The following is a 57387-nucleotide window of genomic DNA, read 5'->3' on the forward strand; positions in this document are numbered from 1 at the left end:
GTGCTCGGCATTCCGAGAAAATCAAGTCCTGGTGGCAGCGAGGCGATGGCGCCCGACTTTGTGTCGATATCCAGCGGGCACCAGCTGATCGTGAGCGAGGCAAAGGGCGGCGTAGAGATCGAGGTCGGGAAGGTGCGCACCCAGCTCTCGAACGCGATGAAGGCGCTGAAGGCGAAGGGGCTGGATGGCGACGTGGCTCGGGTCGAGCTCATCATGGAGCAGGGGGCGAAGTTCGATGATAAGAATTTTACCGTTCGGGACGGTTACCTGTTCAACTTGATGACGGGCAAGCCAGCGACCCTGGAAGGCTCCGACAAATTCATCATGGTGATCCGGCTATGACCGCATCAGAACCTTGGTTCTATGCATGGTGTGACGAGGCAGAACGGCTCGACGCGTTCGCCGCGGCACTGTCGGCCCTCGTCATCCCGGGAGCTCGCATCAGCCTGATGATGAGCTCCGAGGAAGGGTGCGAGACGCGCTCCGTGGACGAAGTGCTTGCGATGATCCGCGCCCACTTCGGAGGAACGAACAACGCTCACCTCCTGTCCGGCGTGAGCCTGAGCGATTCCGAGGGCGGCATGGTGTTCGGCCTTAAGTGCTACACCGACGAAAGCGAACGTCTCTGTCCTTGGGGCCCGCTCTGCTTGACTGCGGGCGAACGCAAGTGGGATTTTTACCCCTACGAGATCCCCGTGGGCAAAGGCCCCCGCTCCGTGGAGGCCGAGGCCGCGGTCGCCTGCCATCTGGTTCAGGGGGCCGTCGGGGACCTCCTGCTCCGCCTCTGTGCGCCGGACGCGAGCGGGCGCGTGCCGACCGGTGCCTGCACGGACAAACACAACTGGAGCGCCCCGGTCGAGATGTGCGCGACCTACAACGCGAACGCCGCGGAGCTCGCGCGAGACCTCGCCCTGTCGTGGGTGAGCCTACACGACAAGGAAAGCGTCTCGCGCATCGCGGGCACGTCGCTGGAGGCGCTCCGCGCGCGGGTGGAAGCCGCGCCGCGCGGCGTGCGCGTGCCCATGAAAGGCACGAGCGAGCTCACGGGCTCGCTCTCGCGCGAGACCGTGCTCAAGGCGCTCGCAACGCCGCCGGCCACGCTGTTCGAAGCGCTCGAGGCCGCGGCGGTGCCCGACGATGCATGGCGCGCGGCCGAGCCCCGGGCGCGCGAGCTCTTGGAGCTACGCCGCCTGCTCGAGGACGAAGCCGCGGGGGAGGTCCCACCCGCCTTCTGGGTAAAAGTCGCGACGCGCGAGCACACCCGCTTCCTCGAAGAGCACGCCCCCTTCCACGTCCGGCGGCTCCCGAGCGGCGGCGTGCTGCTGGCCACGCACCCCTACCGCACGCTCTGGCCGCTCTGGGCCGACGCGCTCTTCGTGCTCGGCCTGATGTCCTGACGCAGGCTACCCCATGAGGATGATCGAGCGATGAGAGAAGGGCCGTTTTTCTTCGCCTGGTGTGACGAGGCACAGAGGGTCGATGCGTTCGGCGCGGCGCTGTCGGCCCTCATCAAGGAGCCACAGTACAGTATCCGCGCGATCATGGATCGCGACACGGAGTGCAACACGATCTCCGTGGACGAGGTGGTCGCGCTGCTCCGCGCGCACTTCGGGCGCACCGATGCTGAAACGTACTTCGTCGCGTCGTTGAGCCAGGAACACTTCGTCCATTGCATCCTTCGCTGCTTCACCGACAGGAGCGAGCGTCTCAAGCCGATGGGCCCCATCCACATGCACGCCCGCCAGATCGAGGACTTTTCCCCCATGCACATGGACCTCGCCCTGGGGAGGGGCCCGCGCTCCGTGCAGGCCGAGGCCGTGCTCGCGTGGCACATGGCGCTGGAGGACATCGACGACGTCCTCCTCCGCCTCTGCGCGCCGGACGCGAGCGGGCGCGTCCCGACCGGCGGCTGCACGACGGCGCGGACCTGGCTCGCCCCGATTGCCATGTGCGCCACGTACAACGCGGACGCCCGCGACATCGCGCGCGATCTCGCCCTCTCGTGGGTCTGCCTCCACGACAAGGAGAGGGTGTCGCGCACCGCGGGCCTGCCGGTGGAAGCGCTCCGCGCGCGCGTGGAAGCCGCGCCGCCTGGCGCGTGCGTCGCGTTGAGACATGCCAGCGCGCATTCGATCTCGCTCTCCCGTGAAGCCGTCCTCAAGGCGCTGGCAATTCCGCCCTCCGCCCTGCTCGAGGCGCTCGAAGCGGCGGCGGAGAAGCCCGATGGCGCGTGGCGCGCCGCAGAGCCGCGCGCGCGCGAGATCTACGAGCGGACGCTCCCGTTCAGGGGACACGACGAGCGGGACACGGAGACAGGCAACGGCTCGCCCCTCTCGCAGGTCGAGATCACCCTCGACCACTTCGAGTTCCTTGTCGACCACGCCCGGTTCCACGTCCGCCGCCTGCCGAGCGGCGGCGTGGTGCTGGCGACCCACCCGTACCGCACGCTCTGGCCGCTCTGGGCCGATGCGCTCTTCAGGCTCGGCCTGATGTCCTGACGCAGGTTGCGCACGTTCTCCCTTCCCCGGACTTCGCATCCTGGCTGCAGGCACCAGGCGGCGCCCCCCCCTCCCTGAGCGCGCGGAGCGCCTGAGCATTGGTTCCATCGGCTGACAAGCTCAGGAATTTGTTTCATTTTCCGCTGGTTGACGCCGCATGCAGAAGACATCGGCTTGTGTGTGGGCGGAGGAGGACTTACAGAATACCAATGAGGGCGGGGGCGCTCACGCCGCGAGGAGATCACGAGCGAGCTCGCTTACGCCGGCTAGTCGCATTCAGTGGCGCAGGGGCCGCCGCAATCGACGCCCTCTTCCCCGCCGTTGCGCGTGCCATCCAAGCATGTCGGGGCGCGGCAGACGTTGACGAGGCAGACGCCGCTCGTGCAGTCAGTAGGTAGCGCGCAGCGCTCTCCCTCGGGGCATGTGCGCGCATCGGGGCCGCCGCAATCGACGCCCGTCTCCGTGCCGTTCGCGCGCCCGTCGCTGTGAGTCGAGGCGGTGCAGCGCCCGGACTTGCAGGCGCCGGAGCCGCAGTCAGCGTCGCCCTCGCATTCCAGGCCGTTGTCGCAGGGCGCGCAGGGGCCGCCGCAATCGGTATCCGTCTCATCGGCACCAAGACGGTTGTCGATGCAGTGGTCGGGCACGCACCTGTTATCGTCGCACACCTTGTTTGCGCTAAGTGAACAGTTCGCTAGTTCGATGCACTGCACGCATCGACCGGCGAGGCAAAAGCCATCAATGCATCGCGCCCCGTCAGGCCGAACAGCGTGCACTGGTCCGTCGTCTTCGCAGCGGTCGATCGTGCAGTCGTTGCCGTCGTCGTGGTTATCGAGATAATCCACAATGACCTCGACAGTTCCGTGGCTGCATGTCCGCCGAGCGCAGTCGCCATCCTTTTGCGATTTCGCGTCTCCGAACTGCCTGGGTATATACATGCACTTGCCGCGATCGCAAGAAGCCAGTTGTTCGCAAGTACGCTCCTTCGCTGGGCAGTCGGCGTCTTCGCGGCACTCATACTCCCTCCCCGCGCATTCCTCGGTTCCCTCGGCGCACTGATAACATGGGCGGCACGCCAGCTTGCACTTCGGATCGTCGGCCTCGCGGTAGTCGCAGCAAATTACATGGGTCAGGTCCTGGCACCTGCATAAATCATTATGGCAGAACGTGCCGGGAATGGTCTGCGCCCCTTTGTAGCAGTCGTCGGTAACCTCACAGTCTCCGTAGGTATACGGCCCATCGCACGCCAGTGGTATGGCAAACCATGCCGCCGTCACAGCGGCGGATACAAATGCGCGTAAGAACATATCACCTCCTGGCTGGACGACGCATCGTGCACGAATACCATTCTTCGGACTCGCAAAGCTGTTCGTGCGTTCCGCGCCGGGGGGGCGGCGCGGGTGACGACGCCGGGGGTGTCGAGGTGGCGACCGGCGCCGGTTCCGCCGGCGCGGGTGGCGCCGTGACGGACGGCGGCGGCGCAGCGGCCAGCGCTGGTACCTGCACCACGACGGGCGACGGGCGGAGCAGCACGGTCAGGCTCGCAGCAGTCCCGAGCGCCACCGCCGCGAGGCCGAGCGCCACGACGGCGAGGGGCCCCGTCGTCCCACGAGGGGGCGGCGGCGCGGCGAGCTCGTGCACGGGCGGCGGCTGCACCGCCCCTGCCCGCACCGCTCGGATCTCGACCGATGCCGGGAGCGTCTCCCGGCGCTCTCGACCGCGGGGCGTCTTCGGGCCATCGTCCACCTCGATCGGGACCGTATCGCGATCGCAGGGCACCACGTGCAGGGCCGCGAGCACCTCGGTCGATGCGTCGCGCAAACGATCGAAGAGCTCGAGCATGTCGCCGTAACGCTTCTCGTGGTGCTCCGCGGTTCCCTTCGCGATGAGCTCCGCGAGCGGCGCTGGCACGACGCCGCCCGCGGGCAGGCGATCCTGCACGACACGATCGATGATCGCCGCCAGGCTGTACACGTCGGCCTGCGGGCCGGTCGGATAGCCGCGCTTCGGCACTTCCGGCGCCTGAGGTCGATGTGTCGCACGGAGCTCGATACCAAACAACGCCAGGAATCCGAGCCGCGCGATGCGGACTTCTCCCCGCGCGTCGAGGCTCAGGGACTCCAGCGTCAGATCCCCGTGATACACGCCCATTTCGTGAGCGGATGACAGCGCCCCCGCGGTGTTCAAGGCGTGACCGAGCATCTCTGCGATGCCCTGCCAGCCGCCGGCGAGCACGATGGGCGTCCCTGCTGGCTCGGTGACGACGAACGCCCATCCGTCGGCGCTCATGCCCCCGTCGACGATGGCCGGTGACCAAGGGAGCTTGACCCGCCGTAGAGATTCGAGTCGTCGTGAAAAGTCGAGGTCACCTCGGGGCGCCGCGTACATGCACCACGGTGTGCCCTCCTTGGTGCACCGCCAGCCTTGCAGCGGCGGAGGCGCGTCGATCCGGTCGCCTAGTTCGTAGCCCTGAATCACCATCGGCGTGCCACGGCTACGGATGCGCCATCGGGCCGGAGATACCAGTAGACACCGGTGCCAGCGCCGAGAGCCGCGGCCCCGATGAACGCGCCGAGCGCGGCGGTGCGGAGCGTGCCAGCCGCCTGTGAGGCCGCGCGCACTTCGTCACACCCTGGCAGTGACGACTTGGGGCAGCCTTGCCCGGGGTACAGCTGGTACGCGCGCCGGGTGGTGGTGTCGGACCTCTCCTCGCCGAGGGCGAGCAGGGTCCCGCCGGCCACGGCAGCCAGGCCGGCGCCGGCCAGGCCGGCGTAGATCGGCCACGTGGGACCGGGCTCGGGTGGCGGAGGGGGCCGACGCACAGGGGGGGTGGGCCGCTCCGGGGGCAGCTCAAGCGTCACCTGCCGGCGCTCGCCCGCGGGCACCAGCACGCGAGCAGACGCCTCCCGCCCGGCACGCTCGATCTCTGCGATGTGGGAGCCCTGCTCGACCCACACCTCGCGCACGCCGGGCTCGAGCTCCCGCCCGTCGATGCGCACCACCACGTCGGTGGGTGCACGGATGCTCAGCCGGCCGAGCTGTGCCTCTACACGGCCGAGCTCGATCCGGTGCGCCTCGCGGAGGTCGAGACGTACGCAAATCTGCAGGAACTCACGGGCCGTGGTGAGCTCCCCCGTGCGCGACGCCAACTGCCCGACGTTGCAGGCGGCGTCAGGGCTGCGCTCGGCATCCCAGAGCCCACGCCAGAGCACGAGAGCGTCGCCTAGGCGCCGCTCCTCGACGGCTCGGTTGGCGGCTGCGATCGTCCGATCGCGCGTGGTCGGCGCTCGCGGGGGGGCCGCGCACACGTCGCCTGACGCGAGGAGGACGGCCACACACACACCGAGGGAACGCATGTTAGCGAGGCTACCGCAAGAAGACGAGAAAAACCACGGGGGCGATGGGAGTACCCATCCCCCGTGGCTTTGCCGGCGGTCCCCGATCCTTCATTCGTACTTCGGGACCGATCGTTCGATTTCGAGGAAATTTTGCCGCGCCAAATGGAATGGCAAGCTGGATTGCAGAGAGGACGGCGTAGCGCCCAGGTCCTACGGGAGAGCCATCCTTATCAACTCCCCATGACATCCAACCACGCGCCCGAACAGAACCCGTCCACGCCACATCATTCCGGCGCTACCTGCTCGACGGCGGCCCCTCGTTGCTGGCGATGCGCGCGAGCACCTCCGGGAAGAGGTGCAGGCCGCCGCCGCTCACGCGCTCGATCGCGCCGAGCGCCTCGAGCTTGTCGAGGTCCTTCTGGACCGTCTGCCGGACCACGCCGAGGTACGCGGCGATCTGCGAGGCGGTCGGCTTCTCCTCGAGGAAGATGTTGTTCGCGGCGCCCCGCTTGGTGCCGAATCGGCGAGCGTGATGGAGCAAGAACGCGGCGAGCCGTACGTGCGTCGTCGCCCCGAGCGAGCCGAGCCGGAGCTGGGTCTCGACCATGCGCCGGTACTGCTCGTTCCCCCAAGCGAAGTTGAGCTCGGCATCCGAGGCGAGCGCGGCTCGAAGGGCACGAGCCGGCAGTTGCACGAACGTGACCGGGCTGAGCGCGATTGCCGTCGTGCGATACGTGACCTCATACACGGCTTCGTCGCCGATGATCTCTCTGGCGCGGTACCACCCGATCGGCACCGTGCGCTCGGCGATCGTGGCGTCGAGCCGGACGGTGCCGCGGACGAGGAGCAGCGCGCACGCCGCGGGGCTCCCCTCGGTGTAGATCGGGTCGGGCCCCTCGGCCTGCGCTGTGCTTCCGGCGCTCGCGATCTGGATCAGCGTGTCGGGGCTCGCACGCTTGAGGACCGGCGAGCGGGCGAGCAGATCCACGCGGTCGCGCAGGGGGTCATCGGGGGGCGGAGGCACGCGCGCACCGTACACGAGCGCGACCTGTGCGTGGAAGGCCCGTTCTCGACTGTCGTTGTGCCTCCGATCGACACCGGGCGAGGGTCAGTGACTCGATTCACCTGCTCGAGGGCGGGCCTTCCTGGTCGGCGATGCGCTCGAGCACCTCGGGATGAAGGTACAGGCCACCGCTCACGCGCAGGATTCCGCCGAGCTCCTCCAGCTTGTCATAGTCCTTCTGCACCGTTTGCCTCACGACCCCGAGATACGCGGCGATCTGCGAGGCGGTCGGCCGATCGACCAGCAAGAGCTTGGTCGTCTCGAGCTCCTTGCTGCCGAACCGGCGCGCGTAGTCCAGCAGGAAGCCCGCGAGACGAACATGCGTCTTCGCGGCGAGCGCACCCAGCCTTAACTGAGTCTCGACCAAGCGCTCGTGCTCCAGGTGCCCCCACGCGATCGCGAGCGCCGCATCGGACGCGAGCGCCGCGCGCAGGGCGCCGGCCGGTAGCTGGACGATCGACGTCGGGCTGAGCGGGACAGCCGTCGCGCGGTACATGGGCACATACGCGGCTTCCTCGGCGATGATCTCCCCCTCGCGATACCACCCGGTAGGCACGGTGCGCCCCCGGATGGTGGCGTCGAGCCGGACGGCCCCTCGGACGAGCAGCAGCGCGTGCAGCGCGGGATTCCCCTCGGAGTAGAGCGGATCGGGCCCCTCGGCCTGCGCGGTCGTGGTGGTGCTGGCGATCTGGGTCAACGTGTCCGCGCTCGCACGCTGGAGCACCGGCGAGCGCGCCAGCTGCTCGACGCGGTGGCGGAGGATCTCGTCGGGGAGCGGGGGCACGGGCGCATGGTATGCGAGCGCGCCCCGTGCGCGGAAGAGCGGGGGTGCAGTGTCGCTTTTACGACACTACGACAGACCCGCACCGGGCAGGGTGCGATCCGGCCGAAACTGTGAGGTGGGCTCGTCTTCCTCGCCCGGCTCGCTCAGCACAGGAAGCTCGGTCAACGCGGCGGCGCGCGCGGTGGCCTCACGATCATCGGCCGGCCTCCACTGCCTGCGCGGCTCGCCAGCGGGCGGGGCTGGACGAGCGGGAGGCGCCGCGACCACCTTCACCTCAGGCGCAGGGGCGGGACGACGCAACGGGCGCGGGCTCGGGCTCGGCCCTGGTACGTGAACGTAGCGGCCCGGCGGCGGTCCTTTCGGCTGCGGCGGCGGTGCCGGGACCGTGGGCGGCGGCGCGATCGGCGGGGCAGGCGGCTCGCATGGGGGCACCGTCGGCACGGGGGGCGTCGCTGGCGGCTCGACTGGGGTGGGCGTCGGCGGCTCGGCGCTGTCGACGGGAGCGGGGACGCCGGGGAGCTCGGCCAACTCGGCGAACGCGACACGACGACGCGAGATCGCCGCCGTGAGGGCGTCGTGCGTGCGAACCATAGTCGTCTCCGAGATCAGGCGATACGCGCCATGGATGCGGGAGAGGGTGAGCCACGCGTTGACAGGGACGCCCGTGAAGTTTGCGAGGTGCCGCGCCATCCGTTCGTTGATGGCGCGACGCCCGTGAATGACGGCCGTGGCGGCACCGGGGGAGAGGCCACATGCATAAGCAAATCTGGTCTGCCAATCGTCTTCCCCGCGGCAGATCAGCCGAAAGGCTTCCGCCGGAGACGGCACGGATCGACCGCGAAACTCGTCGATCTCGGCGACCATGGCATCGGCGGTCGCCACGAACAACTGAACGAGGCGCTGCATCTCATCGACGTCCCAATTCTGAATCGCCCCTACCGCTTCTTTCGCCGCGCGCTCGCGCTCGACGGCGGCATCCCGCTGGCCTCTGGCTCTGCCGAGCTTTCGGTTCGCCAGGGCGAGCTCCCCCACGAGACCGGCGATTGCGAGCACAGAGACAAGCAAACCGAGAGCGAGCACACCGGCGTTGGCACGGAACGTCTCATGTATCTGTGTCCATGTCATAGGCACCTCCGAACAAAGCGCGGCCCAGCCAGCCTTGGACGCACCGCGCGTCGGCGTCGTCCCTCCAAGGGGGCGGTCGGGGACGCAGCCGAGCGAGCTGGACACCGTCGGGATATGGTGTCACATTTGCGACACCATGGGGAGACCGAAAATGGGGAATCGAGAGGTGCTGCAAGGTCTGGGCCGCCTGCTCCCCGACGTGCACCACGGGCGCGGCGACGCGCGGCGCGTGGACGCAGCGAGGGAAGCAACCGACGCGGGGGAACGCCTGGCCCGGGATGGCCGGTCGGCGCTCTCAGCGTGGGTCGCGACGGCGCTCCTGCTCGGGGTGCTCCCCAGGCTCCTCGGAGCTGGTGCGGCGCGCCTTCGCGCGGTGTGGGCGCTCGATCTCCTGCCCTTCCTTCGGCCTGAGCAGATCGAGCGGCTCGCCGGGTGGGCTCTCGACGGCGGGTGTGGCGGTGAGGCGATCGATCGCGGGCCATCTGGCTCCGGCCGGCCGTCCTGCCGAGGGCCCCCGAGGCCGGCGTGGTGACGCCGGCAGAACAGACGTGCGCCCGGGCTCCGGCTCTTGCCGCCACGTGAGCGCATTTGAGCAGCGGCCTGCGTGCTTGTGTGCGCCGTCAGCCTCGCCACGCTGGACGTGCGTGCGCACGTGAGCGCCCCGGTCTTATTCCCGCACACGCCCTGCGCGACTTCGCCATGCACCGCAATGGCGCGCGATCCCCTATCTGATGAAAATTGGCGCGCGGCCCTTAAATGACTGTCGCATTTGTGACACCATTGGGCATGGCAGCGAGAGATGAGCGCTATCCTGGAATTGACGCGCTTCTTTCGGAGCGCGCCCTCCAGCGCCTGGCGCGATGGCTTGTACGCCTAGGTGTTCCGTCATCAGAAGTGCACGACGTAGCGCAAGACGTCCTAGAGCAGCTGCTCAAGTCATGGAGCAAGTACGACGCGAACATCGGACCGGTCGAGCGATGGCAGAACCGAATCGCGGTCTTCACGGCGTTGCACTATCACGAGAGAGTCAAGGGCCGCCCCTGGGAGCGGCCAGGCGTCGAGCCAGATCCCGAGAGGCCCGATGAGAGCCCGACGGCCCTTGAGCTCGTCGAGGACCTGTCGCAACGCCAGCACGCGCACGCCCTCATGCACCAGATCTCGCCCGACCTGCGCGAGGTGCTCACGCGGTACCTGGCTGGGATGCCGATGAAGGAGATCGCAACGCAGCTCTCCCTCCCGGTCTCGACCGCGTACAAGCGCCTGGCCCGCGCCTGCGATGAGCTCGGACACCGCTGGCGGATGGCCGAGGCGACGGCGAATCGAACGCCCATTCCCCAACCCCCGAATCCCCGAGCGCGACGGCCCCGGGGTAAGGGGTGAACGCCGCAGGGTGGCCCCATGGGGCTGCAAACTGCCACGTGCCGCGTGGCAAGATCGTGGCCACGATCGCCGCGATGCGGTCGCGTGGTTTGGTCGCGCCGGTTCGAAGAACGCCCGACGGCCGGCCCCTGTCGTGCTCAGGCCGAGCAACGCGCCGCAGCCGATGGCACAGCCCCGGCCCAGGGCTTGTGACGCTCCGCGCCGAGCGCGGCGCTGCCGGCCCGCGGCGAACGGGCCGGCTCTTGCGATGCACTCGCGGATCGACGAGCCTGTTGGGCCAGGTTGCGGCCGTTCTGGTCGCGCGCCCCGAGAAGGAGGGATGCATGGCATCGAAATTGGTGACCGACAGGGACAAGTCCAGCCGCGCCGTGGCCGCGTCGGCCGAGACACATGCCGACGAGATCGCGAAGGGGATCGCGGCCGAGCTCGCGCCCTGCCTGAGGTCCGGCGAGAAGATGCCCGACGTGGCGTTGCTCGTGCGCCTCGTCGCGCGCCGGCTCGCTGTGGATACGGCCGCGCTCGTGGTGGCCGACGACGCGCACGAGCGCGAGCTCGCCGACGACGCCGCGCCCCGCGAGGCGCGCGACGAGGCGGCCGCCCGGTTGCGCTCGGTGCTCGTCGACGGGCGCGCCGCCGTCGATGCGGCGTTCGGGCTGGCGGGCCTGCGCAAGCTGCGGATGGACGGGGCCGTGCCCGAGGACCCTTCCGTGCTCGTCACGACCGGCGAAGGAGTCGTGAGCGCCCTGCGGGACGCGGAGATCAAGCTACCGAAGCCGAGACGCGCGTCGATGAAGCTCGATCGCGCCGCGCTCGCCGACGAGATCGCGGCCGAGCTGCCGGCGCTGAAGAAGGCGCTCGCGAAGGTCGCGACCGAGGAGCGCGAGAAGGAGGCGACGCTGCGCGCGAAGCAGAATGCCATGCGCAAGAGCGACAAGAGCTTCGGCCAGGGCGCCGCGCTGCTCGCGGCGAGCTTCACGTTCGGCGGCCTCGACGATCTCGCCGCGAAGGTGCGCCCATCTGGCCGCAGGCCCGGCCGGACCGCGGCCGAGGAGGACGACGCGCTGCCTCCCGAGGAGCCCGCCTCGCCCGAATCTCCTCTGCCGCTCGAAGGCGGCTGACCGCCGTCCGAGCCGGAGAGCGGCCCCCACGCTCCCAGAGTCGCGCTGCCACCGCCGGCAAACCCGATGATCCCGCGGCGAGCCGCGTTCCGAACCGTTCCCCTCGGCCGTCGCCGCGGGCGCATCCCTTCCGGAGCGTTCGGCGGCTCCGGCGCCGCCGGACCTCGCCTTTCTGACGGCTCCAGCGACGTCTCGCCCCGGGATCGCCGCCGGCGGAGCAGCTGCTACGTCGTGTCGCCCTGGGATCGTCGCCCGCGGGAAACCCGGGTCAGAAGAGGGGGGTGAGCTCGACGATCGCGGCGCGGCAGCGCGTCGCGGCGAGGACGACGTCGCGGGTGGTCGCGCCCTCGGGCAGCGCGGCGGCGAAGCGCACCGGCCCGCCCCGCAGCGCGATCCCCCGGGCGGCGAGCTCCCCGCGGAGGAGCTCCGCGTTGGTGCGGACGGTGAGGGCGTAGAGGCGGCTCCCGGCGGCGATCTCCGCGAACGTGCCCGAGAAGGCGAGCTCGCCGCCCGCGAGCACGAGGACGTCGGTGGCGCCGCGGACCAGGGCGCCCCGCGGGCCCTCGACGTCGAGCCGCGCCGCCGTGAGCAGCGCGCCGCGGCCCTCGGTGGCGCCCGCGAGCGCGGCCAGGACGAAGGCGGCCGCGGCGCCGTCGAGGCCGACGAGCGGATCCTCGGCGATCAGCACGGCGGGCGCGGTCACGATCGCCTGGGCGAGGACGAGCGCGCGGCGCTCGGGCAGCGCGAGCGCGCTCAGCGCGCGCTTCCGCGAGGCCGCGAGGCCGACCCGGGCCAGGGCGGGGGCCACCATCTCGGCCGCCGCGCGCGGCGAGGCCCCCGCGAGGCGCGCGCCCCAGCCGACGTAGGCGTCCGCGGTCCACGCGAGCGGCAGCGGCGGATCGAGCGGCGCCGCCCCGCTCGCCGCGCGGTGCGCGGTGCGCGCGACGTCGCGGCCCGCGACCTCGAGGCGCCCGGCGACGACGCGCGCCTCCCCGGGCGCCCCGCCGCTCGCGTCGTCCGCCGCGCCGGCCTGCGCCGGCCTCCGGAGGGACGAGAACGGGACGCCCGTGAGCGCCGCGAAGAGCGCGCCCGCGTCGCCGGCGCAGAGCACGCGCTCGCCGCGCGTCGCCGCGGTGAGCGCGTCGATGGCGACGACGTCGTCCACCGCGATGCGCGCCGCGCGGGCGTGGAGCAGCGGCGGCGCGGCGGGCCCGGCCTGCTCCGCGGGCTCGGCGGTCCTGGGCGACGCGGGCTCGAGCTGCTCCATGGGCTCAGCGTTCCTTCGACGCAGGCGACGCGGGCGGCGCGGATCCTCCGGGCTCGTCCTCGCGGGCCGTGGCGGGGGCGCCGAACGAGATCTCCCCGGCGAACTCGCTGCGCGCGAGCGGCCTGTCCGCGCCGAACACGAGGAACGGCGAGAGGGCGCGCGCGGCGTCGAGCATCACGGGCGGGATGGTCGCCCTCGCCAGCTCGCCCTGGGCCTGCGCGGAGAAGCCGACCAGGCTGAGGGCGTAGCCGAGGAGCGACGTGTCCTCCTCGGGGAGCGACTGGATGGGCGCGTCGTCGGGCAGCTGGCCCAGCCGGCGCGCCTCATCGATCGCCTGCCGGAGCCCGCCGAGGCGATCGATGAGCCGGCGATCGAGGGCCTGGGCGCCGGTCCACACCTGCCCGCGCCCGAGCGCGTCGACCTCCTCGGCCTTCATGTGGCGGTTCTCGACGATGCGGGCGACGAACCGATCGTAGAACTGCTTCACCTTGACGCCGAGCTGCTCGCGCTCGTCGTCGGTGTACGGCCTGTAGAGCGACTCGGCGTCGGCGCGGGGCGACGAGCGGAACGTCTCGATGCTCACGCCGAGCTTCTGCAGGAGCCCCGTGACGTCGGCCTTCCCGTAGAAGACGCCGATGGATCCGGTGATGGACGAGCGGCTCGCGAAGATCGGGGCGCCGGCGACGGACGCATAATAGCCGCCGCTCGCGGCCGACGAGCCCATCGAGACGATGAGCGGCTTCACGCGCGCGGTGAGGATCGCCTCGCGCAGGATGACGTCCGCCGCGAGCGTCGAGCCGCCGCCGGTCTCGATCCGGAACACGACGGCGCGGACGCTGCGGTCTTCCCGCGCACGGCGCAGCGCGCCCGCGACGGTGTACGAGCCCGCGAGCTTGACGCCGACGAACGGGATCGACCGGCTCTCGCCGTCGATCATGTCGCCGTCGAGGTAGACGAGCGCGACCTTGGGCGAGCGGCCCCAGCGCTCGGGCGCCTCGTCGCCCGGGTCGTCGTCGACGACGCGGGAGGCGCGCCCCATCACCTCGTCGATGACGCGGCCGAGCTCGTCGTCGTAGGCGAGCCGGTCGACGAGGCCGCTCTGCCGCGCCTCCTGCGCGAGGAACGGCCCGCGCGCGATCCGCCGCTTGAGCTCCTCGACGGGGATGCGGCGCCCGGCGCTCACCTCGGCGAGGAAGGCGCCGCTCAGCTGATCGAGCAGCGCCTGGTGATCGTCCTTGCCGACCTGGGTGCTCGTCTCGCGCGCGAACTGCTCGGCGGCGAGCTTGTGCGAGCCGATGCGGACGATGTCGGCCTGCACGCCGAGCTTCTTCAGGAGGCCGCCGAAGTAGAAGTAGCTCGACGACATGCCGGCGAAGCGCAGCCCGCCCGCGGGGTTCATGGCGATGACGTCGGCGCTCGAGCACACGTGGAGCGAGCGCCCGCCGGCGTCCTCGAGGTGGCAGAGGACCTTCTTGCCGTGGCTCCTCAGGTTGCGGATCGCGTCGGAGACCTCCTCGGCGTGGGCGAGCGAGCTGGCGGGCTCCGCGCGGAGCACGAGCGCGACGCCGGAGACCTCCGGGTCCTCGGCGAGGCGCCAGAGCTGCTGGAGGAGCCGCGTGTGCCTGCGGACGCCCGGGGTCGAGTCGAGGCGGACGCGGACGACGCGCGCGGGCAGCTGGACGCCCCGCTCGGAGAAGCTGCGGAGCGCGACGCCGGCGTAGAAGCCGGTGCCGCTCTTCGTGATGGCGTTGCCGAAGACGCCGCCGGCGGAGACCTGCAGCTCGTCGACGTTGACGTCGAGGCCGGCCATGGCGGCGATCTTCGGGCCGCCGTCGGCCGTGAGGTCGCGCAGCGCCACGTCGCCCCGGAGCGTGCCCACGTAGGGCACGCGCAGGCCGAGGGTCGCCCGGGGCGTCCAGGTGCCGCTCTCGTCGGGGTCGCTGTTCTCGACGTAGGAGGTCTCGAGCCCGATCTCGAGCGCGCGCCTGCCGCCCGCGGGCCGCACGGCGACGCCGAAGTCGTAGCTGCGCTCGATGGCCTCGCGGAGGCGGTTCTCGGGGCGGTTCCAGTCGCGCGCGACGGCCGAGAGCGAGAGCCACGTGGAGGGCCGGAGCGTGACGCCGCTCGTGAGCGAGAAGTACCCGTCGAGCGCCGGCGCGTCGGAGCTGCCCCAGCCGAGCGTCGTGCCGAAGGCGAAGGTGGGGCCTGTGTCGAGGGCGAGCCCCCAGCGGACCCAGCGCGACGGGCTGTCGAACGGCGCCGGCGCGGCGTCGGGCGGGTCGAGGAAGTCGAACCGCAGGCCGGTCGACACGTACCAGAGCGGCACGCCGAGCGCGATCGAGTGGCCACGCGCGGGCAGCGGCGAGGCGGAGCCCGTGTGGACCCATGTCCACCGGAGCTCGTTGCCCGGGAGGAAGGAGAGGTTCGCCGGGTTCACCGCGATGGCCGAGGTGTCGTCGCTGCTGGCGACGGGCTTGCCGGGATCGGGGAGCGGCTGCGAGGGGCCGTCGGCCGGCGCGGCGCGCGCGGCGGTCGCGCCGGCGAGCGCGCAGAGGCCCGCGCACAGGCCGAGCAGCGCGGCGGCGACACTGGCCGGGCGAGCGGCGCTGGCGGGGTGCGTGATGCTGGCGAGCCGCCCCAGCCGGGCGGGGCGCGGGGAGCGGGCGGGGCTTTGGGGGCGGGGTAGGTTGTTCATGCGCGGATGAGCTCCCTGAGCGTATCTGCTTCCGCGTCGTACGTCCGCTGGACCTCGGCGAGGGCGAGGCGCTCGACGAGCGGGCCGAGCAGGTTCAGCCGGATCTGGATGTCGCCATCGACCCGGCGGCGGGTGCGGCCCTGGGGCAGGCGCTCGAGTCGGTACGTCCCCGCCGAGCGGAAGTAGCTGCGCCACTGCTCCTTCGGACTGACCTGCCACGTGGAGGCGTGGTCCGAGAGGCGGTACGTCGAGCGCTCCTCCCAGGACATAGCGTCCTTCGCCACGGGGTAGCTCCGGAAGATCGGCAGCGGCGCGCTCGCCTGGAAGCGCAGGACGCGGAGCAGCTCCCCGTCGCGGAGCGCGTGCTCGACGGCCACGACGCTCTCGAGCGAGGCGACCCGCGTGGCGAGCCGAGGCCCGAGGTCCGGCGAGAGCACGGCGAGCTCCACCGCGTCGAGGGGCGCGTCGAGCTCGTGCGAGATGGTGAAGTGCACGCGGCCCTTCTATCACGCGGCGGAGGCCGGTCGCGGGCAGGTCGGAACGGGGCGATGAGGGCACAGCGGTGTGGGGCGCCCGGCGCGATGGCGGCTGCGAGCCGCCTGGCGAGAGGATCGGGCGCGGGAGCGATCGGGACGGGCGCGGGAGCGATCGGGATGGGTGCGGGAGCGAGAGGATCGGGCGCGGGAGTGAGAGGATCGGACGCGGGAGCGATCGGGATGGGCGCGGGAGCGAGCGGGATGGGCGCGGGAGCGAGAGGATCGGGCGCGGGAGCGATCGGGATGGGCGCGTTTGCCTGAACCGCGACCACCCCGATCCAACTGCGACCACTCCGCCGGAAGGCGCGAAACCCGGTGTCTCCGCCGTCCGGACACGCGGGGACAGCGTGCCACCATCGGTACCTCGTCGCGAAGAGCGAGGCCGCGGACCTGCGCCGGCGCGCCGTGCAGGCTTTCTGCGAGGCGCACCGGTGGCGGGAGTTCGCTACGATGCCGCCACAGAGGAACGAGATGCAGGACTTCGAGGAACCCAGGTATAAGAACGCGAAGACTGCCTTCGAGGCGGCATTCAGCAAGGGCTACGCATCCGGCCTTCGCGACCTCGATGAGGGACGCGCCGAGCGCCTTCCTGACGTCAGCAGCGTGTTCTACGTGGACGTGCCGGAGCACGACGTGCTCGACGACGAGTGGGAGCAGTACGTGCCCCGGTTCGAGCAGGCAGGGCGTCACGCCGCGCTGGCCACCCGCCGCACCGGAACCGCGAAGCTCGACCACGAGTGGTCGCACCCGGACACCCAGCACTGGAACCGGCCGCCCAACATGCTCCGCTGGATCGTGCAGCTGAACCCGTCCTCCTGACCGCTGGCGCGGCGACGAGGCCGAGCCTGACGCCCGGATGATGCTGGAGCGCGGGCGGAGGTAGCTGGAAATCGCCTCGCGCTCGCGTGGATCAATTTCTACCAGTTGACTTTTTCCGGTTGCGTTGACCCTCGAACTCGAGGCAGTGATGACCTTGTCAGACGCGCGGCGCCGGGCTCTGTGTGCCGGCTGTGGCGCTCATGGGCGCGTGTGCCCAGAGGAGGAAGTATGGCTATTTCTCTTGAAGAAGTGATGGCGAAGCACGAGATGGAGCGGAGCGCCCTCGGGCTGCGTTTGCAGGACTCGGCGTGGTCCAAGATGGCCGGCGTGGTCGCGCGCCAGGCCGTGCCTTTGCCGAGTCCGGCGATTCTCCGCGCCGCCGAGCAGATGCGCCGCGCGTTACGCGGCGTCGTTCCTCGAACCTGACCTCTCCTCCGCTCTCCCGCCTCCCACCCCGCGCCGACTGCGATCATCTTGCCGCAAGGCACGCAACTTGAGGAGCATATTCGCGCGTATGTACGCGCAACCATTCGGTCTTTCGTCAAGGTTAGGTCTTGGCCGTCGTCCGCGGCGACTCATCTTCCACGAAGGTGGCGCGTCCGGATTCCTGAAGCTGGGAGCCCGAGCGCGCTCCGCGTTCGCGATGCCATCGCTCGTTGATGGCACAGCTGCGCCCTCGCGCCGGCATGGCGCGGGCATGGCCAGATCGCGGGCGTGTACACCGCCGTGGCTCGGCATTCGGCCGAGTGCGGAGTGACGACGTGCGCCGCTGTGGCACCATGTGGCGGAGATACGCATGCTGGATGTAGAAGAGCAAGTGCGTGTGATGAAGGGGTTCGACAGGCGATCCGAGGTCGACGCGAGAGACTACTTGTTGGTCGCGGATGTGGTTCGGCGCATCGCCGACGCAGTTTTGGCTCACGCGAACGCCAACGGGGCAAGCGGTGTGACGTACTCACCTGGGAGCACTTGCGACCTTGTGAACGCCAATCATGAGTTTCCGGTCACGGCCTTCCGCCTCGACGACGGCAGTAGTGCGCGGTGCTGATTCATATGCGCGGGGCGTGTGTTGTCCGAATCAAGCAAGCGTGATCCAGAGAACGAATGGTGCATCGGATACGCCATCAGCAGCGTGGCGTACGTCCCCCAAGCTCGTCACCGACGACATGGTGCGGACGCTCGCCGAGCGACTGGCCATCTTCGTGAGCAAGGTACCTTCCTGACGTGCCGCGCGCGACTGAGTGAAAGAGCCGACGAATAGGCTACAATTGCGCAAGTCGGCTATGACATGCCATGTCCCAGCTTCGCAGAAAAGCCGGGAAACATAGGCCTGTGATGCTATTTGGGTCCTGAGCAAGGCGCCTCCCTCCGGCTGGTACCCGGAAGGAGGCTGCGGAACGCTGAGCGGTAGGGCCGTCCTGCGCACGTCGCATGTGCAGCAGGCGCCCCCGTTTGGAGAGAGGCAAGGGGCCGTGCCGAACGTGCTTCCTATCGAGACGCGCGTGCGCATCGCGTCCGCGCTGGTCGAAGGGACTGTTACTGAGCACCGTCGTTGATGCCGATGGCGCGCCTGTCGATCCAGCTCTTTGATGGCGGGGTGCTCGACCCACCGGAGAACACCATCATCGATGGCGGATCAGGTGCGATGACGGGGGGGCCGAGGGCAGCAAGCTGGCAGCGCGAAGAACTGTGGGAGCGTTCGGTGCTAGAGGACCGGCGACATGTCCGCGGGTTCCACCGCCGGCTGGCCAGCCAGCGTCGTCGTCAACCCGGGCCGGGCTCGGGATCGCCGGGCGTCTTCGTGCTGGCGCGGCTGGGAGCAGCCCCGGTAGCCGTGTGGAATGCCAGCACGGCCACCTGGAGATGGCCCATGGCGACATTATGCGTGAGGGACGGAGTGATCTTCTGGAGGCTCATGTCCGCCACCGCGAGCAGCTGCTTCCGCACTTCCTCGACCTTCTTCGCGTTTTCCTCGTTCATCCACGACCAATAGCACGGGACCGCCTGGTTCCGCAGCCCTGCCCTGGCCGCGCTGATCGCGCCCTCCCATGGTGCGGTCACGCTGCCCTCTGCGCCGCACTGGGCACGTCCCAGCGAATGAGGACGTTGTAGGGGCGACGGTCGGTGGAGAATCCAACGGAGCGCCTCCGCGATCTTCACCAGCATCTTGAGCTTGGCGCAGCGGCTCGCGGCGTTGGCCTCGACAGACGCACTCGCCGCGCGCGAGGCGCGCCAGGGCGGTGCGCTTGCACGAAGTCGACGGAGAGACGGCCAGCGACGAGAGGAGAGGGGGCGCGCTGTGAACGATTGTAATCGAGCGGATGTTGACACGGGGGGCACGCTGGCCACAGGTGGCCGCGAATTCCACATACCTTGCGTCGGCAACCAGGCGCAGCTTGGCGCCAGGACTCGGCCTCAGCGCGATCGTGACCAACACCGACCTGCGGGCCGGCCTCCGCACGGCATGCAGCGGCCGAGCGCGCGCGGGGGCCGCGCCGCGATCGAGCGCGTGGTCGGCGCGCGCGTGGAGCGTGCCGTGACGTTGAGCCCGTGCCCGCCGTGAATGCCGGCCGAGCGGGCGCATCGAAGCAGCCGTATGCATCGCTTCGATGACTCCACGCCCGCCGTGCGATCGTCTGCATCTCCCACCGGCGGCACGTCACCTGGCGGTGCGCGGCGCTCGCCCCGTTCCCGCGAGCCCTCGGCGCGCGCGCTGCGGCGGCCGTGCGTCACGCCGGCTCGCCGCCGCGGCGCGGGGCCCTCGACCGCGCTCCGACTCTGCCTCATGGCGTTCGCCGCCGTGTTTTCCGCCGGCTGCGCGAGCGACGTGCAGGATGAACTCGACCCCGCCGAGGCCGAGCTGCGCGCCCTCTTCCCGGAGCAGGCCGGGCTGGTGCTCGCCGCCGGCGGCGCCCTGGCGCGCGGCGAGCGCGGCTATTCCGTGACGGCGGCGCGCGGCGAGGCCGCGCGGGGCAGCGGGTCGTCGTCGCTGGGGCTCGTCGTCCACCTGCCCGAGCACGGGAGCGATGAGATCCGGATCGAGCTGCCGGACGGCTTTCACGTGCGCGTCCGCGAGCGCAGGGGGCTCGGCGCCGGACGGCTCGTGGGGACTCAGGAGATCGCCGGCGGAGATGCCGTCGCCTATGCGCACGAAGGTGGGTATTCCTTCTGGACGGCGGCGCACGGGGGATACGAAGAGTGGCTCCTCCTCCGGCCGGGCACCTTCCGGGCGGACGCGCCGGTCGCCGCGTGGTCCGTTCAGGGCGCGACGCTGCGGCGGCGCGGCGCGGCGATCGAGCTCGCCGACGAGGCCGGCGTCGCGCGCCTCGCCGTGACGGCGCCGTCGGCCTTCGCGCACGGGGGCCGGAGGGTCTCGACGCGCCTCGACGCCGAGGGCTCGACGCTCTCGCTCTGGGTCGACGCCCCGCCGGAGGAGGCCGTGCTCGTGGACCCGCTGTGGGTGGCGACCGGGAGGATGATCACGGCGCGCGCCGAGCACACGGCGACCTCGCTGGACGACGGCAGGGTCCTCATCGCGGGGGGGTTCCTGGGCTTGGACGAGGGGATCTTTTGCGATCCGAAGTACCCGACGACGCCGCTTGGCAGCGCGGAGATCTTCGATCCCGCGACGGGCGCGTTCCTGGCGGCCGCGCCGATGGCTGCTGTGCGCGGCGGTCACACCGCGACACGCCTCGCGGACGGGAGGGTGCTGGTCATCGGCGGAGAGGCGGGGGGCCCGGGCGTCGAGATCTACGCTCCCGCGCTCGATGCATGGCTTCCGGCCTCGTCGCCGTCGATGTCGCGGGCGAGCCACACGGCCACGCTGCTCGACGACGGGCGGGTCCTCCTCGCCGGAGGACGGGCCGGGTCCACGGCGACGGAGAGCACCGAGATCTACGACCCGGCGACCGACACGTGGGCCCCAGGACCCCCCATGCAGGGTGTCCGCGCCGATCACCAGGCCACCCGGCTGCTCGATGGACGCGTGCTCGTCACGGGCGGCACGTCCGGGCCGGCCGCGGGCGCCGTCGAGATCTTCGACCCGCTGACGGCGACCTGGTCGGCTGCGGCGCCGCTCGACCGCATTCGCTGGCTGACGGCGACGCTGCTGCTCGACGGACGCGTGCTCGTCACGGGCCTGGCAGGCGCCGCCGAGGTCTACGATCCTGCTGCGGATGCGTGGACCGCGGCGCCGGGCAAGTGGGGCGACACGCCCGCGACGGGCTCCTGGGATGACGGGAGCTACGTGGCCGGGCTCGGCGTGCTCGGCGAGGCGGCCGCGCGGCTCCCCGACGGCCAGGTCATGATCAGCGGAGGCATCGAGGAGATCTTCTACGCGTACCCCTGGGGAGGGACCAGCTGCAGTTTGCTCTATCTTTTGCACGCCCACGACACCTACGATCGAGTCCAGCTCTACGATCCGGTCACGGACGCGTGGTCGCCGGGCGGCAAGATCCCGACTGGGCGAGGCTATCACTCTGCCACGTCGCTCGATGACGGCGGAGTCCTCGTGGCAGGTGGGTACAGGGGGCTCTGGTCGCCGCGCGAGGGCGTCAGCACAGACAGCGCCGTCGTGGTTGCCAGCGACCCTTCGACGAACGGCGCGCCCTGCTCGACCGCCACGCGATGCGCGAGCGGCATCTGCGTGGACGGCGTGTGCTGCGCGTCGGCGTGCAGCGATGGTGAGTGCAGCGCCTGCTCCATCGCGGCGGGGGGCAAGGTGGACGGGGTGTGCACGCCTGCCCACGGCGTCCCGTGTGACGACGGCGACGCGTGCACGCTCGGCGATTCCTGCAACGCTGGAGTGTGCGCCGGAGCTCCATCGAGCAGCGCGGAGTGCGGCGCTGGAGAGGGGGGTGCCGGCGGTGGTGAGGGCGGCGCCGGCGGTGGCGAGGGCGGTGCCGGCGGTGGCGAGGGAGGCGCTGGCGCCAGCAATGGCGGCGCTAACGCTGGTGCAGGAGGCGCTGGCGAGGGAGGCGCCGGCGGTGGCGAGGGAGGCGCTGGCGCCGGCTATGGCGGCGCTAACGCTGGAGCAGGAGGCGCTGGCGAGGGAGGCGCCGGCGGTGGCGAGGGAGGCGTTGGCGCCGGCAATGGCGGCGCTGGTGCTGGAGCAGGAGGCGCTGGCGCTGGAGGTGGTGGCGCTGGAGCAGGAGGCGCTGGCAACGGCGGCGCCGGCGGTGGCGAGGGAGGCGCCGGCGCTGGAGACACCGGCAATGGCGGCTCCGGCGCAGGAGGCGCTGGCGCCGGCAATGGTGGCGCCGACGCTGGCGCAGGAGGCGCTGATGCTGGCGAGGGGGGCGCCGGAACCGGCAACGGCGGAGCTGTCACGAGCGCGGGGAGCGCCGGCGCGAGCGACGTGAGTCCCGCCACGCCCCCGCCCTCCAGCAGCGGCTGCAGCGCGGCCGGCTCGGGCTCCGACTGGCAGCCTGCCGCCGCCGGGCTCGCGCTGCTCCTGAGCGCGCGCCGCCGGCGGACCCGCCGAGCGCAATCCCCTCGCAATGCCGCATAGAAGCTCTCCACGAGGGGCTCGCTCCGCTCGTGCGCCCGGCATGATCGCCCGCCGGGCGCTTTGGCTCAGAACAGCTCGATGTCATCGAGGTTCAAGCCATCCTTGAATGTAGGGCACGCTGATTGCTGGAGGCGCTTCATGAAGACCAACTCGGGACGCACTGTTTTCCCTGCGGGTTCGCTCGTCGCGCTCGCGATGATTGTGGGCTGTGGCAAAGTCACGGTCGAACTACCGGGCTCCGTCGATGTCGAGCCGCCTGGCTCTGTGGATGTCGAGCCACCGGCTCCTGAAGATGTCGAGCCACCGGGCCCTGAAGATGTCGAGCCACCGGCTCCTGAAGATGTCGACTCCTCGGGGTCTGTGAACAGCGAACCACCGGACCCTGTGGATAGCGAGCCCGAGAGCTGCGTTGAAGGTACGGAGGTATCGTTCTTTGCGCCCTCGGGAATGGACGCCGACTGTCTTCTTCCGGTCGATGGGGAACGGCTCATCGCGGTTGGAGCACCAGCGAACGGGGGGGTCGCGGAGCTCGACGAGGCGGGCAACGTGGTGTGGAGCTCGACCCTCCTGCCCGGCGGATTTCTGAAGACCGGCGCCACGACCGAGGACGGGGGCCTCATGGTCGCGGGCCAGGTGGGTGATCCGACGTCTCCGTCCGGCACGGGGTTGTGGCTCGGTCGGCTCGACGGAGCCGGTCAGCTGCTGGCGAGCCGGCAGCTCGGACCATCGGCCTTCAGCGCGCACGTCGACATCGATCTGCTCCGGCACCCGACCGGGGGATACGTGCTCTCCACCCACGACACCGAGGCCGACGGCGCGGCGCCTCGGCTGCGCCTGTTGCGGCTGGACGACGCTGGCGAGATCGTCCACGAACGGTTCATGCCGATCGCTCCCGGGTCCGCGATCACGCAGTCCTGGAGTCGGGGCGGGGCCGTGCTGCTGCCCGGAGGTGACGTGGTTCAGCTGACCGCGCACGCCGGGTACCTGCGCGTCGTCCGCAGCACCGAGCAGACGGCGCCGGTGTTCGACCGTGTGCTGGAGGAGGTCGGCGGAGCGTGGCCACAGGACATCGCGGCCCTGCCCGATGGCCGCATCGCGATCGCCGCGATCAGCGTCGGTCAGAGTCACGTCATCCTGCTGGACGCCGAGGGAGCAGTGATCTGGGCCAGAACCTATCACCCTGAGCGCGACACCGAGCTTCACGCCATCTCGTACGATCCGAACACGGGGCTCTTGCACCTCGGCGGGACGACGCGGGGAACGGACGGAGGAACGCAGCGGACATGGCTACTCTCCGTCGACACCGACGGGGAGCTGCGCTGGGAGTTCGAAGGTGAGGTCGGCACGCCGAGCCGGTTCAATGCGGTCGCGTCGCTCCCCGGCGGTGGGTTCGTGGCAGCTGGATTCCACGATTTCGTCTATGCGGTGGTCCGCCCGAAGACGTGTCCGTGAGCGGCGGCCGGGTCGACACATCGACAGATTGTCGAGAGAGCGCACCATCGGCGGAGCGTCCGCTGACGGCGTGGATCAGGGGACGTCTGTCGGGTCCCAGCTCGCGCGGAAGCCGACATCGAGCCCGTCGAGCGTGCGCATCGTGCCGGCGTCGAGCGCGAAGTCGAAGATCGCGCCGTTCTCGGCGATACGCGCGGGGGTGACCGACTTCGGCAGAACGATCAAGCCGTGCTGCACGGCCCAGCGCAGCATCACCTGCGCCGGTGTGCGCCCGACCTTTGTCGCCGCGGAGACGATGTCTCTGTGCCCGAGCTTCACGCCCTGCGTGAGCGGGCTGTACGCCTGCACGAGGATCCGGTGCTTTGCGCAGAACGCGCGCAGCTCGGCCTGCCCGAGGAACGGGCTGAGCTCGACCTGGTTGATCGCCGGCACCACCGCGCTCTCGACGAGGAGCTCCTCGAGGTGCCGCACGGTGTAGTTGCTGACGCCGATCGACTTCGCGAGGCCTTGCTTCTGCGCCTCGACGAGCGCGCGCCAGGTGTCGCTGCGCTTGCCGGTGACGGGAAAGTGAATGAGCACGAGATCGTAGGCGTCGAGCGCGGCTTCCTTGAGCGAGCGATCGAGCGAGCGCAGCGTCGTGTCACGCCCCTGGTTGAAATTCGCGATCTTCGTCGTGATGAACACCGCGTCGCGCCCGAGGCCGCTCTTGCGCAACGCGCTGCCGACGTCCGCCTCGTTGCCATAGTACTGGGCGGTGTCGACGTGGCGATAGCCGAGGCGCAGCGCTTCGAGGACGGCGCCCTCGGTCTCCGCGCCGGGCGCCGATTGATACACCCCGAGCCCGAGCTGCGGAATGTGGTGACCGTCGATCATCTGCAGGCGTGGTGATTCGATCATTGGCGGGCCCCCTGGTTTCGGCCATCGCTCGGCAGGGTCGAGCGCGAGAGTGTGCTGGCGAAGTCGAGACGTTAGTGACGGTGAATGTCGACGGCAAGAGCAAGAAAACTCCGTGGCGACTGTGCAGAGCGCGCGCCAGCTGGCCGATATCGATGAAGAGAGCGAGCGCCTCGGCCTCCTCGCCTCGACAGCCCAACGCGGCAGTGCTACCCATCTCACGTGTCCGGCGCTGAGGGGGAGGACATGTCATTACATCATGGCCTGTCGCCGATGCACGCAGGAAAGGATCGCCATATGCGTATCAATCGAATCCGAGGTCTGCGGGCAGCTCAGCTTGCGTTCGCGTTCGCGTCTGCGGGAGCAGCCTTCTGCTTCGCAGCGTGCTCGGCCGACACGGGCGGCGGCAGCACGACGGGCGGCGGCAGCACGACGGGCGGCGGCAGCACGACGGGCACGGGCGGCGGCAGCACGACGGGCACGGGTGGCGGCAGCACGACAGGCACGGGCGGCGGCAGCACGACGGGCACGGGCGGCGGCAGCACGACGGGCACGGGTGGCGGCAGCACGACGGGCGGCGGCAGCACCACGGGTTCGGGCGGCGGCAGCACCACGGGCGGTGGCGGCAGCGGGGGCTCGGGCGTTGTGTGGCAGACGGCCAGCCTGACGGAGTTCGAGTCTTACCCCGACCCCGGCAGCGAGGAGTGCATCGAGTACAACGGGTGCACGTGGGCCGGCCAGTTCGCGGCCCTCGACGGAAAGCAGCCGGAGAGCTGGGTCAGAGAGAACAACATCGCCGCGGTGCACTCGAAGGATTTCGAGAGGTACAAGCTCAAGACCCTGCGCCTTCGAAAGAATGGCAAGGAGATCGACGTCAAGGTGTATGACATGTGCGCCGACTCCGATTGCAGCGGGTGCTGCACGCGGAACGCGCAACCGTCGGGGTACCTGATCGATATCGAGAAATACACCGCTCAGCGGTTCGGGGTCTCGGCGTCTGGACAGGTCGAGTGGAGGTGCCTCGACTGCAATTGATGGCTGTCTCGCCTGGCAGGCGGCTCGGGCGCCGCCTTGCTCACCCGCCGAGCGCCTTGTCGATCGCCTGCGTGAGCTTCGGGTCGTCCGGCGCCACGGACGACTCGAACCGCGCGATCACCGACCCGTCCTTGCCGATCAAGAACTTGGTGAAGTTCCACTTCACCTCACCGGCAGGCGCGGCTTGCGTGAGGAAGGCATAGAGGGGGTGCTTGCTGCCCCCCTTGACCGGGATCTTCGAGAACATGGGAAAGCTGACGCCGAACTTCGTGGAGCAGAAGGCGGCGATCTCGGCGTCGGTCCCCGGCTCCTGCGCGCCGAAATCGTTCGACGGGAAGCCGAGGACGGCGAAGCCGCGATCCTTCAGCCGATCATGGAGCTCCTCGAGCCCGGCGTACTGCGGCGTATAGCCGCATTCCGAAGCGGTGTTCACCACGAGCAGCACCTTGCCTCGGTACTCACCGAGCGAGCGGTCCTGTCCGTCGATGGTCTTCACGGTGAAGTCGTAGAGCGACATGGCCTTTCCTTCCTGAGCAGCGCCGGGCGTGTGCTCCGGCGCGGTGCGCTCGGCATCCCTCCCACAACCCGACACACAGGCGAGGGCGAGCGAGCTGATCAGGGCGAGTCCACACCGGAGCACGCGCGGCGAGCGTTCCATGCCGGAATGGATAGGCGCGCTTCCGGGCCGCGTCGAGCAGGAACGCCGCCGCCGACCCATCGCCGCGTGAACGAGCCGGGCCGCAGCCTCACCCCGAGGGCGACGGGTGCGCGCGGGTCGGGGCCATGCGCACGTCGGAGCGCGACCCGGAGCCCGGGGCGCCGGGGCGAGACAGATTCGCCTCGTCCTTACCCGTCGACGCCCCGGCGCAAGAACGCGCCCGCGAGGTCGAGCGCGTCGCGCGCGGCCTCGAACGTCCCAAGGCTCCTCGGGAACACGTGGGGCATGCCCTCCCAGACGTGGACGTCAGCGTCGGCGAGCGCATCGAGGCGAACGGAGTCGTCGAGCAGGATCTCGGCCGTGCCCACGTGAACCTGAACAGGCGGGATGTGCTCCATCGCGCCGTACAGCGCGGAGGCGCGCGGATCGCGAGCGTCGTGACCGCAGAGGTAGTGACGCGCGCCGGCTTCGAGCACCCCACGGGAGAGCAGCGGATCTTCAAGGGCCTTGGCCTCGATGCTCGCGCCGGTCAGGGACAGATCGGTCCACGGCGAGAGGAGCACGCCGCACGGCGCCTTGCTCTCCGCGACCAGCAGGGCGAGCGCGAGCCCGCCGCCCGCCGAGTCCCCGGCGATGGCGACCCGCTCCGCGCCGAGCTCGCCGGTGAGGCCGAGGTGCGCATTCCTTGCATCCTCCCACGCGGCAGGGAAAGGGTGCTCCGGCGCCAGGCGATAGTCGGCAACGAACACGGAGATGCCGGCGCGGACCGCGAGCTGACCCGCGAAGTGGCGGAACGCGCGGGCGCTGCCGAGGATGAACGCACCGCCGTGCACGTAGAGGATCGCCCGACAAGGCCGCGGCGACGGCGGGATACACCACGTGCCCGGCACCCCACCGACGCGAGCCTCGCGGTGCTCGACGTCCGCGCCGGGGGGCGTGAGCTCGATGAGCTGGTCGAACGACGCTCGCGTCGGAGCGGCGCGGCTCGTCGCGAGCCGGGAGCGCAGCGCGGTCATGGCGTCGCGGTCGGCGGGAGAGAGGGGGTGATGGATCTGCGGCATCGGCGACCTCGGCAGAAGAGTGACGCCGTGAACGAATAGGACCTCCCACGTGGCTTGAGAACGGCGTCGCGGAGGGTAAGATCCATTCCTCGTCGGAATAACCGGAGCGGCGCATGGACAGGCTGGACGCGATCAAGACCCTCCTTCGGGTCGTCGAGACGAGGAGCTTCTCGGTGCCGGCGCGCGAGCTCGGCGTGGGTCAGCCCGCCGTGAGCAAGACGATCGCGCGTCTCGAGGAAGAGCTCGGGCTCCGGTTGGTCGGGCGCACGACGCGGCACGTGAGCGCGACCCCGGCCGGGCAGCGCCTCGTCGACGAGGTAGGTCCGCTCGTCCGGGCGCTCGACGAGCGCATCGCGCGGCTCGCGCGCGGCGATCGCGCGCCGAGCGGCACCGTGCGTATCGCGGTCGCCCCAGGCTTCGGCCGCGCCTGCGTCGTGCCGCTCCTGCGGGCCCTCCGCGCCGAGCACCCGGGCATCGCCGTCGAGCTCGCCGTCTCCGATCGGCTCGCGGACCTCGTGGCAGACAACATCGACCTCGCCGTTCGAGCCGGGGCGCTCGGTGACACGGGCCACATCGCGAGGCGTGTGGGGGAGACGCCGCTGCTCACCGTGGGCTCGGCGGCGTACCTGGCGCGCCACGGCGAGCCAGGTGAGCTGCCCGAACTCGAAGAGCACGAGTGCGTCGTGTTCTTCACTCGAGGCGCGCGGCGCGCATGGCGATTCGGGCGGCCGGCGGCGACGAGCCATCACCCTTCACGTGTGACGTTCCTCTCGAGCAACGCGGACGACATCCGCGCGGCGGTGCTCGCCGACGTCGGCCTCGCCCAGGTGCCGGGGTGGCTCGTCGCGCAGGATCTCGCGACCGGCGCCATGAGGGCCGTCCTGCGGCGACACGAGCCCGAGCCCATTCCTCTCTTCTTCGTGCGGCCGGCTCAGAAGCGACCGCCGGACCGCGTGCGCGTGGTGGAGCGGTTCCTGCTTCGTGAGCTCGCGCGCGAGCCGCTGCTGCAGGCGGGGCGCTGAGCCGGCTTCGGCTTCACCGCGGGGAGCGGCCGCCGTCCGGCGCGGGGCGAGGCGGCGGGCGAGCCGCCGCCGCCGTCACTTCTTCGTCAGCGCGTTGTAGCTGGTGATGAGGTTGCGGTAGTCGGGGATGTGGTTCGAGAACAGCGTCGCCAGTCCCTCGACGTCGTTGCGCCAGTCGCGGTGCAGCTCGCAGGCGACGCCGAACCACGTCATGAGCTGCGCGCCGGCTTGCGACATGCGATCCCAGGCGGAGTGCCGGGTGAGCTCGTTGAAGGTCCCGGACGCGTCCGTGACGACGAAGACCTGAAAACCCTCCTCGATCGCCGACAGCGCGGGGAAGGCCACGCAGACCTCGGTCACGACGCCCGCGATGATGAGCTGCTGCTTGCCCGTGGCCTTGACGGCTTTGACGAAGTCCTCGTTGTCCCACGCGTTGATGTTGCCGGGGCGCGCGATGTACGGGGCGTCCGGGAACTGCTCCTTCAGCTCCGGCATGAGCGGGCCATTGGGGCCGGACTCGAAGCTTGTCGTGAGGATCGTCGGCAGCTTGAAGTACTTCGCGAGATCGGAGAGCGCGAGCACGTTGTTCTTGAACGTGTCCGGCTGGATGTCGCGCACGAGCGACAAAAGTCCCGCCTGATGATCGACCAGCAACACGGCGGCGTTGTTTTTATCGAGTCGAACGTACGGCTTGGTCATGGGCTGTCTCCTCTTCTCTCGTCGTGGGTGATGCGTCTGTGTGGCTCGACGCCCGAGCATAGAAGTCGTTCAATCGTCCAGGTGGCCGAACTTGCCGCTCGCGAAGTCGGCGAACGCTTGCTGGATCTCTTGCGCGCTGTTCATGACGAACGGGCCGTACTGGACGATGGGCTCGTCGATCGGCTCGCCGCTCAGGACGAGCAGGTGGGCCTCCGATTCGGCCTCGATGAGCAAGCGCTCGCCGGCGTTCTCGAACACCGCGAGGTCGTGCTCCGCAGCGCGCGCTCCGTTGATCGCAATGTCGCCTTTCATGACGAGCAGGCCCAGGTTATGGCGCGCCGGGAAGGTGAGCTCGACCCTGCCCCGCGCGTTCAAGCGGACGTCGAAGATGTCGATCTTCGTGAACGTCTGCGCGGGTCCCTTCACGCCCTGGTATTCGCCTGCGACGACCCGGACGGAGCCCGCGTTCTCGGGGAGCGTGACGATGCCCATCCGATCGCTGGTGATGCTTTGATACCGAGGCGGCGACATCTTGTGGGCCTTGGGCAGATTCACCCAGAGCTGCGCCATCTGGAACGGGCCGCCGCGGCGCGCGTAGCTCTCTTCGTGATACTCCTTGTGAAGGATTCCCGACGCCGCCGTCATCCATTGCACGTCGCCCGGACCGATCACGCCGCCGCCGCCCGCGCTGTCGTGGTGGGCGACGCTCCCTTGCCAGGCGAGCGTGACCGTCTCGAAGCCTCGATGGGGATGCACGCCGACGCCCCGCGGCCTCGCCGCCGGCGCGTACTCGTACGTCGGGTGATAATCCAGCAACAGGAACGGATTCAGCTTTTGCGCAGCCTCCGGAATCGCCGAGAAGAACCCCGCGACCCGGAAGCCGTCGCCCACCCAGTGCAGGCCAGGGGCCCGGTAGATTCCCTCGATCGTTCGGAGCTCGGGCCGCGCTGCTCGGGTGGCGCTCGTCCGCGTCTGCATCGTATTCGTGGTGGTCATGGCTGCATTCTCCTGACACGAGGAGGAATAGACATGCCGAGCGCGTAGAACAATGCGCAATAGATGGAATAACTGTTCCGAAATTTGGAACAATTCTGTCACATGCGGGCGACCACGCTCGGCGCGGTGGACAACACGAGGCGCTCGCGGAGCAGGTCGAGGAACGCTACCACCTTCGGCGAGAGGTGCCGTGTGCTCGGATAGAGCGCGAACACGGGCACCTCGGGCGCCGACCAGGAGGCGAGCACCGGCATGAGCCGCCCCGCGGCGAGGTCTTCCGCGCACAGGTACTCCGGCAGTAGGGCTACGCCGAAGCCCGCGCGAGCGACCGAGCGAAGCATCTCGTAGTCGTTGACGACGAGCCGCGGGTGAACCGTGATCTCGGCGATCTTGGGCCCCGACCTGAGCTCCCAGGAGCTCCCCTCCGGCGCGAACACGATGCACGGGTGGTCCGCGAGCTCGGCAATGTCGTTCGGCTCGCCGAGCGCCTTTTTGACGTCGGGCGCAGCGACCAGACGGCGCCGCACGGCCCCGAGACGCCGGGCGACGAGGCTCGTGTCCGGCGTGGTGCCGGCCCGCAGCGCGAGGTCGAAGCGCTCCTCGACGACGTCGACCTTGCGATCGGTACAGACAAGGTCGACCTGGACATCGGGGAAGAGACGCAGGTATTCGGCGAAGATCGGTCCGAGAACGGAGAAGGCGAGCGGGGCCGTCACCCGCATGAGCCCCCGCGGCGTCGACTGGAGCTGCGAGACAGCGAGCTCTGCCTCCTCGAGCGCGGCGACGATGCGAACGCAGTGCTCGTAGTAGACGCGACCGACGTCCGTGAGGCTCAAGGTCCGCGTGGTCCGCTGGAGCAGCCGCGCGCCGACGCGCGACTCGAGATCGGAGATCTTCCGGCTCACGGTCGACTTCGGCATCCCGAGGGCGGCCGCGGCCGCCGTGAAGCTGCCTCCCTGAACTACCCTCGTGAAGAGGACGATCTCGTCGAGAGCGACGCTGGGCAGGCGAGGGTCCATGGGTGGGACAATTTACGCAAGAGGCGCGGATTGTGCCAAGGCGGCGCTGGGAGGCTCACAGGCCGACGCGCTCGACGCGCACCCGCACCTCGGCGGCCGCCAGCGCCGCGTCGCCGCCCGCCGTCCCCGCGCCGCGCTCCACCGAGCCGCCCGCGATCTCCGCGATGAGGAGCGGCCCCGTCGCCTTCACGATGCGGCGGGCCTGGCCCAGCACGCGCGCCCTCTCTTCCTCCGTCGCCCCGGCGAGGACGCCGCTGAGGAGGACCCCGCAGGCGCGGTTCGCCGGCAGCGCGGCGAGCCCGGCGACGGTCGTCGCGCGGGCCGCGAGGCCGCACACCTGCGCGACGTCGCGCGCGAGCAGCTCGGCCGCCTCGCCGACCACGACGACGCCGCCGTACAGGCCGCGCAAGGCGGGGGCGGCGACCGCCCTCACGCCGCGCACGAGCCGCGCGCGCGCCTCGATCGCGCCGGGCGAGCAGTCCGGCAGGCGCTCCGCCGCCGCCGCGTCCGGGGCAGCCGCCATGACGGCCGGCGAGAGCGCCGCCCGGATCGCGGCGAGCCGCGCCCGCCACCACCGCGCGCCATGCCCGATCTCCCGGGCGCGGCGCTCGCGCTCTTCCCGCCCTCGATGGACGTGGACCTGAAACGCCTCCGTGGCGGCCTTCTGCGGCTGGCGCAGGGCGCGAACGCTCGTGAGCAGGCGTATCTCGATGAGGTCCGCGCGCCGCACGCCCTCCAGCAGATCGACGAAGGCTCCCTTCTCGGCGCCGCCGCCGATGAACCACTCGTCGAAGCCGCCGAGCGCATCGACGAGGCCTCGCCAGACGATGGGCAGCCCGTCGCGCACATCGCAGAGCGGCTCGGAGCCCGGGGCGCCGGGGCGGGGGCGATCGCCGTCGGCGCCGGGCACGCCGCCGTCGAGCGGCGTGGCCGCGAGGAGCGGGGCGAGCCCCTCGACGGCGCCCGAGGCCGCCCACGCGGCCGAGCGCTCGATCCACGCGGCCGGCGGCAATGCGACGCGGGCCAGCGCCGGCGTGAGCACGGCCGGCACGCCGCGCGCGAGCGCCGCGTCGTGCTCCGAGAGCGCGTGCTCGACCGCCTCGGGCGGGAGCAGGACATCGGCGTCCAGAAACCAGATCAACGGCGCCAGGGCGGCGCGGAAGCCCGCGTTCCTGGCATGGCTGCAGTGCGGGAACTGCCCGCGCGGGCGCGGGCTGTCGACGATCTCGACCCGGAACGGGTGAGAGCCCGGCTCCGCCGCGGCGCGGATGGCGCCGCTCGGGTCGCCGCCGTCGCACACAACCACGACCTCGAAGGACGACGGGGCGGCGGTCTGCGCGCGCAGCGCGAGCACGGCGCGCCGCAGGAGGGGCGCGGTCGCGGGTTGGCACGGGATCACGAGGGCGATGCGCGGCGGAGCGGCGCTCGTCGCGCGAGCCTCCGCAGCCGGGCCGGGCGCGCCGGCCGCATCGCCCGCGGCGCAGCCCCCGACGGCCGCATCACCGGCGGACGCGCCGCTGCCGCCCGCACCCGCCGAGGAGCCGCCCCTCAGCGCCGGCCGCTCGCCGAGCACCTCCCACAAGCTGGCGAGGCACCGCTCGCGCTCGCTCAGGTACGCATCCCGCGCCGCTTCCTGGATGCGCCGGAGATCCGCCTCCGTGAACGCCATGCAGCGCTCGACCGCATCGCGCACGTCCTCCGGAGCCACCGCGTGTGTGCGCACGAGGCCCTGCGCGCCGTGCGGCGCGGCCGGCATGCGCAGCGCGCAGCCGTCGATCTCGCTCATCGCCTCGGTGTCGGGCACGAGGACCGCGGCGCCGACCGACAGGCCCTCATGGAGCGCGTGGCCCCAGCCCTCGTAACGAGACGGACAGAGGTGGAACCGAGACGCGTTCTGGTAAAAGCGAAGCCGCCGCTCGTCGACGCGCCCCGCGAACTCGACGTTCCGCGGCCTGAGCGGCCAGCCGAGCGAGGACACGACCGTCAGCGGATACGGGATGCGGTGGCGCTCCCAGGCCAGAAGCACCGAGTCCGTGCCCTTCGCGTCGGAGCCGCCAGGGACGTGCAGGAAGCGCCGCGCCCGGGGCACGGCCGGGTCCCATCGGTCCTCCGAGAAGAAGCCGAGGTGGCGAGCCCGCGGCGTGAGCGGGGCGAAGTGCGACAGCGCGTCCCGGGTCTTGCACAGGACGAGCTCGAAATCGTCGAGCGCGGACCGGGCCTCCGGCCGCCACCACTCGGCGTTCGGGATCAGCCAGCGGCGCGGCGCGCCCTCGGCGAGGCGCGGCTCGTAGACCTCGAGGAAGATGACGAGATCGGCACCCCCCACTCCCTCGGAGCGCTGGAAATGAACGCCGGTGACCCGGTGACCCCAGCTCTCCAGGAGGCTGCCGAGAAGACGGTAGTCGCGCTCGAGCCCCTTGCCGTTGTCGATGTTGGTGACGATGTGGATCTGCATCGGAAGCAGCCAGGGTCACACCCAGCCCCTCAGCCCCGCGTGGTGCTCGCCGAGGATGCCGAGCATCTGGCGCATGCGGTGCACATACGTGAAGCTCGCCTTGACGCGCGCGTGCCCGGCCCGCCGGATCGCCTCGCGCTCGTCGTCGTGCTTCACATAATAGTCGATGAGGCGCCGCAAGGCCGCGAAATCGCCGAACGGATAGTAGACCACGTGCTCGCGATCCCGGAGCTCCTCCTCCAGGCCGAAGATGTAGGGGTGGATCATGAAGCCTCCCCGGCCGAGCGTCTCGTAGATGCGATCGGACCAGTAATGCGGGTGATCGAAGCCGACACACAGGCTGTCGCCCACGACGATCTTCGAGGAGGCGTACAGGCGGTTGAGGGCGTCGCCGCGCACGCAGCTCTCCGGTGAGCCGTGCTTCACGAAGCGGCGGCCGTACGTCTGCGACAGGAAGTCGACAAGACGCCTCCGATAAGGCCACTCGGGATGGTAATCGTACGAGCCCACGAAGCAGACGTCGGCCGCTACGCCGGGGTCGACCTCCGCGAGATAACACTCGGCGCCGTACACGCCGGGCTTGAGGTAATGGTGGCGTATCCCCTGCGCCCGGAAGAACGCCTCGCTCCCGCCGTCGGGCGTGAACACGTGCTGCGTGCGCCAGAACGGGTCGAGGCGGAGATCGCGGCCGCGCGAGAGGCCGGCGTACAGGTCGAGGTGATACGAGGCCGTCGGGATGGGCAGCTGGGTGATCCAGCGCAGCGCGTCGCCGCGCAGGCCCCAGGTGCGGGTGTAGAGCAGCAGATCGACGTCGCGCGCCATGCCGTCGAGCTCGTCCAGGGTGAACGCGTTCTCCTGGGCCTGGACGACCTCGACGCCGAGCGCTCGCAGGCTCTCGCCGACGTGGTTCTCGGTCGAGAACGACGGGCCGAAATTACCGATGTACAGGATGCGACGGCGCATGGGCGAGGGGGCCACGGCGGCGGCGCCCGTCAGGGACGCGGGTCCAGCGGCCACGTGGCCACGAGCGCGCGCGCGTCGGGCGTGCGCGCCTTCGAGAGCACCGCGAGCGTCACGGTGCGATCCGTGACCAGCACGCACGGCGCCGAGAACGCCGCTGGATCGGCGCCGCCGGCGTCGACGGGGAGCACGCGGAACGCGGCGCCCGGGGCCGGCCGGTGCGCGACGAGGAGGTGGGCGGCGGAGGTCGCGACGATCACGAGCCCGCCGCCCGCGCGGTCGGCGTCGATCTCGAAGACGCGGCGGTCGCCGAACGGCGCGTCCTCGGCGCCGGCAGGGCCGTACGCCGCGTCGCGGGCCGAGACGCGCACGGTGCCGGGCAGCGCGCCGCCGCGCGAGGCGCCGGGGGCGACGCGCTTGCACACCGCGGTGGGGCCCGGCGACCCGGCGAGGACCACGACATCGATGCACTCGCCGATCGGGTGGTCCACCGGGGCGCCGCCGGCCGCCGCGGCCTCCAGCACGACCGCCGTCGCGTTGTCGACGACGGCGGACACGGCGCCCGGGACGCCGGGGGAGGGCGCGGGGAGCGAGCCGGCGCCCGCGCCGCGCACGAACCGAGGCCCGCTGAAGCTCGCGAACGGCCGGTGCGCCGTGAGCGAGGTGCGGACACCGGAGGCGCCGTCGAGCCGGACCAGCGCGTTCACCGCGCCGCCGGCGACCTCCACAACGAACGACAGCGCGCCGCCGTCCGCCGCCGCGGCGTCCCAGCGGGGCAGCGCGGGCAAGAGCTGCGGGATCGTGGCGACGGCGCCCGACGGACCGCGGCCCGCGAGCGGCAAGGCCCAGACGTCCGTGCGGTGCGGCGGGGCCGCGCTGTGCGTCGACGACGCGAGCAGCACCGGCGCCCCGTCGAGCGCGACGAGGCGCAGGGCGTCCGCGAGCGGGGCGTCGGGCAGCGCGGCGGGAGAGAGCGCGACAGGCGGAGGGGGCGTTTCGTTCATGGGCGCAGATCCGGGGGCGGGGCGACACGCGGCGGCGGCGAGACAGACGAGGAGCGCGGGCGCGGGAGGCCCGCGGCGCGGCTTCCAGGGGGCGTTGGTCGAGCGGGGCGAGATCATGCCGGTCGGCCTCCGCGCTGCGCTAGCGCGACAAGCGGCTTGAAACCGCATGCAAACAGCAAGAAATCGAACCGCCAAGGCGCCAGGGACGCCAAGAGTTCATTGTCTTCTTGGCGTCCCTGGCGCCTTGGCGGTTCATTCCCTGGTCTCCAAGCTGGTCGGCGCTCTAGATGCGGGCGTTCGTGCGCATGTTCCACAGCTGCACGAGGGCCTGCGGGTTCGACGATTTCGGATAGCCGGCGAGCGCGGCGGCGAACAGCCCGTCGATCGCGCCGGTCTCCCACGTGGCCGCGTCGGCGAACGGCCCGCCGCCATACGAGGGGTCGTAGAGCTGGCCGCCGTGCACGACGATGAAATGGTTGAAGAACGCGGGCGGGGGCTCGGGGTTCCGCTGGCCGGGGATCCCCGGCAGGTTGACAACGTCGGTCCACATGCGGTGGGTCCACGGGGCGGGCCGCGTGGCCGCGTTCCACTGCCAGTTCTTCACGAGGAACCCCTCGGATCCCGAGGTCCACGCCGGCACCGTGACGACGACCACCACCTTGTCGGCGCTGGTGATGCCATGGACCTTGAGCATGTCGATGAAGAACTCGGCCCACGAGCCGCACTGCCCGCTGCCGTCGGCGCTCGCGAGGAGAAGGCGGGTGTTCGTGCAGGTGGTCGTGTTCGGGTTCCAGTACGTGAGGCCCACGCCGTCGCGCTTGCGCGTGAGCGCCCGCGTCGCGAAGGGCGCGAAGCTCCGGGACACGACGCGCCCCTCGGTCGTCTCGCCCTGGGCCGCGCGGCACGAGATGTCGACGAGCGTCCAGTGGACCGTGCCGGCCGGCGCGCCGAGCACCGCGTAGACGAGGTGCGCCGTCGTGCCCGCGCCGACCCAGCCGGTGCCGGCGGCGTTCGCCTCCCACGCGATCGTCAGCGGATCGTAGCAGGCGACCACGTTCGGCAGCGGCGCGCTGCTCGTCATCGAGGGCGTGGAGACGTCGACCGACCCGGGCGACACGCTGACCGTGCACGTCCATTCGAGCGTCACGCCGCCGGCCACGGCGCGGCCGCGCAGCTGCACGGACTCGGTCCCGGTGGGCGGCCGGAGCACGCGCAGCACCACGGCGAACGGGACATGCGCGCCGCGGACGTAGCAGACCGGCGATTGATCCGCCGCCTGCCGGGTGCTCAGCCACTCGGGGGAGGTGAAGTTCCCGAGAGAGTCCCGCTCGACCGCGTGGTTCGCCGTGAAATCGACCTGGATCACGCCGACAAGCGCGTGGACGATGGCGGGCGCCTTCGGCGACGGCTGCACCGGCGGCGGCACCTCGAGCGGCCTGCGCGCCTCGGGGGCGCGCGGCGGCGGGCCGCGGAAGGCGAGGAGGCACCCCGTCCGGAGCAGCTCGGCGACGCGCTCGCGGAGCAGGTCGAGCTCGCGCGCCGCGTCGAGCGACACGATGCCGGCGCCCGCGGCGCACAGCTCGCTCAGGAGATCGACGCGCTCGCGATCCGGCTCCTCCGAAGGGAACCACGCGGGCACCTCGAGGGCGGCCAGGTGCGGCTCGATCGGCTCCGCGCCCTCGGGCAGGACCGCGCCGGCTGCACGGACGAAGCCGACGTCTCCGTACGCATCGACGACCTGCCAGACGTTGCCCATGAATCCGCGCGATCCGCTGTCCGCTGTTCCCCCGGCGCCCGATCTGACTAGGCCCGCCCTCGCCGTGCGTCAACCGTTCGTCAAGCAGCGCGCCGGCATGTCGACGGCATGTGTGCACGGCATGTGCGCTGGCATGTGCGCGGCATGTCGACCGCGTCGGCGCGCGTGAATGTGCCCACCCGGCCGGCGAGCGATGGTAGTCTCGACGGCTCGGGCTCCGAGACGTGCGAGGGCGAGGCGACCGATGGCGGACGGTGCGATCGAGTTTGATTTCGCTGTGGAAGGCGCGACCGATCCGTGGCGCGTCGCGCGGATCGAGGGCCATGAGGGCATATCGCGGCTGTTCCACTTCCGCGTGACGCTCGCGTCGACGGACGCCGCGCTGGCGTTCGACGGGCTGGTCGGGCAAACGTGCCTGCTCACGATCCGGACCGACGTGTCGACTCGGTACATCCACGGCATCGTCGCGCGCTTCGAGCAGCACGAGGAGGGGCGCGCGGTCACCACGTACCTGGCGACGGTCGTCCCGCGGGCGTGGCGCCTGCAGCACCGTCACGATTACCGCATCTTCCAGGAGGCGACGGCGCCGGAGATCATCGACAAGGTGCTCCGCGCGGCGGGGCTGTCCTCGGAAGATTTCCGCGTCTCGACGACGATGACCCACGATCGGCGGGAGTACAGCGTGCAGTACGCCGAGACCGACTGGGCGTTCATCAGCCGCCTGATGGAAGAGACAGGCATGTTCTGCTTCTTCGAGCACAAGGCCGACAACCACGTGCTCGTCTTCGGCGACGCGCCGTTCGTCCACGAGCCCATCGACGGGACGAGCGTCGTGCCGTACCGGGCCGTCGGCGGGGCGCTCGCCGCGCGCGAGGCCGTCTCCCGCTTCTCGATGGCCGAGGAGGTCCGGCCCGGCAAGGTCACCGTCCGAGACTACAACTTCCAGAAGCCCAGCCTGAGCCTCGAGGGAGAGGCGGAGGCCGACCGCGACACCGATCTCGAGGTGTACGTGTATGCCACCGAGCACGATCTGCCCGAGGAGGGCACGCAGCTCGCGAAGCTCCGGCTCGAGCAGCTCCAGCTCGTGCGCCGCACCGCGGAGGGGCAGGGGAGCGTGATCCGGTTCATGCCCGGGGCCACCTTCACGCTCGAGGACCACGGCCGCGAGAGCTTCAACCGCGGATACCTGATCACGCGCGTCGACCATTTCGGCTCGCGGGCCGTCGGGGGGGAGTCGCAGGAGACCGTCGTCGGGTACTCCAATCGATTCCAGTGCATCCCGGACGACGTGCCCTACCGCACGCCCGTGCAGACGCCCAAGCCGACGCCCCGCGGCATCCAGACGGCGATCGTCGTGGGCCCGGCGGGCGAGGAGATCCACACGGACATCTATGGCCGGGTGAAGGTGCAGTTCCACTGGGACCGGCAGGGGCGCCGCAACGAGCACAGCTCGTGCTGGATGCGGGTGAGCCAGATCTGGGCGGGCGCCGCGTGGGGCTCGATGTACATCCCGCGCATCGGCCACGAGGTCGTCATCGACTTCCTCGAGGGCGATCCGGATCGCCCGCTGATCGTCGGGCGCGTCTACCACGGCGCGAACGTGCCGCCCTACGCGCTGCCGGCCGAGAAGACGAAGAGCACCATCAAGTCGGACACCTCGCCGGGCGGCGGCGGCTCGAACGAGCTCAGGTTCGAGGACAGGAGAGGCGCGGAGGAGATCTACCTGCACGCGCAGAAGGACTGGAACATCGAGGTCGAGAACGACAAGACCCAGTCCGTCGGCCACGACGAGCGCCTGACCGTCGGCCACGACCGGAAGAAGCGCATCGACAACAGCCAGTGGGAGTCGATCGGCGCCTTCAAGACGACCGAGGTCGGCGAGGATCACAACGAGAAGATCGGCGCGAACCGCACGCTCGGCGTCGTCGAGAGCGAGAGCGTGGACATCGGCAAGGACGCGAGCCTGAAGATCGGGCAGGGCCGGAAGACGGATGTCGGCAAGGACGACATCGAGTCGGTGGGCGGCAAGCGCGAGCTCTCGGTGGGCGGCGAGGAGACCGTCAAGGTGGGTGATCGCGCGACGCTGGAGGTCGGCTCGAAGCGCAACACCACCGTCGGCAGCGACGACTCGCTGTCGGTCGGCGGCACCGAGACCCGGAACATCGACGTGGACGCGACCGAGTCCGTCGGCGCGAAGAAGACCGTCAAGGTCGGCGAGAAGTTCACGCTGGAGTGCGGGAGCGGCAAGATCATCGTCGACAGCTCCGGCAAGATCACGGTCGAGGGGTCGGACATCACCGTGAAGGGCTCGGGCACCGTCAAGGTGGAGGGCGCCAAGGTCGAGGTGAAGAGCGACGGCGACGTGAGCGTCAAGGCGGGCTCGAACATCAAGCTCTCGGGCAGCGGGGTCGACATCAACTGAGCGGCGTCGCGCAGGATGGGAGCCGAGGCGGATGGTTCACGAGGTGGTGGCTGATCACGCGGAGATGGCGTCGTTCCTCTGGGAGCTCCGCGAGATGGCCGTGAGGTCGCACCACTACACGCTGGTCGATCTCGCGGAGCTCGAGGAGCGCGTCGAGGCCCACCTCGATGGGCTCCGGATCGCGGGGGAGCCCGGCTGGGAGCTCACGCTGGCCGCCCTCTCGACGAAGGATCCAGGCGCGTTCTTCGCGGCGGCCATCGCCGCGGTCGAGGCGCGCGACTTCCCGGGCTTCGCGGCCGTGCTCGACGCGACGGAGGAGGCGGACGAGCCCGCCGCCGGCGTCGCGGGCGCCCTCGCGTGGGCGTCGCCGGCCGACGCGTTCGCGATCGTGGCGCCGATGCTGTCGGGGGCGCAGCCGCCGGCGCTGCGCCGCCTGGCGCTGGCCGCGTGCGTGGCGCACCGCCGCGATCCCGGGCAATTCCTTGGTTATGCGCTCTGCGACGGCGACGCGGCGGTCCGCGCGCTGGCCTTCCGCGCGACCGGCGCGCTGGGCCGCGCCGATCTGGCGGGCGAGCTCCGCGGGGCGTGGGGCTCGGACGACGAGGCCGAGCGGTTCTGGTCGGCGTGGGCCGGCGCGCTGCTCGGGGCGCGCGGCGCGGACGAGGCGCTGTGGAGCATCGCCGGGCGGAGCGGCGCGTTCGCCGAGGAGGCGGCCGACTGCGCCGCCCGCGTGAGCCCGCCGGGCGAGGCCCGCCGGCGGATCGAGGCGCTGATGCGGTCGCCCGGGCTCGGGCGGGTCTGCCTCGTCGCGGCGGGGGCGCTGGGCGATCCGGCGCTGATGCCGTGGGTGCTCGATCGGCTGGACGTCGCGCCGCTCGCGCGGCTCGCCGGCGAGGCGCTCTCGCGCATCACCGGCGCGCCGATCGAGGGGGCGCTGCGCGGGGCCCCGGCGCCCGGCTTCGACGCGGGGCCGAGCGACGATCCGCGCGACACGAGCGTGAAGATGGACCCGGACACGCAGCTGCCGTGGCCGCACGGGGCGAACGCGCGGGCGCTCTGGGCGGCGCACCGCGGGCGCTTCGCGCCGGGGGTGCGCCACGTGGACGGCCGCCCGCTGGACGAGGGGGGGCTCGATCGCGTGCTCCGGCTCGGCGGCCAGCGGCGCCGCGCGGGCGCTGCGTTCGAGCGGGCGGCGCGCGCACCCGGCCGCCCGCTGTTCGACGTGGCCGCGCGGGTCGAGCGGCAGAGGGCCGCGCTCGGGGCGTCGCCGTGAGGGCGCCGCCCGCGCCGCGCGCCCTCGGGCACGCCGCGGCCGCGGTGCGCCCCTTCCGCTCCCGGGGGCGGGTGATGCTCGCGGTGGTCGTCAAGGCGACCTTCCGGCTCGAGCACAAGCGCGCCATGTCGCCGCTCCCGCCCGCGCCGATCGTCGCGGCGGACGTGCGCGCGGCGCGCGCCGCGACCGACCCGCGCGCCGTCCTCTCGGCGGCCGCGGAGATGGCCCCGTTCCTCCCGCGCGCGGACATCCTCCTCGGCGGCCACGCCTGGGCCCGCGGGCGGAGCCCGGCGCCGCTCGTCCCCGTCCGCCTGCGCGTCGGCCTCGAAGCGGCCGTCCTCCTCGACAAGGCCCTGCACGTCTACGGCGATCGCGGCGGCAACGGCCGGGGCGCCCCGCAGCCGTTCCTCGCCATGCCGCTCGGCTACGAGCGCGCCCTCGGCGGGGCGGCCGATCCCGACAACCCGGCCGGCGTCGATCCGCGCGCAGGCCGCGCGCCCAACATCATCGATCCACGGCAACCGACGCGCGCCGCCGGCCTCGGGCCGATCGCGGCGCACTGGCCCGCGCGGCAGCGCCGGCTGGGCAACGCCGATCCGCGCGGCGTGCAGGCCCCGTGGCCCGTGGTCCCGGACGGCTTCGACTGGGCGTACTTCCAGGCGGCGCCGGCCGATCAGCAGACGCCGTACCTCCGGGGGAACGAGTGGATCCTGATCGAGGGGATGCACCCGGATCTCGACCGCATCGAGGCCTGGTTGCCGGGCCCCGTCGCCGAGGCGCGGGTCGCGTTCGGGGGGGCGGCGCAGCCGCAGGCGTTGCCGCTGGTCGCCGACATGCTCGTGATCGACGCCGATCGCTGGCTTTGCTCGCTCGTGTGGCGCGCCAGCGCGCTCTTGCCGGGCGAGGAGGCCCTCGCCAGCGTCCGGGTCACGGCCAGGGTCGCGCTCCCGGGCGAGGAGGTGCCGTGGGACGTCGCTGCGGCGCCGCCGGCCCGCGCGGAGCGGGCGCAGGCGGCGCAGGCGCCGGCGGTGGCGAGCCCGCAGCGGGCGGGGCGCGCGGCGCAGCATCCGCTGGCGGGGACGGTGGCGCTCGATCCGGAGGAGGCACCGGCGGCGGCGAGCCCGCAGCGGGCGGCGCGCGGGGCGGCGGAGAATCCGCTGGCCGGGACCGTGGCGATCGATCCGGACGAAGGGCAGCCGAGCCCCGCCTTGCCGTTCCGGTCGCCCGCGGCCTCCGCGGGAGGACCGCGCCTCGAGAGGTCTGGCACGGCAGAGATGCCCGCCGCAGCAGGGACACCGCCCGCGGAGCCGCGGCGCGGCGGCCTGCCCTTCGTGGCGCCGGCGGCGGCGGGCGCGGCTTCCGGGGTGCTGCCGTTCGCGCCCGCCCCGTCTTCCCCGGGCGCCCGCGATGGCGCGGCGGCGTGGGCGCTGCCGTTCGCCGCCCCCGCGGCGGCGCCGGTCCGAGCGCCTGCGGCGTCCGGCGTGCTGCCGTTCGCCGCCCCCGCGACGGCGTCGCCTGCGGCGTCCGGCGTGCTGCCGTTCGTCTCGCCGGCGGCGGCGTCCGGCGCGCTGCCGTTCGCGCCGGCGCCGTCCGCGCCCGTCCCCGCTGCTCCCCAGGCGCCGTCCGCGCACGCTCCCGCGCCGGAGCGCTCCTCGCCGTGGGTGTCGGGCGCGGCGCCCCACGCCGCCTCGGAGCCGCGCTCGCCGTGGGTGTCGGGCGCGGCCGCGGCCCCCGCGCCCGCCGCCTCGCCGCCGCCCGTCGCGCCGTCGTACGCCCTCGCCCAGCCGCGCATCGCGCCGTCGTACGCCCTGGGATCGTCGCCCGCCGCCCCACCCTGGCCCGCCGCGGCGGCGTCCGCAGCCGCCCCTGCCCGGCGTCCCGCGCGCCCGCGCCGTCCGCGCCTCGCCCCGGACGCGCGCCCCTCGTCGGAGCCGCTCATCCCGCCGCGCAAGCGCCGCCCCGCGAAGGTCGCGGCCGACGGCCTCGGCGCCTCGTTCCTCCGCGCGGTGCCCGACGCCGCGCCCACGCCCACCTGAACATGGACCTCCGCAACCGAACCCCCTTCGTCGCCGAGCGCATCGTCCACGTCGACGCCGCCGGCGCCGAGGTGCTCGTCGTCCTCGTCAAGGCGACGCTCGCCATCCACGCCGGCGGCCGCCTCGCGCCCGCGGCCGAGCAGGTGCCGCTCCAGCACGCCGACGCCTTCCACGGCGAGCCGGGCCTCTCGAGCGTGCGCTACGAGAGCGACCTCGCGCCGCACAAGGTCGGCACGGACGTCGTGGTCCTCGGCCACGCGTACCCTCCCGGCCGCCGCGACGCCGAGGTCCAGGTCTCCGTGCGCGTCGGCCCGATCCGCACGACCCTCGCCGTCTTCGGCGACCGCACCTGGGCGCGCCCCGCGTCCCCCGCGCCCTTCGAGCGGATGCCGCTCGTGTACGAGCGCGCGTTCGGCGGGCGGGACGAGTCCGCCGAGTCCGCCGCCGACCACGAGGTCGAGCCGCGCAACCCCGTGGGACGCGGGTTCCGGGCCCGCCGCTCGCTCGTCGACCTCGCGCAGCTCGCCATGCCGAACCTCGAAGATCCAAGGAAGCCGCTCCGCTCGCCGGACGATCGCCCCGAGCCCGTCGGCCTCGGCTTCATCGGGCGCAGCTGGCAGCCGCGCCTGCGCTACGCCGCCACGGCGCCCGACCCCGCGACGCCGCCCCCCGCCGGGTCGCCGCCCCCCGCCCTGTCGCCGTTCCTGCCTGCCGCCTTCGACCCTCGCTACCACCAGGGCGCGCACCCGCGCCTCGTGGCCACGCCGCACCTGCGCGGCGGCGAGCCGGTCGAGCTCGTGCACCTGAGCCCCCTCGGCCCGCAGCGCTTCTCGCTGCCCCCCGCGGCGCCTCGCGCCGTTGTCCTGATCGACTCCGAGCGCCGCCCGCTCCCGCTGGTCCTCGACACCGTGGTCCTCGAGCCCGACGACCTCCGCGCCGTGCTCGTGTACCGGGGCGCCATGCCCGTCGGTCGCGATCTCTTCCGCGTGCGCCGCATCGAGGTGGAGCCCGCGCCCGCATGAGCACCGGAGCCGTCATCACCGCCGCCGGCATGGTCACCGCCCTCGGCGACACAGCCGCGTCCACCACGGCCGCGGTCCGCGCCCGCCTCACGCGCTTCCGCGAGTGGCCGAGCTACCCCTGCCTGCCCGCCGACCCGCCCCGCCCGGAGGAGCCCTTCTCCGTTGTCGCGGCGTACACCGATCTCCCCCGCGCGCTCGACCTCCCGGTCCGCTTGCTCGCGCTGGCGCTCCAGGACCTCGCGACCTCCGGCGACCTCGCCCGCGCCGACCTGGAGGACGCCTCGTTCTTCCTCGCGCGCCCCTCGCCCGGCCCCGCCGCGCACCACCACGAGCTGCGCGACGCCTTCCGGGAGCGGCTCGCCGACGCCGCCGGGGTCGACGCCGTGACCCGCGGCCTCCTCGCCCCCGACGGGCACGCGGCGATGCTCCTCGGCCTGGCCCACGCGGCGCGCGCCGTCGAGGCCGACCCCGGCACGCCCTGGATCGTGGCCGGCGCCGACGCCCTGGTCGACGTGGGTCTGCTCGAGGCGCTCGACCGCGCGCGCCGGCTCAAGAGTCGCCGCAACCTCGACGGGTTCATCCCGGGCGAGGCGGCGGCCGCGCTGCTCGTCGAGCACCGCCGCCGCGCCGAGGCCCGCGGCGCCACCATCCTGGCCGAGATCGAGGGCTCCGGCTCCGGCGAGGAGCAGAGCCTCATCGAGAGCGGCGATCCCCCCTCGGGCGAGGCCCTCGCCGCGGCGCTCGCCGCCGCGTGCGCCGCGGGCGGCCCGCCCGCGTGGGTCCTCTGCGATCTCAACGGCGAGAGCTACCGGGCCAAGGAGTGGGGGCTCGCGCGCGTCCGCGCGCCCGCGCTCCTCGGGGGCGTCCGGGCGCTGTGGCACCCCGCCGACGGCTACGGCGACGTCGGCGCCGCGACCGGCGGGTGCCTCGCGGCCGCGTGCGTGCGATCGTTCGAGCGCGGCGCGTCCCGCGGGTCGTCCGAGCCGCGCGCCGCGCTCTTCGCGGGCTCCGGCGACGGGACGCGCGCCGCCGTGTGCCTCGTCTCGGCTGCAGCGAAGAGGGCGTGAAGGAGGAGCGATATGCCTGTCACCGTAGGAGTCAACTCACGCACGGTCGTCCACGCCGCGAGCAATGGAATGACCATCGCTTTTCCGGACGTGTGCCTCACCCCCGCGCCGCCCGCCCCGCCGGTCCCCATCCCCTATCCCAACATCGCCATGTCGTCCGACGCCGCGAGCACCGCGAAGAACGTCAAGGCCGACGGCAACCCCGTCTGCCATCAGGACAGCAACTTCTCGCGCAGCAGCGGCGACGAGGCGGGCACGAACGGGGGTGTTGTCTCCGGCGTGAACATGAACAAGGCCGAGTTCATCAGCTACTCGTTCGACGTCAAGGTCGAGGGGAAGGGCTGCGCCCGCGCGCTCGATCTCATGCTCCACAACAGCAAGAACACCCCGCCCACGCCGCTCATCCAGCCGCCGCTCATCGTCATCGTCATGGAGGAGCCCCCGCCCGCGCCCGAGAACCCCAAGGACTGGGGCGTCGACAAGATCGAGGTGTTCTGAGGGGGCGGCCGCGGAGCGAGCCTCGACCCGCGCCGCGCTGATGGACTGATGGACCTGACTCCCCGCTGATTCGTCCTGGAGCTCTCGCATGGCGACGATCAAGCAATACGTGAACCTCCCTGCCGCCGTGACCGGCGTGAACGGCCCCGTGCGGCAGCTGCGCGTCACGCCCAACCAGGTGCCCAACGTCGCTCCCGGCGACCGCGTGGACTGGTGGATCGAGCCCGACCCGGGCAACGAGAGCCTCGCATTCCAGTCGCTGACCCAGCGCACGCGGCTCGCGCACGGCGCGGCCCCCGGGGTGACGGTCGGGCTTGGGCACCACTTCGACAACACGCTGACGTTCACGCACATCGGCGGCGACAAGTACACGATCAAGGCGTCGCGCGACGGGCAGCGGGCGCAGTTCCTCGCCACCGACGAGTTCCAGACGTGGCGAAAGCTCTATTATACGGTCTGGTACTCCGGCGCGCAGACGCTCGCCACGTACAACAACATCGATCCGCGGTTCGTTGGCGAGTTCGCGCGGCACTTCATCGAGCTGGAGCGCAGGGCGGTCCTCCCGGCGCTCGCGACCGTGGACTCGGCCCGCGTCGACTTCCAGAGCCTGTCGCAGCAGGCGGTCAGCTCGCCGACCTTCGACTGGCCGTTCATGAACGGCGGCCCGAACGCGCTGCTCAACCTGCGCGTCGGCGGCGCGCCCCCCGGGGGAGGCACGCTGACCGACAAGCCGCTTCACATGGCCTTCCTGCTGGTGCCGAACTGCTATTACACGCAGCTGGAGCGGCGCGCGCTCCCCACGGCGAACAACCCGGTCGGGAACATCACCACGTTCCGCACCGTGTGGCGCGACCCCACGAACGGCAACAACTTCATGTGGACGGCGCAGGCGTCGTGGCCGGCGGCCGGCGCCACCGACGTGCGGGCGTACTTCACCTTCACGCCCGGGTCGCCGAACCGCGTGAACTGGAACCTCACCACGCTGCCGGGCCTCACGGCCCACCTCGCCACGCCGGGCAACACGTACAACCTCACGTTCTCGTTCATCTGGAAGAGCTCGATCAACGGCTTCAGCTGGGGCAATTTCTGCGTCGTCGGGTGCACGGGGCCCGGCCGGAGCGAGACGGCGGTCCTCGGCACCTTCGTCCACGAGATGGGGCACGGCCTTGGGCAGACCGTCCAGCAGGAGCCGCAGTACAGCGCGACCGGCGTGGCGCTCGCCACGCAGCTCGCCAACCCCCGCTGGTACACCGACCAGTTCGGCGGGCAGGGCCCGCACTGCAACACGAACGCTGGCCTCACGCCGGACCCGTCCACCACGTCGGGCCAGCGGTACGACTGGTGGCCGGCGCTCGGCGGGCGGCTCTGCACCATCTACCACGCCGGCCACGGCAACCGCGACGACGGCGTCTTCTGCCCCGTGTGCGCCCCGCGCATCCGCCGCGTGCGCCTCGATACGCCGGCGCAGACCTCCCGCAACTGGAACCACTTTGGCTGAACCTCGCGGGCGGGGCGGGGGCGCGCTGCTCTCGACCCCGCGCCGCGCCCACGTCGAGAGGACCCCATGGAGATCGAACCCCGGACACCCTTTGGCTTCGCCCCGCACGGGGGCTCGCCCGAGATCGCGGCCGGCAAGGAGGCCATCCGACTCGCGATCTCGCGCGTGTCCTTCGCGGCGGGCACGGTGGAGCTCGACGTCTCGGCCTCGTTCCTGTTCCCGGACGCCGTCGCGAGCCGCTACCGTGACGTCGAGGAGTCGATGGTCCTCGTCGTCCACGACATCGAGCAGGCGGACGGCGGCGCCCTGCTGGCGCGCAACACGTTCATCGAGTTCCCGGCCGGCGAGCGCGACGGCCCGAACCAGCTCGCCGAGCCCGCGCTGCCCATGCCGGGCCGCGGCAGCCTGGCGTCCGAGGGGTACCAGGGCGCCTGGCTCAACGTCACCGTCGCCTTCCCCTGCGCCGTGGCGGTGCCCCGTTACCGGCCGAGCGTCTATGTGTACCTCGTCCTCGAGAACTACGTGTCGAACGTGATAGGCATCGATCTCGTCGACAAGAAGGCCATCGAATTCTGACCGGCGGTGAACCCATGCTCGTCCGATCCGTCTCTTTCGGCCTGACCGCGGAGACGCCCGCGACCTCCGGCGCGGGCGTCGTCCTCGCCCAGCCGGGCCCGCCCGCCGTCGAGGGCGGCGCCCTCGTCCACGTCGTCCACGGCAGCTCGCGTGTGCCCGCCGTCGATATCGAGGTCGAGCGCGCCGAGGTGCTCCGCGGCGTCTTTCTCACGCTGATCTACGCCCCCGCGCAGGGCGGCGTCACCGTGCCTCTGCTCGGGCCGAGGCTTGTCTTCCCCGACGACATCGACGACGTCGGCGCCGACCTCGTGGGCAGCTTCCGGTGCGAGATCGTCCTGGCACCCCGGGTCGGGGCGTTCTATCTGCACGCGGCGTATCGCCAGTACGTCTCCAACGTGGTTCGCCTCATGGCCCCGCCCGGTGCCCGATGACGCCTGTTTATTCCGTTATCGTCGTCACGTGGAACAACCTCCAGTACACGGCGCGATGTGTTGACGCCCTCCTCCGCACGCTCCCCTCGGACGCTGAGGTGGTCTTCGTCGACAACGGCTCGGAGGACGGCACCCCCGCTTACCTCACCGACGTCGCGCGCCGGCTCGGGGACGCCGCCAAGACGATCTTCCTGGACGAGAACCGCGGCCTGGCCGGCGGCGCGAACCGGGGACTCGAGGTCGCGGCCGGGGAGTACCTGGTGCTGCTCGACAACGATGTCGTGGTGACCCCGAGGTGGCTGGAGGGGCTGCGGGAGTGCATGGAGGAGGCGCCGCGGGCCGTGCCCGGCGCGCGGCGCGTCGGGCTCGTCGGGCCCGTGACGAACAGCGCGCGCGGCCCGCAGAAGGTGCAGAACCCGCCGCCGTTCCAGCCGGAGGCGCTGAACGAGCTCGCGGCCGAGCACCGCGAGGCGTTCCGCCGGCGGTGGGCGCCGTCGTTCGCCCTCTCGACCTTCTGCCTGATGATTCGCCGCGAGGTGGTCGCCGAGATCGGCGGGCTCGACGAGCGCTTCTTCCCGGTGGGCCACGAGGGCGCCGATCTCGCCTTGCGGGCGCAGGAGCGCGGCTTCGAGTGCATGATCGCGAGCGACGTGTACGTGCACCACGAGGGGAGCGCCACGCTGAGCAAGGCGTTTCCCGGCGCGCAGGGCGGCCTCGGGGGCGCGGAGCTCTTCTTCGAGAAGTGGCGCGCTCGCCGCGCCGGGAAGACGCGGCTCGTGGCCGCGTACCGCGTGAGGGACGCGGAGGCGACGCTGCGCGAGAGCCTCGACGCGACCGCGCGGTTCGCTGACGCGATCGTCGTGCTCGACGACGGATCGACGGACGGGACGGGGGCGATCGCCCGGTCGCACCCCGCCGTGGCCCGGTACGAGCGGACGGAGCTGCCGCCGGGCGTGGATGGACGGCGCGATCGCGACCGCGCCCTGCAGATGGCGGCGGAGCTCTCCCCGGACTGGATCGTCGCGGTCGACGCCGACGAGGTGTTCGAGATGGACCGCGCGCGCGCCGAGCGGCTCATGCAGCTCGCCGATCCGCACATCAAGGCGCTCGGCTTCCACTGGTACACGTTCTGGGAGCCGACGCGCACGTACTTCCGGGCGGACGGCGCGCTCGGGGCCATGTCGGGGTACCGCATGTACCGGAACGAGCCGGGCCTGCGGGTCGCCCGCGGGGCCGAGGGCGGCGTGCCCGGCGGCGGCATCCCCGAGATGCCGGACGGGTGCGCGCGCTTCACCGACGTCCGCGTGCGGCGGCTCGGCTACGACAGCGAGGCGTCGCGGCAGGCGCGGCTCGCGCTCCACGGGCGGTCGGGCCGCGCGGGCGTGCCCCCGGAGCTGGCCGATCTCGCGAGCAACACGGTGACGCTGCGCAGGTATGCGCCCGCGTCCGGCGTATCGCTCTGCATCATCGCGAGGAACGAGGCGGAGCGTCTGGAGCGGTTCCTCGCGTTCCTGGAGCCGTTCGTCGACGAGATCTGCATCGTCGACAACGGCAGCGACGACGGGACGGCCGAGATCGCGAGGAGGTTCACCGACCGCGTGCGCGTCCACCGGACGGACCGGCTGGATCTGGCTGAGGTGCGCAACGTCGGCCTGGAGATGGCCACGCGGCCCTGGATATTGAGCCTCGACCCGGACGAGGAGATCGCGCACTGGGATCTGCCGCGCGTCGTGCGGCTCATGGACGACCTCGACGTCCACGCCTATTCCTTCGAGATCGCCAATCATCAGAAGGACGGCCCGCCCGTCATGACGATCGCCGTGCGGCTGTTCCGCAACGACGCGCGGGTCCGGTACGGGCGCGCCGTGCACGAGACCGTGCAGCCGAGCCTCGACCGGCACCCGGAGCTCGTCGTCCGCGCGGCCGGCGTGGAGATCCAGCACTACGGCTTCCTGAAGGACGACGGCGTCATGGAAGAGAAGCTGTCGCGCTACCTCGAGGCGAACCAGCGCATGCGTGAGGAGGATCCGGCGGATCCGATGCCCTGGTACAACGAGGGGCTCCACCTCCTGAACGACGGCCGCGACGACGAGGCGATCGCCTTTTTGGAGAGGGCGATGGTGCTCGGCCAGCGCTTCCTCTCGCCGCGATCGAGCCTGGCGCAGATCTACCAGCACCGGGCGCTCGCGCTGTGGCAGAGCATGGTCGCCGAGCTCCCGCCGGGTCACCCCGTGCGGCCGACGGCGGAGGAGAGCGCCGCGGTGCTGGGCCGCATCACGCCGGCGCGGATGCTGGTGGGGCAGGCGCGCAGGCGCAGGCTCCAGGGGCCGTCGCATGGCGAGTGAGGGGCGGCGCGCGTTCATCGCGCAGGTCACCGCGGGGGCCGGCCTCGTGGCGCTCGGCGGGTGCGGCGGCGCGCCCGGGGCGGCGGGCGCGCCTGCGGGGGCGAAGGGCGCGGCTGCGGCGGGGAAGGCCGCGCCAACGGCACTGGCCGTGGCGGGCGCGGCGCCCGTCATCGAGGCCACGCTGCGGGGCGGCGTGCTCGCGCTCCGCTATCGCTACCCGAGCTCCATCGGCGAGCGGCTCACCGCCGCCCCGTGGGCCGCCACGCTCGTGGTCGCCATCCACCCGGCGTCGGCGTCCCCCGCCTGCCGGAGCCTCGCGAGCGGGGCGCTCCGCACCGAGGCTCCCGTGCTGGATCAAGGGATGTTCCGCGCGGCGGCCGAGGTCGATCTGGCGGACTTCTTCGGCCTGAAGGCGCCGTTCGTCCGCTACGTGCACGCGTCGTTTCTCCACCTCCGGTCCGACGTGCTGCGCGTCGCGGCCGGGTGAGCGGAGCGCGAGCACGCCATTCACGGCCGAGCGGGCAGGGCGTGAGCCGCGGAGCTGCGCCACGCGACCGAGCGTGGGAACCCATAGCATCTCGCCGCCGAAGGGCTGGGGCCTCACCCGCCGGGCGCGGTGCCGAGCGGAGCGAGGCTCCGCGCACCGTCGGGTGCAGGCCCTTGTTCGGCGGCCCTGGACTGCGGCGAAGGTTCGGCGTGCCTTGCCCACGTCGCCAGCTACCGCAGCAGGTTCGGGATCCGCGACGCCTCTGGCGGCACCTCCCGGATGTTCGTGCCCGCGATATTGAGGGTGATCAGGCTCGGCATCGCCCACACCTCGGGCGGTAGCGAAGCAATCGGGTTGCCCTGAACCCCGAGATGTCTGAGCCGCGACAACCGGGCGATGCTCCGAGGCAGAGCACGCAGGCGGTTGCGGCCGAGGCTCAGGTTCTGCAGCGCCGACAGCCCGCCGATCTCCTCGGGAATCGCGGGGATCGCGTTGTCCGTCAGTCGCAGTTTTTCCAGCCGCCCCAGCTGCAGTGCGACCCTCGGGAAGTCGATGAGCCGGTTGGCGTCGAGGCACAGCTGCTTGAGGCGCACCAGCCTGCCGAGTGATTCTGGCAGCCACCCAAGCTCATTGTCGTTGAGCCACAGGTCTTCGAGCTCCACGAGCCGGCCGATCGCGTCTGGCAGGGTTCGAAGGCGGCACCAGCTGGCATAAAGGACCCGCAGCTTGGTCAGCTTTCCGATGGCCTCCGGTAACTCCTCGACGCCGCAGTGGATGAGGTCCAGACGCCAAATGTCATTGCTGGAGAACAGGTCGAGCGGCAGTCGCGGGATAGGGTTCCATGACCAGTTTACGAACCGCAACGACTCGTCATCCATCCGTCCCTCCGCCGCTGAACCGCCGCCAGCTCACCGGTGAAGCCCGCCGTCATGACGCCCCACCCTACCACATGCGCCCTGGGAACCGAAGCGCGTCCACGCGGCGATGCGGCAGGCTTCACCAAACCGCTGGCCCGCGCCGCGAAGCTTGAGCGCCGTGCTCATGAAACGCACGTTCGGGTTCGATGCTTTGCGATGGCCGAGATGCGAACGGAAGAAGCGCGCGCGTTCCACGCTCACGGACCCAAAGGCGGTGCCCTACGAGAGCGAACCGAAGAACTCCCGCACATCGGCGGCCAGCGCCATGGGCGTCTCCGTCGCCAGGAAATGCCCGCCGCGCTCCAGCTCGGTCCAGCGCACGATGTGGTGGTCGCGCTTGGCCAGCCGGCGCACCGCCACGTCCTGCGTCAGCGACACGGCCACGGCCGTGGGCACGGTGCCGCGCGGCTTGGGCGCCCAGCCGGACGGGTCGTTGAAGGCTTCATAGTACAGGTTGGCCGAGGGGCCGCTGGTGCCGGTGAACCAGTACAGGCTCACGTTGTCCAGCAGCGCGTCCAGGCCCACCGCGTCCTCCGGCAGCGCGGCCGCGGGATCGGTCCATTCCTTGAACTTCTCGACGATCCAGGCCAGCTGGCCCACCGGCGAATCATGCAGCCCGTAGCTGAGCGTCTGCGGCCGCGTGCCCTGGATGTGCGCGAATCCCATCATCCGGTCGCGGAAGTTCTGCAGCCGTTCCAGGCGCTGCTGCTCCGAGGCCGTCAGGCCCTCGAGCTCGGCGGGGTCGCCGGAGGGAAACGTCACAAGCGCATTGCAGTGCACGCCTCTGACATGCTCGCTGTCGATGCGGCCCAGCTCCGTCGCGATGAACGCGCCCACGTCGCCGCCTTGCACGCCGTAGCGTGAGTAGCCCAGGCGCTGCATCAGCGCCGCGAACGCACGGGCACAGCGGCCATGGTTCCAGCCGGCGTCGGCCAGCGGCATCGAGAACCCGTGACCCGGGATCGACGGGATCACCAGGTGGAACGCCCGCGAGGGATCGCCGCCGTGGCGGCGCGGGTCGGACAGCGCGTCCACCACGCGGTCGAACTCGGCAAAGCTGCCGGGCCAGCCGTGCAGCAAGAGCAGGGGCTGCGCGCCCGGCTCGGGCGAGCGCAGGTGCACGAAGTGGATCGTCTGCCCATCGATCCGGGTGGTGAACTGCGGGCGGCTGTTCAAGTGGGCCTCGCAGCGTCGCCAGTCGTAGTGGCACTGCCAGTGCGCGGCCAGCCGCTGCAGGTAGGCCACCGGCACGCCCCTCACCCAGTCGCCGCCCGGCAGCTGCGCCGGCCAGCGCGTGCGCGCCAGGCGTTCGCGCAGGTCGTCGATGTCGGCTTGCGGAATGTCGATGCGGAAGGGGTGGATCTCGGAGTCGCGGTGCATGGGGGCCCTCGGGTTGGTCGAGTTCGCCGGTGCGAGCCAGCGACGGGACCGTATCCACGGGGGTGGGCCCGGTCTTGGAAGAAAACGACAGGCTCAGGCCTCGCAGGACCGCCTGAGCCCTCAGCGCTTGGGCCCCGGCCGGGCCGCGGCCCGCACCACTTCGCCGGGCGTCCTGCCCATGATCCGCTTCAGCGAATTGCCGAGGTGCGCCTGGTCGGCGTAGCCGCAGGCGGCGGCCACGTCGGCCGGCGCATCGCCATGCATCAGCTGCTCCAGCGCGGCCTGCGCACGGTGGATCTGCGACAGCTGCTTGGCCGTGAGACCGGTGGCGCTCAGGAACCGGCGCTGCACCGAGCGCAGGCCGGTGCCGGCGGCATCGCCTTGCAGCACGCGGAACACCACCGGATCCGCCTCCAGCAGGCCGGCCCTGATGAGGCGTGCCACCAGATCGTCGGCGTTCTCGAGGTCGGGCACCTCGAAGGCGTGCGGCCCCAGCAGGAACGAGCGCGAATTCGCCAGCGGGCGCAGCACGCCCTGGTCCAGCATGCCTGTCGCAGGCACCCCCGGCATGAACACGCCTGGCCGGAAGGCGATGCTCAGGTACTCATCGCCGGTCTCGTAGCCCAGCGTCACCGGGTGCGTGATCAGACCGGTATGCAGCACCTGCAGTCGGCCGCGGCGCTTCATGAAAACGAGGTCCCAGCAGCCGTCGGGCAGGGACTGGTCCTCCGCGTCGTCGCCATAGGCGACGTGCGTGATCCGCTGCACCAGCGCATGGTCGCTGCCGCGGATGGAGCGCGCCGTCCTCATGGGCAGCTTCCCTTCGTCATGCTGCGCAGTATGGCCGACCCGCGCCGCAAGGCGAATTCCCACGCCGGGCGCGGGCGGCTGCGGTCCACCGCGAGCCGGGGTGGATCGCAGTCGCCCCTCTCCACCTACCTGGCGTCGCTCCGCGGTGAGGAGGCCTGTCGTCGCCGGAGGGCGAGCGCGGCGAGGACCGCCGTCAGGAGGCCAAGGGTGTGATTCTCGCCGGCGCCCGCGGCGCGGCAGCTGCAGCCCTCGCCGTCACTGGAGGCCTCGCCGCCCCCGCTGGTGCCGCTGCCTGCGCCCGTGCCGCCTGCGCCGCCCGCGTCACCCCCGCCCGAGCCGGCGGTGCCGCCGCCCATCCCGCCCGAGCCGGTGGTGCCGCCGCCCATCCCGCCCGAGCCGGCGGTGCCGCCGCCCGCGCCCCCGTCGCCGGAGGGCCCCGGCGGCGGCACCGTCGCGCAGTCGCCGAGCGAATGTTCGAGCGCGCCGAGCGTGAAGCTGCCGCTGCCCGGGCGCCCGCGCGCGCAGTAGTCGTCCGTCACCGCGGCCTCGGCGGGCGCTTCGCCGACGAGCGACGACACATCCCCTTTGATGTGCAGGTCGCCGAGACCTGGATCTTCATACCACGTTTGGAATGTCGCGAGTCCCACCTCGGCCAGGTTGTCACTCTCCTCGTGCGTGGCCCCGTCGCGGTCGCGGATCTTGCCCGTGAGCACGTTGCTGCGTGCGACGCCGCTGGTCGTCGCGAAGCGAAAGTCGATCCCGCTTGTCGCGATCAGCGTGTTGAAAAGAAGCCGCGTGTCCGTCGCGCGGTTCAGATAGATCCCGACGTCCGAGCAGCTCGCGATGATGTTGTTCCGCATCGTCCCGCCGGTGTGCTCGACCTCGCAGGGCACGTCGGGGTCGTAGGCCGGGGCGCAGTACTCCGCCCCCGTGCCGCCGCCGCCGAACGACAGCCCGATGCGCGCCCCGTCCGGCGAGCCGGCGGTGGTGCAGACGACGAGGTTGCGCTCGAAGAGCCCGTCCGAGCCGCCGCTCTTCATGAACGCGGCGTAGCTGACCGTGTCGCCGCCGTCTTTCTGGAAGTCGTGCAGGTAGCTGTCGCGCACGGTCCAGCGCTTGCCGCCGTCGATGTTGATCTTGGTGACGGGCCTGCCGGTCCTGCGCGGGTGGCTGTCGAACAGCTCCGATAGCTCGATCAGCCCGTCGTCGGGGGCCGTCCAGACGCCGTCCACCTGCGCGGCGTTGATCTTGAGCTGGGCGTTGAAGTCCCGCACCTTCGAGCGGCGGAGGGCGAAGCGGCTGGCAGCGCCGAACACGTGGAACGCATGCTCGCAGTCCGAGTCGTCGGCGCAGACGCCGCGGATGTCGAGATCTTCGAAGTGCCAGTTCGGGCCGCTGACCTTGAAGCCTTCGAGGCCCGACAGCTCGAGGATGGCGCCGAGCGGCTCGGCGGCGCGCACGACGATCGGCGCGGCCTCGGTGCCTGCGGCAGTGCAGGAGACGCCGTCGAAGGCGTAGGTGCCCGAGGCGAGGACGATCTCGTCGCCGGCCTTGGCGGCGCCGATCGCGGCGACGAGCTCGTCGGTGGTCCCGACCGGCACCACGGCCGCCGCCGCGGGGGCGGCGACGAGGAGGGAGGTGAGCAGGGCGAGCGGAGCAACGGGCGCGCGGCGTGGCGACATGGCTGCCAGGATGCGCGGGCGCGCTCGTCCGTCAAGACGGCGCGTGCGACGTGTGACGGCGGTGCGCGACCTTCTCCCCGTACGCGCTTTCCACGAGCACGGGCCCGTCATGGCGAGCGCACGTCGCCGCCGTCGAGGCACGGCTGCGCCCGGAGCACGCCGCCCCAGCCCTGCGACGGGGCAAGCGGGTGTCTGATGGGCCAGAACAAAAACAGCTCGCCAGGCGCCGTCCCCGCGGGGCTTGACACGGGCGAAAGTCCTGGGTTTCCTGTCCGCTGGATCTGGGTGATTATCCCCGCTGCAGGGAATTTTGCGGCGCGAGAGCGGCCCGTCGTCGCGCCTCTCCAAAGGCGAGGGATCTCTTTCCGAGATAGCCAACACGACATGAGCACGTACGAACTTCTCCAATGGTTGGGGCTCGGGGCGGGCGCCCTCGTCCTGATCGCGATCGTGGCGAGCGTGATCAAGCTCTCGCGCGCGACGGATGCGGTCTGGCCGAACTGTGCGACGAGGTACGGGCTGACCTTCGATCAGCAGAGCGAGGGCAACGCGCTCACGTCACAGCGCAGCGTCAAATCGCTCACCGGCGCCGTGCAGAACGTGCCGCTCCGCGTCGTCTCCACATGGAGCATGGTGGGCAACACCAGAACCACCTCCACGGCCTTCTATGCGCGCTCGTTGTATCCAGCGCCGCATCGCTTCTCGCTCCAGATCACGCGCGGCGCAGGTGGCCCGCAGTATCACCTGGTGCCGACGGGCGACCCGAACTTCGATCGCATGATTTCGCTCAGGAGCGACTCGCCCGCCCTCGCTCGAGCGCTCATGAACTCGGCGGTGCAGGCAGCGCTGCTCAAGCTGCCCATGAGTCAGGTCGGGCTCTCTTACGACAACGGCGAGCTCTGTCTCTCCTACGGCGGTCAGCCGCTGAAGCCCGCCGAGCTCGAAGCCCCCATCGACGCCCTGGTCGCCCTGGGGCACTCGAGGCTCGCATGATGGCCTCACCCGCAGACCCGCGGCAGGCGTACCTCCGAGACCTCGGAGCGGCCCACGGCTTCACGCTCGAAGAGCTCGAGATGAACCGGCAAGGGCGCCTTCATCCGGCGCAGGCCAAGCGCGGCAAGAGCTCCGGCATCGGCTGCGGGGTGTTCTTGCTCCTGCTCGGGTTGCTCGTCGCCGCCGGGGGGGTCGGAGGTGCGCTCTACCTCCACGACGATTACTCGAAGCCGATCTCCGACACCGACATGAACGGGCTCTACGCGCTCGGCGTGGGCGGCGTCGTGCTGGGCGGGTTGCTCGGTATCGGCGCGCTGTTGACGTTCTGGAAGGTCAGCGCGAGGCGCAAGGCGTACGCCCAGAGCCCCGCGCTGGTCGCCCAGGGTCCGCTCCAGAAGGTGCACGTCGACGGCCGCGGCGGCATGCCGAGCCAGTGGCGCTACGCGATCGGCGGAGTCGCCTTCGTCGTCTCGCAGAAAGCGTGGGAGCTCACGACGCACGGCGCCCACTACCGCGTGTATCACCTGGCGGGCGATCTTCTGAGCATCGAGCCGCTGTGAGAGCTCGGGGCGGCCTCAAGTGATCTCCTCGCTGGTCGCGCAATCGACGTCGCCCCCGACCTGAGCTTCGACGCCGCGCAGCTGAGCCCACGACGCGCCCCCGTCCTGGCGAGCGAGCGCCGCCGTCGTCGAGGCAAGGCTGAGCCCGCAGCACGCCGCCCCAGCCCCGCGACGGCGTCCCGCGCTCAAGCGCGCGGGGCGAGCACCTGAAAGCGCCGTCCGCTGGATAACACGTACGGGTCCTCGCCGG

49 protein-coding genes (2 of these 49 running past the window's edge) are annotated in these 57387 nt (G+C 71.5%); 25 read left to right on the forward strand and 24 right to left on the reverse strand.

Annotation, left to right across the window (positions count from 1 at the left end; all coding sequences use genetic code 11):
- The 3 genes in view from WMF45_RS45975 to WMF45_RS45985 are tightly spaced (at most 30 nt apart) and all read left to right on the forward strand, a layout consistent with a single transcriptional unit that may run on beyond the window.
- A protein-coding gene (locus tag WMF45_RS45975; protein WP_437713144.1) for a hypothetical protein crosses the window boundary here: on the forward strand, positions 1-342 show its 3' end. Its footprint begins 1869 nt before the window's first position; only the last 342 of its 2211 coding nucleotides appear in the window; the start codon falls outside the window, past its left edge; its stop codon occupies positions 340-342.
- Positions 339-1397 carry a hypothetical protein gene (locus WMF45_RS45980; protein WP_437713145.1) on the forward strand — a complete coding sequence of 353 codons (1059 nt, stop codon included), beginning with the start codon at positions 339-341 and terminating at the stop codon, positions 1395-1397. The genes WMF45_RS45975 and WMF45_RS45980 overlap by 4 nt, the downstream gene beginning before the upstream one ends.
- 30 nt (positions 1398-1427) lie before the next feature.
- A complete protein-coding gene (locus WMF45_RS45985) occupies positions 1428-2498 on the forward strand; it encodes a hypothetical protein (RefSeq protein ID WP_437713146.1) in 1071 nt (356 codons plus the stop codon).
- A 1305-nt stretch (positions 2499-3803) separates the two neighbouring features.
- Here WMF45_RS45985 and WMF45_RS45990 read toward each other — a convergent pair.
- The 5 genes from WMF45_RS45990 to WMF45_RS46010 form a co-directional block, all read right to left on the reverse strand.
- A complete protein-coding gene (locus tag WMF45_RS45990) occupies positions 3804-4784 on the reverse strand; it encodes a hypothetical protein (RefSeq protein ID WP_437713147.1) in 981 nt (326 codons plus the stop codon).
- Between the two features lie 185 nt (positions 4785-4969).
- Positions 4970-5851 carry a hypothetical protein gene (locus WMF45_RS45995; protein ID WP_437713148.1) on the reverse strand — a complete coding sequence of 294 codons (882 nt, stop codon included), beginning with the start codon at positions 5849-5851 and terminating at the stop codon, positions 4970-4972.
- 277 nt (positions 5852-6128) lie between these two features.
- A complete protein-coding gene (locus tag WMF45_RS46000) occupies positions 6129-6857 on the reverse strand; it encodes a Crp/Fnr family transcriptional regulator (protein WP_437713149.1) in 729 nt (242 codons plus the stop codon).
- A gap of 97 nt (positions 6858-6954) precedes the next feature.
- Positions 6955-7680, reverse strand: coding sequence for a Crp/Fnr family transcriptional regulator (locus WMF45_RS46005; RefSeq protein ID WP_437713150.1), 726 nt, complete (start codon positions 7678-7680; stop codon positions 6955-6957).
- Between the two features lie 66 nt (positions 7681-7746).
- Entirely contained in the window at positions 7747-8805 is a 1059-nt protein-coding gene (locus tag WMF45_RS46010; protein ID WP_437713151.1) for a hypothetical protein, read from the reverse strand.
- 136 nt (positions 8806-8941) lie between these two features.
- Here WMF45_RS46010 and WMF45_RS46015 point away from each other — a divergent pair, with 136 nt between their 5' ends.
- The 3 genes from WMF45_RS46015 to WMF45_RS46025 all read left to right on the forward strand — a co-directional run bounded on the left by WMF45_RS46015 (position 8942) and on the right by WMF45_RS46025 (position 11303).
- On the forward strand, positions 8942-9337 hold the full coding sequence (locus tag WMF45_RS46015; RefSeq protein WP_437713152.1) for a hypothetical protein: 396 nt from the start codon (positions 8942-8944) through the stop codon (positions 9335-9337).
- A 254-nt stretch (positions 9338-9591) separates the two neighbouring features.
- Positions 9592-10185, forward strand: coding sequence for an RNA polymerase sigma factor (locus tag WMF45_RS46020; RefSeq protein ID WP_437719651.1), 594 nt, complete (start codon positions 9592-9594; stop codon positions 10183-10185).
- A gap of 323 nt (positions 10186-10508) precedes the next feature.
- A complete protein-coding gene (locus WMF45_RS46025; RefSeq protein WP_437713153.1) occupies positions 10509-11303 on the forward strand; it encodes a hypothetical protein in 795 nt (264 codons plus the stop codon).
- A 268-nt stretch (positions 11304-11571) separates the two neighbouring features.
- Here WMF45_RS46025 and WMF45_RS46030 read toward each other — a convergent pair whose 3' ends face one another.
- Genes WMF45_RS46030 through WMF45_RS46040 form a run of 3 tightly spaced genes read right to left on the reverse strand, consistent with a single transcriptional unit; the run spans position 11572 to position 15759 of the window.
- On the reverse strand, positions 11572-12570 hold the full coding sequence (locus WMF45_RS46030) for an ABC transporter ATP-binding protein (RefSeq protein ID WP_437713154.1): 999 nt from the start codon (positions 12568-12570) through the stop codon (positions 11572-11574).
- A gap of 4 nt (positions 12571-12574) precedes the next feature.
- Positions 12575-15265: a signal peptide peptidase SppA gene (sppA, locus tag WMF45_RS46035; RefSeq protein WP_437713155.1), complete on the reverse strand. Its 2691-nt coding sequence runs from the start codon at positions 15263-15265 to the stop codon at positions 12575-12577.
- The gene (locus WMF45_RS46040; protein WP_437713156.1) at positions 15262-15759 is read right to left on the reverse strand and encodes a DUF2505 domain-containing protein; all 498 of its coding nucleotides are present in this window, start codon (positions 15757-15759) and stop codon (positions 15262-15264) included. The genes sppA and WMF45_RS46040 overlap by 4 nt, the downstream gene beginning before the upstream one ends.
- Before the next feature lie 513 nt (positions 15760-16272).
- Here WMF45_RS46040 and WMF45_RS46045 point away from each other — a divergent pair.
- The gene (locus WMF45_RS46045; RefSeq protein ID WP_437713157.1) at positions 16273-16620 is read left to right on the forward strand and encodes a hypothetical protein; all 348 of its coding nucleotides are present in this window, start codon (positions 16273-16275) and stop codon (positions 16618-16620) included.
- 252 nt (positions 16621-16872) lie between these two features.
- Complete coding sequence (locus tag WMF45_RS46050) at positions 16873-17046, forward strand: hypothetical protein (protein WP_437713158.1); 174 nt, start codon at positions 16873-16875, stop codon at positions 17044-17046.
- Positions 17047-18384: 1338 nt separating this feature from the next.
- On the opposite strand, the gene WMF45_RS46055 is transcribed toward WMF45_RS46050, so the two are convergent.
- A complete protein-coding gene (locus tag WMF45_RS46055; protein ID WP_437713159.1) occupies positions 18385-18600 on the reverse strand; it encodes a hypothetical protein in 216 nt (71 codons plus the stop codon).
- Between the two features lie 805 nt (positions 18601-19405).
- Here WMF45_RS46055 and WMF45_RS46060 point away from each other — a divergent pair.
- Together WMF45_RS46060 and WMF45_RS46065 are read left to right on the forward strand one after the other, a co-directional pair.
- On the forward strand, positions 19406-22129 hold the full coding sequence (locus WMF45_RS46060) for a kelch repeat-containing protein (RefSeq protein ID WP_437713160.1): 2724 nt from the start codon (positions 19406-19408) through the stop codon (positions 22127-22129).
- Between the two features lie 447 nt (positions 22130-22576).
- Positions 22577-23581, forward strand: coding sequence for a hypothetical protein (locus WMF45_RS46065; RefSeq protein WP_437713161.1), 1005 nt, complete (start codon positions 22577-22579; stop codon positions 23579-23581).
- Between the two features lie 75 nt (positions 23582-23656).
- On the opposite strand, the gene WMF45_RS46070 is transcribed toward WMF45_RS46065, so the two are convergent.
- Positions 23657-24478, reverse strand: coding sequence for an aldo/keto reductase (locus WMF45_RS46070; protein WP_437713162.1), 822 nt, complete (start codon positions 24476-24478; stop codon positions 23657-23659).
- Between the two features lie 294 nt (positions 24479-24772).
- Between WMF45_RS46070 and WMF45_RS46075 the strand changes: the two genes are divergently transcribed.
- Positions 24773-25510 (forward strand): hypothetical protein, encoded by a 738-nt coding sequence (locus WMF45_RS46075; RefSeq protein WP_437713163.1) that lies wholly within the window; start codon positions 24773-24775, stop codon positions 25508-25510.
- Between the two features lie 40 nt (positions 25511-25550).
- On the opposite strand, the gene WMF45_RS46080 is transcribed toward WMF45_RS46075, so the two are convergent.
- Together WMF45_RS46080 and WMF45_RS46085 are read right to left on the reverse strand one after the other, a co-directional pair.
- Complete coding sequence (locus WMF45_RS46080; protein WP_437719652.1) at positions 25551-26027, reverse strand: glutathione peroxidase; 477 nt, start codon at positions 26025-26027, stop codon at positions 25551-25553.
- Between the two features lie 329 nt (positions 26028-26356).
- Entirely contained in the window at positions 26357-27229 is an 873-nt protein-coding gene (locus WMF45_RS46085; protein WP_437713164.1) for an alpha/beta hydrolase fold domain-containing protein, read from the reverse strand.
- Positions 27230-27342: 113 nt separating this feature from the next.
- Between WMF45_RS46085 and WMF45_RS46090 the strand changes: the two genes are divergently transcribed.
- Positions 27343-28251 carry a LysR substrate-binding domain-containing protein gene (locus WMF45_RS46090; protein WP_437713165.1) on the forward strand — a complete coding sequence of 303 codons (909 nt, stop codon included), beginning with the start codon at positions 27343-27345 and terminating at the stop codon, positions 28249-28251.
- A 75-nt stretch (positions 28252-28326) separates the two neighbouring features.
- Here the strand turns inward: WMF45_RS46090 and ycaC are convergent, their stop codons facing one another.
- From ycaC to WMF45_RS46125, 7 genes are all read right to left on the reverse strand, one after another.
- On the reverse strand, positions 28327-28950 hold the full coding sequence (gene ycaC, locus WMF45_RS46095; RefSeq protein ID WP_437713166.1) for an isochorismate family cysteine hydrolase YcaC: 624 nt from the start codon (positions 28948-28950) through the stop codon (positions 28327-28329).
- 69 nt (positions 28951-29019) lie between these two features.
- Positions 29020-29946, reverse strand: a complete 927-nt coding sequence (locus WMF45_RS46100; RefSeq protein ID WP_437713167.1) for a pirin family protein — start codon at positions 29944-29946, stop codon at positions 29020-29022.
- A gap of 98 nt (positions 29947-30044) precedes the next feature.
- Complete coding sequence (locus WMF45_RS46105; RefSeq protein WP_437713168.1) at positions 30045-30965, reverse strand: LysR family transcriptional regulator; 921 nt, start codon at positions 30963-30965, stop codon at positions 30045-30047.
- 55 nt (positions 30966-31020) lie between these two features.
- Entirely contained in the window at positions 31021-33420 is a 2400-nt protein-coding gene (locus tag WMF45_RS46110; protein WP_437713169.1) for a glycosyltransferase, read from the reverse strand.
- 15 nt (positions 33421-33435) lie between these two features.
- Positions 33436-34383: a glycosyltransferase family protein gene (locus tag WMF45_RS46115; protein ID WP_437713170.1), complete on the reverse strand. Its 948-nt coding sequence runs from the start codon at positions 34381-34383 to the stop codon at positions 33436-33438.
- Positions 34384-34412: 29 nt separating this feature from the next.
- The gene (locus WMF45_RS46120) at positions 34413-35384 is read right to left on the reverse strand and encodes a hypothetical protein (protein ID WP_437713171.1); all 972 of its coding nucleotides are present in this window, start codon (positions 35382-35384) and stop codon (positions 34413-34415) included.
- 283 nt (positions 35385-35667) lie between these two features.
- Positions 35668-37140: a hypothetical protein gene (locus tag WMF45_RS46125; protein ID WP_437713172.1), complete on the reverse strand. Its 1473-nt coding sequence runs from the start codon at positions 37138-37140 to the stop codon at positions 35668-35670.
- Positions 37141-37384: 244 nt separating this feature from the next.
- On the opposite strand from WMF45_RS46125, the gene WMF45_RS46130 reads away from it, so the two are divergent.
- The 11 genes from WMF45_RS46130 to WMF45_RS46180 all read left to right on the forward strand — a co-directional run bounded on the left by WMF45_RS46130 (position 37385) and on the right by WMF45_RS46180 (position 50795).
- Positions 37385-39562, forward strand: a complete 2178-nt coding sequence (locus WMF45_RS46130) for a type VI secretion system Vgr family protein (RefSeq protein ID WP_437713173.1) — start codon at positions 37385-37387, stop codon at positions 39560-39562.
- A gap of 43 nt (positions 39563-39605) precedes the next feature.
- A complete protein-coding gene (locus tag WMF45_RS46135; protein WP_437713174.1) occupies positions 39606-40835 on the forward strand; it encodes a TIGR02270 family protein in 1230 nt (409 codons plus the stop codon).
- Positions 40832-42871: a DUF2169 domain-containing protein gene (locus WMF45_RS46140; protein ID WP_437713175.1), complete on the forward strand. Its 2040-nt coding sequence runs from the start codon at positions 40832-40834 to the stop codon at positions 42869-42871. The genes WMF45_RS46135 and WMF45_RS46140 overlap by 4 nt, the downstream gene beginning before the upstream one ends.
- A gap of 2 nt (positions 42872-42873) precedes the next feature.
- Complete coding sequence (locus WMF45_RS46145) at positions 42874-43893, forward strand: DUF2169 family type VI secretion system accessory protein (RefSeq protein WP_437713176.1); 1020 nt, start codon at positions 42874-42876, stop codon at positions 43891-43893.
- Positions 43890-44960, forward strand: a complete 1071-nt coding sequence (locus tag WMF45_RS46150; protein WP_437713177.1) for a hypothetical protein — start codon at positions 43890-43892, stop codon at positions 44958-44960. The genes WMF45_RS46145 and WMF45_RS46150 overlap by 4 nt, the downstream gene beginning before the upstream one ends.
- A gap of 12 nt (positions 44961-44972) precedes the next feature.
- Positions 44973-45458, forward strand: coding sequence for a DUF4150 domain-containing protein (locus WMF45_RS46155; RefSeq protein ID WP_437713178.1), 486 nt, complete (start codon positions 44973-44975; stop codon positions 45456-45458).
- An 88-nt stretch (positions 45459-45546) separates the two neighbouring features.
- On the forward strand, positions 45547-46956 hold the full coding sequence (locus WMF45_RS46160; protein WP_437713179.1) for a hypothetical protein: 1410 nt from the start codon (positions 45547-45549) through the stop codon (positions 46954-46956).
- 66 nt (positions 46957-47022) lie between these two features.
- Positions 47023-47532, forward strand: a complete 510-nt coding sequence (locus WMF45_RS46165; protein ID WP_012240970.1) for a hypothetical protein — start codon at positions 47023-47025, stop codon at positions 47530-47532.
- A 14-nt stretch (positions 47533-47546) separates the two neighbouring features.
- On the forward strand, positions 47547-47963 hold the full coding sequence (locus tag WMF45_RS46170; RefSeq protein WP_437713180.1) for a hypothetical protein: 417 nt from the start codon (positions 47547-47549) through the stop codon (positions 47961-47963).
- Positions 47960-50308, forward strand: a complete 2349-nt coding sequence (locus WMF45_RS46175; RefSeq protein WP_437713181.1) for a glycosyltransferase — start codon at positions 47960-47962, stop codon at positions 50306-50308. Before WMF45_RS46170 ends, WMF45_RS46175 begins: the two co-directional genes overlap by 4 nt.
- Positions 50298-50795: a hypothetical protein gene (locus tag WMF45_RS46180; protein ID WP_437713182.1), complete on the forward strand. Its 498-nt coding sequence runs from the start codon at positions 50298-50300 to the stop codon at positions 50793-50795. The genes WMF45_RS46175 and WMF45_RS46180 overlap by 11 nt, the downstream gene beginning before the upstream one ends.
- Before the next feature lie 230 nt (positions 50796-51025).
- On the opposite strand, the gene WMF45_RS46185 is transcribed toward WMF45_RS46180, so the two are convergent.
- From WMF45_RS46185 to WMF45_RS46200, 4 genes are all read right to left on the reverse strand, one after another.
- Positions 51026-51673, reverse strand: a complete 648-nt coding sequence (locus WMF45_RS46185; protein ID WP_437713183.1) for a leucine-rich repeat domain-containing protein — start codon at positions 51671-51673, stop codon at positions 51026-51028.
- A 258-nt stretch (positions 51674-51931) separates the two neighbouring features.
- The gene (locus WMF45_RS46190) at positions 51932-53092 is read right to left on the reverse strand and encodes an epoxide hydrolase family protein (protein ID WP_437713184.1); all 1161 of its coding nucleotides are present in this window, start codon (positions 53090-53092) and stop codon (positions 51932-51934) included.
- 120 nt (positions 53093-53212) lie between these two features.
- Entirely contained in the window at positions 53213-53902 is a 690-nt protein-coding gene (locus WMF45_RS46195; protein WP_437713185.1) for a helix-turn-helix domain-containing protein, read from the reverse strand.
- A 125-nt stretch (positions 53903-54027) separates the two neighbouring features.
- Positions 54028-55584: an MYXO-CTERM sorting domain-containing protein gene (locus WMF45_RS46200; RefSeq protein ID WP_437713186.1), complete on the reverse strand. Its 1557-nt coding sequence runs from the start codon at positions 55582-55584 to the stop codon at positions 54028-54030.
- Between the two features lie 384 nt (positions 55585-55968).
- On the opposite strand from WMF45_RS46200, the gene WMF45_RS46205 reads away from it, so the two are divergent.
- Together WMF45_RS46205 and WMF45_RS46210 are read left to right on the forward strand one after the other, a co-directional pair.
- Complete coding sequence (locus WMF45_RS46205) at positions 55969-56577, forward strand: hypothetical protein (RefSeq protein ID WP_437713187.1); 609 nt, start codon at positions 55969-55971, stop codon at positions 56575-56577.
- On the forward strand, positions 56574-57137 hold the full coding sequence (locus WMF45_RS46210) for a hypothetical protein (protein WP_437713188.1): 564 nt from the start codon (positions 56574-56576) through the stop codon (positions 57135-57137). Before WMF45_RS46205 ends, WMF45_RS46210 begins: the two co-directional genes overlap by 4 nt.
- A 185-nt stretch (positions 57138-57322) precedes the next feature.
- Here WMF45_RS46210 and WMF45_RS46215 read toward each other — a convergent pair whose 3' ends face one another.
- Positions 57323-57387: the end of a hypothetical protein gene (locus WMF45_RS46215; protein WP_437713189.1), read on the reverse strand. The gene runs 523 nt beyond the window's last position; the window shows 65 of its 588 coding nt (coding positions 524-588); its start codon lies off the right edge, out of view — the gene reads right to left on this strand; its stop codon occupies positions 57323-57325.

This window comes from Sorangium sp. So ce448, from assembly GCF_051520915.1.
Classification (GTDB): domain Bacteria; phylum Myxococcota_A; class Polyangia; order Polyangiales; family Polyangiaceae; genus Sorangium; species Sorangium cellulosum_B.

Coding starts and splice junctions, on each gene's coding strand:
- WMF45_RS45980 (WP_437713145.1), top strand. CDS start 339: ATGACCGCATCAGAACCTTGGTTCTATGCATGGTGTGACGAGGCAGAA.
- WMF45_RS45985 (WP_437713146.1), top strand. CDS start 1,428: ATGAGAGAAGGGCCGTTTTTCTTCGCCTGGTGTGACGAGGCACAGAGG.
- WMF45_RS45990 (WP_437713147.1), bottom strand. CDS start 4,784: ATGAGCGCCGACGGATGGGCGTTCGTCGTCACCGAGCCAGCAGGGACG.
- WMF45_RS45995 (WP_437713148.1), bottom strand. CDS start 5,851: ATGCGTTCCCTCGGTGTGTGTGTGGCCGTCCTCCTCGCGTCAGGCGAC.
- WMF45_RS46010 (WP_437713151.1), bottom strand. CDS start 8,805: ATGACATGGACACAGATACATGAGACGTTCCGTGCCAACGCCGGTGTG.
- WMF45_RS46015 (WP_437713152.1), top strand. CDS start 8,942: ATGGGGAGACCGAAAATGGGGAATCGAGAGGTGCTGCAAGGTCTGGGC.
- WMF45_RS46020 (WP_437719651.1), top strand. CDS start 9,592: ATGGCAGCGAGAGATGAGCGCTATCCTGGAATTGACGCGCTTCTTTCG.
- WMF45_RS46025 (WP_437713153.1), top strand. CDS start 10,509: ATGGCATCGAAATTGGTGACCGACAGGGACAAGTCCAGCCGCGCCGTG.
- WMF45_RS46030 (WP_437713154.1), bottom strand. CDS start 12,570: ATGGAGCAGCTCGAGCCCGCGTCGCCCAGGACCGCCGAGCCCGCGGAG.
- sppA (WP_437713155.1), bottom strand. CDS start 15,265: ATGAACAACCTACCCCGCCCCCAAAGCCCCGCCCGCTCCCCGCGCCCC.
- WMF45_RS46045 (WP_437713157.1), top strand. CDS start 16,273: ATGCAGGACTTCGAGGAACCCAGGTATAAGAACGCGAAGACTGCCTTC.
- WMF45_RS46050 (WP_437713158.1), top strand. CDS start 16,873: ATGGCGAAGCACGAGATGGAGCGGAGCGCCCTCGGGCTGCGTTTGCAG.
- WMF45_RS46055 (WP_437713159.1), bottom strand. CDS start 18,600: ATGAACGAGGAAAACGCGAAGAAGGTCGAGGAAGTGCGGAAGCAGCTG.
- WMF45_RS46060 (WP_437713160.1), top strand. CDS start 19,406: ATGGCGTTCGCCGCCGTGTTTTCCGCCGGCTGCGCGAGCGACGTGCAG.
- WMF45_RS46065 (WP_437713161.1), top strand. CDS start 22,577: ATGGACGCCGACTGTCTTCTTCCGGTCGATGGGGAACGGCTCATCGCG.
- WMF45_RS46070 (WP_437713162.1), bottom strand. CDS start 24,478: ATGATCGAATCACCACGCCTGCAGATGATCGACGGTCACCACATTCCG.
- WMF45_RS46075 (WP_437713163.1), top strand. CDS start 24,773: ATGCGTATCAATCGAATCCGAGGTCTGCGGGCAGCTCAGCTTGCGTTC.
- WMF45_RS46080 (WP_437719652.1), bottom strand. CDS start 26,027: ATGTCGCTCTACGACTTCACCGTGAAGACCATCGACGGACAGGACCGC.
- WMF45_RS46085 (WP_437713164.1), bottom strand. CDS start 27,229: ATGCCGCAGATCCATCACCCCCTCTCTCCCGCCGACCGCGACGCCATG.
- WMF45_RS46090 (WP_437713165.1), top strand. CDS start 27,343: ATGGACAGGCTGGACGCGATCAAGACCCTCCTTCGGGTCGTCGAGACG.
- ycaC (WP_437713166.1), bottom strand. CDS start 28,950: ATGACCAAGCCGTACGTTCGACTCGATAAAAACAACGCCGCCGTGTTG.
- WMF45_RS46100 (WP_437713167.1), bottom strand. CDS start 29,946: ATGACCACCACGAATACGATGCAGACGCGGACGAGCGCCACCCGAGCA.
- WMF45_RS46105 (WP_437713168.1), bottom strand. CDS start 30,965: ATGGACCCTCGCCTGCCCAGCGTCGCTCTCGACGAGATCGTCCTCTTC.
- WMF45_RS46110 (WP_437713169.1), bottom strand. CDS start 33,420: ATGCAGATCCACATCGTCACCAACATCGACAACGGCAAGGGGCTCGAG.
- WMF45_RS46115 (WP_437713170.1), bottom strand. CDS start 34,383: ATGCGCCGTCGCATCCTGTACATCGGTAATTTCGGCCCGTCGTTCTCG.
- WMF45_RS46120 (WP_437713171.1), bottom strand. CDS start 35,384: ATGAACGAAACGCCCCCTCCGCCTGTCGCGCTCTCTCCCGCCGCGCTG.
- WMF45_RS46125 (WP_437713172.1), bottom strand. CDS start 37,140: ATGGGCAACGTCTGGCAGGTCGTCGATGCGTACGGAGACGTCGGCTTC.
- WMF45_RS46130 (WP_437713173.1), top strand. CDS start 37,385: ATGGCGGACGGTGCGATCGAGTTTGATTTCGCTGTGGAAGGCGCGACC.
- WMF45_RS46145 (WP_437713176.1), top strand. CDS start 42,874: ATGGACCTCCGCAACCGAACCCCCTTCGTCGCCGAGCGCATCGTCCAC.
- WMF45_RS46150 (WP_437713177.1), top strand. CDS start 43,890: ATGAGCACCGGAGCCGTCATCACCGCCGCCGGCATGGTCACCGCCCTC.
- WMF45_RS46155 (WP_437713178.1), top strand. CDS start 44,973: ATGCCTGTCACCGTAGGAGTCAACTCACGCACGGTCGTCCACGCCGCG.
- WMF45_RS46160 (WP_437713179.1), top strand. CDS start 45,547: ATGGCGACGATCAAGCAATACGTGAACCTCCCTGCCGCCGTGACCGGC.
- WMF45_RS46165 (WP_012240970.1), top strand. CDS start 47,023: ATGGAGATCGAACCCCGGACACCCTTTGGCTTCGCCCCGCACGGGGGC.
- WMF45_RS46170 (WP_437713180.1), top strand. CDS start 47,547: ATGCTCGTCCGATCCGTCTCTTTCGGCCTGACCGCGGAGACGCCCGCG.
- WMF45_RS46175 (WP_437713181.1), top strand. CDS start 47,960: ATGACGCCTGTTTATTCCGTTATCGTCGTCACGTGGAACAACCTCCAG.
- WMF45_RS46180 (WP_437713182.1), top strand. CDS start 50,298: ATGGCGAGTGAGGGGCGGCGCGCGTTCATCGCGCAGGTCACCGCGGGG.
- WMF45_RS46185 (WP_437713183.1), bottom strand. CDS start 51,673: ATGGATGACGAGTCGTTGCGGTTCGTAAACTGGTCATGGAACCCTATC.
- WMF45_RS46190 (WP_437713184.1), bottom strand. CDS start 53,092: ATGCACCGCGACTCCGAGATCCACCCCTTCCGCATCGACATTCCGCAA.
- WMF45_RS46195 (WP_437713185.1), bottom strand. CDS start 53,902: ATGAGGACGGCGCGCTCCATCCGCGGCAGCGACCATGCGCTGGTGCAG.
- WMF45_RS46200 (WP_437713186.1), bottom strand. CDS start 55,584: ATGTCGCCACGCCGCGCGCCCGTTGCTCCGCTCGCCCTGCTCACCTCC.
- WMF45_RS46205 (WP_437713187.1), top strand. CDS start 55,969: ATGAGCACGTACGAACTTCTCCAATGGTTGGGGCTCGGGGCGGGCGCC.
- WMF45_RS46210 (WP_437713188.1), top strand. CDS start 56,574: ATGATGGCCTCACCCGCAGACCCGCGGCAGGCGTACCTCCGAGACCTC.